The organism is Rheinheimera sp. (assembly GCF_965283995.1).
Taxonomy (GTDB): Bacteria; Pseudomonadota; Gammaproteobacteria; order Enterobacterales; family Alteromonadaceae; genus Pararheinheimera.
This window is the reverse complement of sequence record NZ_CBDIQG010000001.1, coordinates 3,171,932-3,229,602: the sequence shown is the minus strand read 5'-3', so window position 1 is coordinate 3,229,602 and position 57,671 is coordinate 3,171,932. Positions and strand designations below refer to the sequence as shown.

Annotated in this window: 48 protein-coding genes, 2 tRNA genes and 3 rRNA genes (2 of these 53 running past the window's edge); 14 read left to right on the top strand and 39 right to left on the bottom strand. The window is 52.7% G+C overall.

The genetic code is table 11. The annotated features are described in order from the left end of the window. Window positions 1-311 carry the 3' portion of a TonB family protein gene (locus tag ACQ66Q_RS14400; protein ID WP_430457437.1) on the top strand. Its footprint begins 1,021 nt before the window's first position, so 311 of the gene's 1,332 nt are visible here — the last part of the coding sequence; the start codon falls outside the window, past its left edge; the stop codon is at window positions 309-311. A gap of 7 nt (window positions 312-318) precedes the next feature. On the opposite strand, the gene ACQ66Q_RS14395 is transcribed toward ACQ66Q_RS14400, so the two are convergent. The 9 genes from ACQ66Q_RS14395 to cyaY all read right to left on the bottom strand — a co-directional run bounded on the left by ACQ66Q_RS14395 (window position 319) and on the right by cyaY (window position 7,094). Next, window positions 319-657, bottom strand: coding sequence for a tRNA-binding protein (locus ACQ66Q_RS14395; RefSeq protein ID WP_430457436.1), 339 nt, complete (start codon window positions 655-657; stop codon window positions 319-321). Further along, on the bottom strand, window positions 654-1,205 hold the full coding sequence (locus ACQ66Q_RS14390; RefSeq protein WP_430457435.1) for a DNA-deoxyinosine glycosylase: 552 nt from the start codon (window positions 1,203-1,205) through the stop codon (window positions 654-656). The genes ACQ66Q_RS14395 and ACQ66Q_RS14390 overlap by 4 nt, the downstream gene beginning before the upstream one ends. A gap of 3 nt (window positions 1,206-1,208) precedes the next feature. Next, window positions 1,209-2,306, bottom strand: a complete 1,098-nt coding sequence (locus ACQ66Q_RS14385; protein WP_430457434.1) for a heme biosynthesis HemY N-terminal domain-containing protein — start codon at window positions 2,304-2,306, stop codon at window positions 1,209-1,211. Then, window positions 2,303-3,397 (bottom strand): uroporphyrinogen-III C-methyltransferase, encoded by a 1,095-nt coding sequence (locus ACQ66Q_RS14380; protein WP_430457433.1) that lies wholly within the window; start codon window positions 3,395-3,397, stop codon window positions 2,303-2,305. Before ACQ66Q_RS14380 ends, ACQ66Q_RS14385 begins: the two co-directional genes overlap by 4 nt. Next, window positions 3,366-4,157 (bottom strand): uroporphyrinogen-III synthase, encoded by a 792-nt coding sequence (locus tag ACQ66Q_RS14375; protein WP_430457432.1) that lies wholly within the window; start codon window positions 4,155-4,157, stop codon window positions 3,366-3,368. Before ACQ66Q_RS14375 ends, ACQ66Q_RS14380 begins: the two co-directional genes overlap by 32 nt. A 2-nt stretch (window positions 4,158-4,159) precedes the next feature. Further along, window positions 4,160-5,092, bottom strand: a complete 933-nt coding sequence (gene hemC / locus ACQ66Q_RS14370; protein ID WP_430457431.1) for a hydroxymethylbilane synthase — start codon at window positions 5,090-5,092, stop codon at window positions 4,160-4,162. Window positions 5,093-5,173: 81 nt separating this feature from the next. After that, window positions 5,174-6,061 (bottom strand): DUF2914 domain-containing protein, encoded by an 888-nt coding sequence (locus ACQ66Q_RS14365; protein WP_430457430.1) that lies wholly within the window; start codon window positions 6,059-6,061, stop codon window positions 5,174-5,176. A 27-nt stretch (window positions 6,062-6,088) separates the two neighbouring features. After that, complete coding sequence (locus ACQ66Q_RS14360; RefSeq protein WP_430457429.1) at window positions 6,089-6,772, bottom strand: alpha/beta hydrolase; 684 nt, start codon at window positions 6,770-6,772, stop codon at window positions 6,089-6,091. A gap of 7 nt (window positions 6,773-6,779) precedes the next feature. Next, a complete protein-coding gene (cyaY, locus tag ACQ66Q_RS14355) occupies window positions 6,780-7,094 on the bottom strand; it encodes an iron donor protein CyaY (RefSeq protein ID WP_430457428.1) in 315 nt (104 codons plus the stop codon). Between the two features lie 72 nt (window positions 7,095-7,166). Between cyaY and lptM the strand changes: the two genes are divergently transcribed. From lptM to ACQ66Q_RS14330, 5 genes are read left to right on the top strand one after another with little or no spacing between them, the layout of a single operon-like run. After that, window positions 7,167-7,337, top strand: a complete 171-nt coding sequence (gene lptM, locus ACQ66Q_RS14350; protein ID WP_430457427.1) for an LPS translocon maturation chaperone LptM — start codon at window positions 7,167-7,169, stop codon at window positions 7,335-7,337. A 6-nt stretch (window positions 7,338-7,343) separates the two neighbouring features. After that, entirely contained in the window at window positions 7,344-8,597 is a 1,254-nt protein-coding gene (gene lysA / locus ACQ66Q_RS14345) for a diaminopimelate decarboxylase (protein WP_430457426.1), read from the top strand. A 21-nt stretch (window positions 8,598-8,618) separates the two neighbouring features. Beyond that, a complete protein-coding gene (gene dapF, locus ACQ66Q_RS14340; RefSeq protein WP_430457425.1) occupies window positions 8,619-9,461 on the top strand; it encodes a diaminopimelate epimerase in 843 nt (280 codons plus the stop codon). Beyond that, window positions 9,458-10,138 carry a DUF484 family protein gene (locus ACQ66Q_RS14335; RefSeq protein WP_430457424.1) on the top strand — a complete coding sequence of 227 codons (681 nt, stop codon included), beginning with the start codon at window positions 9,458-9,460 and terminating at the stop codon, window positions 10,136-10,138. The genes dapF and ACQ66Q_RS14335 overlap by 4 nt, the downstream gene beginning before the upstream one ends. Then, window positions 10,119-11,048, top strand: a complete 930-nt coding sequence (locus ACQ66Q_RS14330; protein WP_430457423.1) for a tyrosine recombinase XerC — start codon at window positions 10,119-10,121, stop codon at window positions 11,046-11,048. Before ACQ66Q_RS14335 ends, ACQ66Q_RS14330 begins: the two co-directional genes overlap by 20 nt. Here ACQ66Q_RS14330 and ACQ66Q_RS14325 read toward each other — a convergent pair. Continuing rightward, entirely contained in the window at window positions 11,045-11,866 is an 822-nt protein-coding gene (locus ACQ66Q_RS14325) for a substrate-binding periplasmic protein (RefSeq protein ID WP_430457422.1), read from the bottom strand. The genes ACQ66Q_RS14330 and ACQ66Q_RS14325 overlap by 4 nt on opposite strands. 192 nt (window positions 11,867-12,058) lie before the next feature. Between ACQ66Q_RS14325 and ACQ66Q_RS14320 the strand changes: the two genes are divergently transcribed. The 4 genes from ACQ66Q_RS14320 to ACQ66Q_RS14305 all read left to right on the top strand — a co-directional run bounded on the left by ACQ66Q_RS14320 (window position 12,059) and on the right by ACQ66Q_RS14305 (window position 18,281). Beyond that, on the top strand, window positions 12,059-12,784 hold the full coding sequence (locus ACQ66Q_RS14320; RefSeq protein ID WP_430457421.1) for an HAD-IA family hydrolase: 726 nt from the start codon (window positions 12,059-12,061) through the stop codon (window positions 12,782-12,784). A 74-nt stretch (window positions 12,785-12,858) separates the two neighbouring features. Beyond that, complete coding sequence (gene uvrD, locus ACQ66Q_RS14315) at window positions 12,859-15,027, top strand: DNA helicase II (protein WP_430457420.1); 2,169 nt, start codon at window positions 12,859-12,861, stop codon at window positions 15,025-15,027. Next, the gene (locus tag ACQ66Q_RS14310; protein WP_430457419.1) at window positions 15,005-17,119 is read left to right on the top strand and encodes a GNAT family N-acetyltransferase; all 2,115 of its coding nucleotides are present in this window, start codon (window positions 15,005-15,007) and stop codon (window positions 17,117-17,119) included. Before uvrD ends, ACQ66Q_RS14310 begins: the two co-directional genes overlap by 23 nt. A 49-nt stretch (window positions 17,120-17,168) precedes the next feature. Beyond that, window positions 17,169-18,281: an ABC transporter substrate-binding protein gene (locus ACQ66Q_RS14305; protein WP_430457418.1), complete on the top strand. Its 1,113-nt coding sequence runs from the start codon at window positions 17,169-17,171 to the stop codon at window positions 18,279-18,281. An 897-nt stretch (window positions 18,282-19,178) separates the two neighbouring features. Here ACQ66Q_RS14305 and rrf read toward each other — a convergent pair. The 8 genes from rrf to ACQ66Q_RS14265 all read right to left on the bottom strand — a co-directional run bounded on the left by rrf (window position 19,179) and on the right by ACQ66Q_RS14265 (window position 29,468). Next, a 5S ribosomal RNA gene (gene rrf / locus ACQ66Q_RS14300) occupies window positions 19,179-19,293 on the bottom strand. An 82-nt stretch (window positions 19,294-19,375) separates the two neighbouring features. Continuing rightward, a 23S ribosomal RNA gene (locus ACQ66Q_RS14295) occupies window positions 19,376-22,258 on the bottom strand. 202 nt (window positions 22,259-22,460) lie between these two features. Next, window positions 22,461-22,536, bottom strand: a tRNA-Ala gene (locus ACQ66Q_RS14290). A 13-nt stretch (window positions 22,537-22,549) separates the two neighbouring features. Then, window positions 22,550-22,626 (bottom strand) — tRNA-Ile (locus tag ACQ66Q_RS14285). 86 nt (window positions 22,627-22,712) lie between these two features. Next, window positions 22,713-24,237: ribosomal RNA gene (locus ACQ66Q_RS14280) — 16S ribosomal RNA — on the bottom strand. The 16S, 23S and 5S rRNA genes sit together here with 2 tRNA genes alongside, the layout of an rRNA operon. A gap of 607 nt (window positions 24,238-24,844) precedes the next feature. Continuing rightward, complete coding sequence (gene metH / locus ACQ66Q_RS14275; RefSeq protein WP_430457417.1) at window positions 24,845-27,472, bottom strand: methionine synthase; 2,628 nt, start codon at window positions 27,470-27,472, stop codon at window positions 24,845-24,847. Further along, window positions 27,472-28,539 carry a homocysteine S-methyltransferase family protein gene (locus tag ACQ66Q_RS14270; RefSeq protein ID WP_430457416.1) on the bottom strand — a complete coding sequence of 356 codons (1,068 nt, stop codon included), beginning with the start codon at window positions 28,537-28,539 and terminating at the stop codon, window positions 27,472-27,474. Before ACQ66Q_RS14270 ends, metH begins: the two co-directional genes overlap by 1 nt. Further along, entirely contained in the window at window positions 28,536-29,468 is a 933-nt protein-coding gene (locus ACQ66Q_RS14265; RefSeq protein WP_430457415.1) for a homoserine O-succinyltransferase, read from the bottom strand. The genes ACQ66Q_RS14270 and ACQ66Q_RS14265 overlap by 4 nt, the downstream gene beginning before the upstream one ends. A gap of 149 nt (window positions 29,469-29,617) precedes the next feature. Between ACQ66Q_RS14265 and ACQ66Q_RS14260 the strand changes: the two genes are divergently transcribed. Beyond that, window positions 29,618-30,547 carry a hypothetical protein gene (locus tag ACQ66Q_RS14260; RefSeq protein ID WP_430457414.1) on the top strand — a complete coding sequence of 310 codons (930 nt, stop codon included), beginning with the start codon at window positions 29,618-29,620 and terminating at the stop codon, window positions 30,545-30,547. Between the two features lie 104 nt (window positions 30,548-30,651). Here ACQ66Q_RS14260 and recA read toward each other — a convergent pair whose 3' ends face one another. Together recA and ACQ66Q_RS14250 are read right to left on the bottom strand one after the other, a co-directional pair. Next, window positions 30,652-31,710, bottom strand: coding sequence for a recombinase RecA (gene recA / locus ACQ66Q_RS14255; protein WP_377243511.1), 1,059 nt, complete (start codon window positions 31,708-31,710; stop codon window positions 30,652-30,654). Between the two features lie 43 nt (window positions 31,711-31,753). Beyond that, the gene (locus tag ACQ66Q_RS14250; protein ID WP_377243514.1) at window positions 31,754-32,266 is read right to left on the bottom strand and encodes a CinA family protein; all 513 of its coding nucleotides are present in this window, start codon (window positions 32,264-32,266) and stop codon (window positions 31,754-31,756) included. Between the two features lie 34 nt (window positions 32,267-32,300). On the opposite strand from ACQ66Q_RS14250, the gene mutS reads away from it, so the two are divergent. Then, window positions 32,301-34,877: a DNA mismatch repair protein MutS gene (gene mutS, locus ACQ66Q_RS14245; RefSeq protein ID WP_430457413.1), complete on the top strand. Its 2,577-nt coding sequence runs from the start codon at window positions 32,301-32,303 to the stop codon at window positions 34,875-34,877. 64 nt (window positions 34,878-34,941) lie between these two features. On the opposite strand, the gene ACQ66Q_RS14240 is transcribed toward mutS, so the two are convergent. From ACQ66Q_RS14240 to ACQ66Q_RS14165, 16 genes are all read right to left on the bottom strand, one after another. Next, the gene (locus ACQ66Q_RS14240; protein WP_430457412.1) at window positions 34,942-35,808 is read right to left on the bottom strand and encodes a transglutaminase family protein; all 867 of its coding nucleotides are present in this window, start codon (window positions 35,806-35,808) and stop codon (window positions 34,942-34,944) included. Window positions 35,809-35,836: 28 nt separating this feature from the next. Further along, a complete protein-coding gene (locus ACQ66Q_RS14235) occupies window positions 35,837-38,263 on the bottom strand; it encodes a circularly permuted type 2 ATP-grasp protein (RefSeq protein ID WP_430457411.1) in 2,427 nt (808 codons plus the stop codon). A 23-nt stretch (window positions 38,264-38,286) separates the two neighbouring features. After that, window positions 38,287-39,255: an alpha-E domain-containing protein gene (locus ACQ66Q_RS14230; protein WP_377243526.1), complete on the bottom strand. Its 969-nt coding sequence runs from the start codon at window positions 39,253-39,255 to the stop codon at window positions 38,287-38,289. Between the two features lie 3 nt (window positions 39,256-39,258). Beyond that, a complete protein-coding gene (locus tag ACQ66Q_RS14225; RefSeq protein WP_430457410.1) occupies window positions 39,259-40,707 on the bottom strand; it encodes a circularly permuted type 2 ATP-grasp protein in 1,449 nt (482 codons plus the stop codon). A gap of 281 nt (window positions 40,708-40,988) precedes the next feature. Further along, entirely contained in the window at window positions 40,989-41,987 is a 999-nt protein-coding gene (rpoS, locus tag ACQ66Q_RS14220; RefSeq protein ID WP_430457409.1) for an RNA polymerase sigma factor RpoS, read from the bottom strand. Window positions 41,988-42,065: 78 nt separating this feature from the next. Continuing rightward, window positions 42,066-42,950 (bottom strand): peptidoglycan DD-metalloendopeptidase family protein, encoded by an 885-nt coding sequence (locus tag ACQ66Q_RS14215; RefSeq protein WP_430457408.1) that lies wholly within the window; start codon window positions 42,948-42,950, stop codon window positions 42,066-42,068. Beyond that, the gene (locus ACQ66Q_RS14210) at window positions 42,938-43,102 is read right to left on the bottom strand and encodes a hypothetical protein (protein ID WP_430457407.1); all 165 of its coding nucleotides are present in this window, start codon (window positions 43,100-43,102) and stop codon (window positions 42,938-42,940) included. The genes ACQ66Q_RS14215 and ACQ66Q_RS14210 overlap by 13 nt, the downstream gene beginning before the upstream one ends. A gap of 21 nt (window positions 43,103-43,123) precedes the next feature. Beyond that, on the bottom strand, window positions 43,124-43,780 hold the full coding sequence (locus ACQ66Q_RS14205; RefSeq protein ID WP_430457406.1) for a protein-L-isoaspartate(D-aspartate) O-methyltransferase: 657 nt from the start codon (window positions 43,778-43,780) through the stop codon (window positions 43,124-43,126). Beyond that, window positions 43,780-44,532 carry a 5'/3'-nucleotidase SurE gene (gene surE, locus ACQ66Q_RS14200; protein WP_430457405.1) on the bottom strand — a complete coding sequence of 251 codons (753 nt, stop codon included), beginning with the start codon at window positions 44,530-44,532 and terminating at the stop codon, window positions 43,780-43,782. The genes ACQ66Q_RS14205 and surE overlap by 1 nt, the downstream gene beginning before the upstream one ends. Next, the gene (gene truD, locus ACQ66Q_RS14195) at window positions 44,533-45,597 is read right to left on the bottom strand and encodes a tRNA pseudouridine(13) synthase TruD (protein WP_430457404.1); all 1,065 of its coding nucleotides are present in this window, start codon (window positions 45,595-45,597) and stop codon (window positions 44,533-44,535) included. Continuing rightward, window positions 45,594-46,079, bottom strand: a complete 486-nt coding sequence (gene ispF / locus ACQ66Q_RS14190; protein WP_430457403.1) for a 2-C-methyl-D-erythritol 2,4-cyclodiphosphate synthase — start codon at window positions 46,077-46,079, stop codon at window positions 45,594-45,596. Before ispF ends, truD begins: the two co-directional genes overlap by 4 nt. Beyond that, the gene (gene ispD / locus ACQ66Q_RS14185; protein WP_430457402.1) at window positions 46,076-46,768 is read right to left on the bottom strand and encodes a 2-C-methyl-D-erythritol 4-phosphate cytidylyltransferase; all 693 of its coding nucleotides are present in this window, start codon (window positions 46,766-46,768) and stop codon (window positions 46,076-46,078) included. Before ispD ends, ispF begins: the two co-directional genes overlap by 4 nt. Further along, complete coding sequence (ftsB, locus tag ACQ66Q_RS14180) at window positions 46,765-47,049, bottom strand: cell division protein FtsB (protein ID WP_430457401.1); 285 nt, start codon at window positions 47,047-47,049, stop codon at window positions 46,765-46,767. The genes ispD and ftsB overlap by 4 nt, the downstream gene beginning before the upstream one ends. Before the next feature lie 69 nt (window positions 47,050-47,118). Then, on the bottom strand, window positions 47,119-47,796 hold the full coding sequence (locus ACQ66Q_RS14175; protein WP_430457400.1) for a hypothetical protein: 678 nt from the start codon (window positions 47,794-47,796) through the stop codon (window positions 47,119-47,121). 151 nt (window positions 47,797-47,947) lie between these two features. Beyond that, window positions 47,948-49,240, bottom strand: coding sequence for a phosphopyruvate hydratase (gene eno / locus ACQ66Q_RS14170; protein WP_430457399.1), 1,293 nt, complete (start codon window positions 49,238-49,240; stop codon window positions 47,948-47,950). A 181-nt stretch (window positions 49,241-49,421) separates the two neighbouring features. Further along, window positions 49,422-51,062 carry a CTP synthase gene (locus ACQ66Q_RS14165; protein ID WP_430457398.1) on the bottom strand — a complete coding sequence of 547 codons (1,641 nt, stop codon included), beginning with the start codon at window positions 51,060-51,062 and terminating at the stop codon, window positions 49,422-49,424. A gap of 240 nt (window positions 51,063-51,302) precedes the next feature. Between ACQ66Q_RS14165 and ACQ66Q_RS14160 the strand changes: the two genes are divergently transcribed. Together ACQ66Q_RS14160 and ACQ66Q_RS14155 are read left to right on the top strand one after the other, a co-directional pair. Continuing rightward, entirely contained in the window at window positions 51,303-52,376 is a 1,074-nt protein-coding gene (locus ACQ66Q_RS14160; RefSeq protein ID WP_430457397.1) for a helix-turn-helix domain-containing protein, read from the top strand. A 69-nt stretch (window positions 52,377-52,445) separates the two neighbouring features. Next, on the top strand, window positions 52,446-53,648 hold the full coding sequence (locus ACQ66Q_RS14155) for a nuclear transport factor 2 family protein (RefSeq protein ID WP_430457396.1): 1,203 nt from the start codon (window positions 52,446-52,448) through the stop codon (window positions 53,646-53,648). A gap of 22 nt (window positions 53,649-53,670) precedes the next feature. On the opposite strand, the gene mazG is transcribed toward ACQ66Q_RS14155, so the two are convergent. From mazG to rlmD, 3 genes are all read right to left on the bottom strand, one after another. After that, on the bottom strand, window positions 53,671-54,492 hold the full coding sequence (gene mazG, locus ACQ66Q_RS14150) for a nucleoside triphosphate pyrophosphohydrolase (protein ID WP_430457395.1): 822 nt from the start codon (window positions 54,490-54,492) through the stop codon (window positions 53,671-53,673). An 80-nt stretch (window positions 54,493-54,572) separates the two neighbouring features. After that, window positions 54,573-56,762, bottom strand: a complete 2,190-nt coding sequence (gene relA, locus ACQ66Q_RS14145; RefSeq protein WP_430457394.1) for a GTP diphosphokinase — start codon at window positions 56,760-56,762, stop codon at window positions 54,573-54,575. A 25-nt stretch (window positions 56,763-56,787) separates the two neighbouring features. Then, window positions 56,788-57,671: the 3' portion of a 23S rRNA (uracil(1939)-C(5))-methyltransferase RlmD gene (rlmD, locus tag ACQ66Q_RS14140; protein WP_430457393.1), read on the bottom strand. The gene runs 439 nt beyond the window's last position; 884 of the gene's 1,323 nt are visible here — the last part of the coding sequence; the start codon falls outside the window, past its right edge; the stop codon is at window positions 56,788-56,790.

The following is a 57,671-nucleotide window of genomic DNA, read 5'->3' as shown; positions in this document are numbered from 1 at the left end:
ATCGCTTACAAAGCGCCTTTGCGAAGAAAAGCGCGCGCTTACGGCAGGCACAACGTATTCCGCAAACGTACAGCAACGATTACTGGTTGGAACAAGCTGCTCGCGGCGGCAATCTGGACGCACAACGCGCACTGGCTGCATTGCAGCCAGAATGGGAAATGTATCTGCTGAAACAACAAGACCCTGTCGTGCAATCATGGGCCGGCACCCGGTTGATCCTCGACGGCAAAAAAGCCGAAGGTGAAAAACTGCTGGATGCGGCGATTGCCAAAGGTCATGCCACTGCAAAAGAACTCAAAGCAGTTTTATAGCAAGTTCTCAGGCCAGCCGGGCGCCATTGGGCACCGGCTGGTCTGGCACCGCCAACACCACTGCGCCATCTTCGCGATACAGCCCGGTCACCAGACACTCTGAGACAAAAGGCCCAATCTGTTTGGGCGGGAAGTTCAGCACCGCCAGCACTTGCTTGCCAATTAACTGTTCCGGCTGATACAAAGCCGTCAGCTGGGCGCTGGAACGGCGCGTGCCAATTTCTGCACCAAAATCTACGGTCAGTTTCCAGGCTGGTTTGCGCGCTTGTGGGAAAGGCTCAGCCGCCACAATAGTGCCGGCGCGTAATTCCACCTGCATAAAATCATCCCAACTGATCTGTGTCATGCTGACTCCATCGATTGTTGATAAGCCTGCTGCCAGGCCTGCAATTTGTGCTGAAAACAAAGCGCTGCGTGCGCCGGGCTGGTCGATGGCAGCGCAAAAACCTGCACCCGTGGCGACAGCTGCAAACCGTTTTTCACCAGCTTGTGCCAGGATTTTGCCGCCGTGCCGCCGTTTAACCAAACTGCCCGCAGCTGCGGCAATTGGCGCAACAATTGGGCAAAGTCATTGCATTGGATACTGGCTGGCTTAATCGCACTGTCGAGACTGCCACGCCGCTCGGCTGCCGCGATCAAATCCCATAATGCGACCTGAGCCTGCTGCAACGCCTGTAATCGGGTTGGGTAAGGTTGTGTCGCTTCGATGCCAAACAACTGCTGCATCAGTGGCCAAAACTGGTTGCGGGGATGGGCGTAATACTGCGCGGCCCGGATCGACGCGACGCCGGGCAAACTACCGAGGATCAGAATGTTGGCATCAGAGCGCCATAATGCCGGCAAGCCATGAGACAGTGGCGCAGCGCTCGCATCTGGACGGTCTGCGCCATTCATAGGTTAACCGGAGATGGTCTCTGCTTTTAACGCCGGCAGGAATTGCTGGGCCTTTTGCCAGGCGCTGTTGGCCTGCTCGCTTTCGCCTTCCTGCACCGCGCAATAAGCCAGCAGCGCATACAGATGACCATGATTGGCATGATCGCGCAGCCAATGCTGGGTCTGTTTACGCAGCGCCAGCACCGAACGCCCCAGTGGAATGCGGCGAATGGCTGGCCAGGCTAACGGCAGGTCCTGCAGTGATAAATTATCCAGCAGCAGTTTTTCCGCTTGTTCGGCCTGTCCCTGCACTGCCAGCGCAGCGGCTTTGCCTAACAACACCGCCAGCGACTTGCGTTCACGCGCCGGCAAGGCTTGCCAAAACGCTGCCTGTTCATCAAACAGGCCTTTTTCAGTTAAACCCTGCACCGCAGCCGGATACAGAGTGAACCGGTAATTCTGCCAGTCGGCTTTACTAAACCACTGCAGTTTGATCGCGACCGGCACTTGTTCCAGCAACAGTTGCCACTGTTGGGCCTGTTGCAAAGCCTGCAACCAGAGCCGGCCTAGCTTGCCATCTTTGCCAATATTGGCGGCTTTTGGCGTCAGATACGCCACGGCAGCGCTGGCATTGTTTTGCAGCAGTAATAAATCAGCGACGACATACCAGCTGGCCGGGTCTTCCGAATCCAACCCAGCCGCAGCCTGATTCGCCAGCATCGGCTGGCCGGCATGCTGCGCACTGTATGCTGCCATCACTTGTTTTAACTGTTCCCATTCCGGTTCAGCATGGGCAATCTGAAACGCCTGATGCGCACCTTGCCAATCGTGACGCGCATACGCCATCAGGCCTTGCTGCAGGGCCTGACGCGCGCGGCGTTCTTTGCGCGAACGCAAAAAGCTGAATGAAATTTTCGGCAGATGGAACAAGCGTTGAAACAGCCACCAGACCAGCCACAGCGCAAATCCCAGCACAGCCAGGCTCAGGATCATCCCCACCACGGTCGCTTCTACCGTGATACCACCCAGCACCAGCATGACATAACCGGGATGGTTGGCCAGCACAGGCCCGAACAACATCGCCAGCGCCAGCAACACCATGGCGAATAGCAGGCGGATCATAATGCAGACTCCGCGTCCAGCGTACCCTGCCGGTAAGCGTCAAATACGGTGGGGCTTTTCAGCGGCGCCAGCAATGGCAGACTGACCTGTAGCGCAGACAACACCACAAGTTCATCGGCCATTTGTTGTACGGCCGGTTCAGTCGCAGCGAAATAACGCTGCAGACTATCAGCACTTTGCTGAATGGCGGCGGCGTAAACCGCCTGGTTATGCTGCATCGCCGCCAGTTCCGCCAGCAGCAGCTGTTGCGTCAGCGTGTTGCGCACTGAAATTTGTTGCTCGGCAGTCAGGCTGACACCGTCTTCCGGCAAGCTGGCGCGCACCTGCACCAGACCGCGCCAGAAATTCCGCCAGTACAGCGCCAGATTGGCTTGCCAGTCGGCGCTGTCTTCACTGATTTCTTCTTCAGTACCATTATCCATCGGCCGTTCGGACTGACGCAGTGGCAACACCAGACTTTGCTGACGCAGGCTCGACAAGGTCAGGTGCAGCTGATTCAGATCTGGCGCATTCAGCTCGCCGAGCATCCGCTTGTCCTGATCGATCGCTTCACGCACAGGGGTCAGGCTAGGGTCATTCGCTTGTTTTAAGCGTTGCTCCGCCAGCTCCAGCACTTGTTGTACCCCTGAGATATTCTGTTCGAGGAATAATTTTTGTTCGGCCAGGCGCAGGAAATAATCGATTTCCAGTAACTGCCAGCCTTTGATATTGCCGGACTGCCGGTCCAGTTGCGTTTGCAGTTTTTGCAGTTCAGTTTGTGCCGTCAGCGTCTGTTGTTCGAGCTTGCCGTTGACATCAGCAGCCACCACCGTCAGCTGTTGCTGCAGATTTTGCTGCATTTCGTCCAGCTTACTCTGGAAAAAGCTGATTTGGCTTTGCTGCTGATTCGTCAGGCTCTGTTGCTGTTCCGACATCGAATTCAGCTGAGGTTGCAGGCTATAAATCGCCCAACCCGCCGCACCGGCAGCACCCAGCGCGATCAACAACGCCAGGCTCCCCAGCGTCAGGGCCAGTTTACCACCAGTTGCCACCGCTGGTTTCGGTGCAGCAGGCGTGCTGTCAGTCGGCAGCACCGGACTCTGTTCGCTCATGGAATTTCCTTCTTAACTGACAAATAGCATCAAGCAACGCCTGATCATGCGCGCTGTCGGCCTGCATAATCTGCTGTTGCGGGATACCAAAACTGATAGCGGTTTCCTGCATCCGCGGGCTGATCAATACCCAGAAACGCTGACGCAGCCAGTCGTGGGCAGCGTCCGGCAGAGATTGAAACAGCAGGGATAAAATTTCGTTACTGGTCACTACGATACATTGTATTTGCTGCTGACGCCACTGGTCAGACAAGCGTTGACCATCCAGCGGCAACGGCACTCTTTTGTAACTCTGGATATAACTGACTTTGGCGCCGCGGGCTAATAAACCTTGTTTGATCAGTTCACGACCACCATTGCCACGCACAATCACAATATGTTTGCCGGCCACGTCCTGCAATTGCGGCAGCGCCAGTAAACCTTCGCTGCGCTGGTCATCTGGTGCTGTCACCGCCTGCGTCGTCGCGCGCTGTAATGCAGCGGCTGTGGTGCGGCCAACGGCAAACAGCGGCGCCTGCAGTTGGGTCAGGTCGCATTGGGTTTCGAGGCAAGTGACCGCCGCAATGCTGACAAACACCAGCAGATCTGCATCCACTAATAAATGCTGTTCGCGCGGCTTCACTGTGACCTGTTGGGTGGTGATCAGCGGCTGATAGGCATGTGGGATACTGAGCTGTTCCAGACCGTCCAGCAGGCTGTCCGCCCGCCCGGCCGGCCGGGTGATCAGTACGCTGAATGGATCTGGCGGCAGCTGCAGCATAATCAGCGCGATTCGCCGTACACAGCCGCCAGAATGGCGCCGGCACCTTGTGCCAGTAACATTCCCGCCAGCTGCTGACCTAATGCTTCACCATCGGCGGCAGCGCCACGCACTTCCGCCTGCAAAATCTGCTGACCGTCTAACTGACCGACCAGACCGCGCAGATACAGCTTGTCGCCGTCGATTTCGGCAAAAGCGCCGATCGGTACCTGGCAACCGCCCTGCAGCGCACGGTTCATTGCGCGTTCCGCCAACACAGCCTGACGGGTCGCGGTATGTTCCAGCGGCGCTAACAAAGCCTGTACAGCGGCGTCATCACTACGACATTCAATACCCACCGCGCCCTGACCATTGGCTGGCAGGCTTTGACTGACCGGCAGATAGGCGGCAATACGCGCGTGGAAACCTAAACGAATCAACCCTGCCGCAGCCAGGATAATGGCATCAAATTCACCGGCATCGAGTTTCGCCAGTCGGGTATTCACGTTGCCACGTAAATCACGGATCTGCAGATCTGGCCGAAGTGCCTTGATTTGGCATTGGCGGCGTAAGCTGGAAGTCCCGACCACTGCGCCCTGTGGCAACTGGTCCAGACTGGAAAAATGATTAGAAACAAAGGCATCACGCGGGTCTTCGCGTTCGCAGATGGTGGATAACATCAGGCCTTGCGGGAACTCCACCGGCACGTCTTTCATGCTGTGCACGGCGATATCGGCGCGGTCTTCCAGCATGGCGGTTTCCAGTTCTTTGACAAACAACCCTTTGCCACCAATTTTGGCCAGCGGGGTATCGAGAATTTTGTCGCCCTGAGTCGACATCGGCACCAGTTCCACCACTAAACCTGGATGGAAAAATTCAAGCCTGGCTTTGACATATTCAGCCTGCCACAGCGCCAGAGCACTTTTGCGCGTGGCAATACGTACGCGTTGAGTCATCAGAAAACCTGTGTATCGGAGCAGTGATCCGCCCATTCGGACTTCCGGAAAGGCGGCAAAAAAGTGGCGCTATTATAGCCGTTATTGATAAGTGAAACTGTACTGAAAGATCACTTTTTGCGTCTGATCAACAATCTCGACCCGCCAAGGGCCACGCTGGTCATCCAGCAGCCAGTTTTCGCTATAGGTGCGCCACGGCGAATCTTCAATGGTCAGCACCGCATCCGTATGCAAGGTGTCGCCAAAATACCAACGATGGCGCAGGATTTGGCCGGCATAGCCAGTTAACTCGGTAAACAGATAAAGCCGGTTAATACGTGGATACGGGATTTGCTGACCGACCGCTTGGCCTGGCTGCAAATTATTCATCTGATCGGTCAGCACAATGCGGCTGAATCCTGCAGGTAAAGCCGGTCTGGATTCCGGCGTGTCGGTCGCAGCGCTGGCTTTGTCAGGGGTAGCACTGAGCGTCGCGACTTGTACCGGTTGCGAAGCGCTGTTTTGCGTCGCTGCCGCGGTACCTGGCGTAGCAATCACAGCCGGCTTGGACTGCGCCACAACTTCTGGTTGGGGCAAGGATGCCGCTGGTGTTGCTGCGGTCTCGACTGCAGGTTGTGTTGTTGCAGTAACCGATGGCGCTGCTGCAGTGACAGCTTGTTCAGCCGTCGGTTGCACACTTAGCTGTGTAGTTGGTTGCACGGATGGCTGAACTGATGCCGGCACTGATGGCTGTAAAGCGGGCGCCACCGCCCTCTCAGGCTCAGCGGCAACAGCGGACTTCAACGGTGCGACCGGACGCAGCAGGAATTGATAGCCGGCAACCCCGGCACCCACTAACACCAGCGACGCCAGTGCTATCCGGGTTTTTGACCAGGGTGCAGGCTGCACAACAGGTGTATCAGTCTCCGCTGGCAAAGCCGGCGGATGTAATTTCACTTTGACTGTCAGTTTGGATGCAGCTTCGGACACTATCTATTCCTGTTGGCTCACTTTTACTTACAAAGACTCAGGGGTTTGCAGCAAACGTTGCTGAATGAAACGGCTTAAGTCAGCCACTTCCTGCGCACAGACACTATGTGCCATGCGGTAGTCCAGCCAGCTAACCTGGAATCCGGCATATTTTAAGCTGTCAAACGCCGCCTTACCAGCACTGAGCGGTACGACGTCGTCCATAGTGCCATGCGCCACCAGCACCGGCGTGCTTTTATTGTGACCATTCATTTCGGCTTTGAGCTTATCCGGCATGCCCATGTAAGTGGACAGAGCCATCACACCGGCGATTTTGTAAGGCAGACGCGGTAATAAATGCAGTGCTATCACACCCCCTTGCGAAAACCCCGCCAGCAGAATTTTTTCCGCCGGAACACCGGATGCAATCACTTTGTCGATCAGCGCCTGCACCTGCGCAGCGGACTGGCGCACGCCTTCTTCGTCGGCCCGGTTTTGTAAATCCATGGTTTTTAAATCGTACCAGGCGCGCATCACAAAACCGTTGTTGATTGTCACCGGGCGTTCCGGCGCATGCGGAAACAAAAACCGGATACCATGACCGGCCGGTAAACGCAGTTCCGGCACTATCGGCGCAAAACCATGGCCGGAATCGCCAAGGCCATGTAACCAAATCACTGCCGCTTTGACCGGGCCCTGTGCCGCAACATCTACATAAGAGAGATTATTCATCCGCTGATTATCCGAAACTGATTGCCACACCAGCCTGTTTGCTGGCTGCTTCTGCTAACAATTGCCAGAACTCAATACCGGTTCTGTTATCAATCCACTGACCGTCACGCCATTCAAAATGATGACCGTTAAACTTGGTTGCCACCCACAACTGGTGCAAAGGTGCTTGTTTGTTAATCACTATTTTGCTGCGATCCGGGAAAATCACGTTGATTAATCCGCCATGATTTTCCGCATCGATATCCAGGTCCAGCTGCTCAAAGGCTTCTTCCACCGCCAGCAGGACAGCGTCGGTTAACTCATCATATTCTACGTCATTCATCCGCTTCACCTGTTTGCTTTTGCTGTTAAGGATGCGATTATAGAGCGCTCAAGCTTCAAAGAAATAAAAATCATGCACGCTGCGTCTTTATCAGTTGGAATTCTGGGTTTATCGCTGTTGCTGCTGACCGGTTGTGGTCAGAAAGGCCCGTTAACGTTACCCAAAGATCCGCCGCCAGCGGCAGAACCTGCGCCGGCCAAGCCTGCTACGTCTCAACCCGTTCAATCCGATCAGCGAGGGTAATTTCAGGTGGATTATTTTCAGTATCAAAACCAGCAGCTGCTGGCCGAACAAGCCCCTTTAGCAGATATCGCTGCCCAGTTCGGCACGCCCACTTATGTGTATTCACGCGCGACCATTGAACGGCACTATCGTGCTTTTGCAGACGCTGCCGGCAACCGCGCCCACCTGGTGTGTTACGCCGTCAAAGCCAACAGCAATATTGCCTTATTAAATATCCTGGCGCGGCTCGGCAGTGGTTTTGATATCGTGTCTGAAGGCGAACTGCGCCGTGTATTGCAAGCCGGTGGAGATCCGGCCAAAGTCGTGTTTTCCGGCGTCGGTAAAACCGAAGCAGAAATTGAGTTTGCGCTCAATACCGGTATCAAGTGTTTTAACGTCGAATCCGAACCTGAGCTGGATCGCATTCAAGGCGTGGCGGCACGTCTGGGTAAAGTGGCGCCAATCTCGATTCGGGTCAATCCGGACATTGACGCCAAAACCCATCCGTATATTTCAACCGGCCTCAAAGCCAATAAATTCGGCATCGATATTTTGCGCGCGCCGCAAATGTATCAATATGCCGCCAGCCTGAGTCACCTGAAAGTCTGTGGCGTGGATTGCCATATCGGTTCACAACTGACTGAAACCCAGCCGTTTCTCGATGCGCTGGACAAACTGCTGGTACTGGTCGACACACTAAAAAATAACGGCATCGTATTGTCGCACCTGGATATCGGTGGCGGTCTGGGCGTGACTTATCTCGACGAAACGCCGCCGCACCCAAGCGAATACGCCGCAGAAGTGTTAAAACGGCTGGAAGCTTATCCGGATTTAACCCTGGTGTTTGAACCGGGCCGCGCCATCATGGCCAATGCCGGCGTGCTGTTGACCAAAGTTGAATTTTTAAAACCGGGTCAGGAAAAGAACTTCGCTATTGTCGACGCGGCGATGAATGACCTGATCCGGCCGGCGCTTTACAGTGCCTGGATGAACATTATTCCGGTGCAGTTGAAACCAGCCATCAAGGCCCAGACTTATGATGTAGTGGGCCCGGTGTGCGAAACCGGTGATTTCCTCGGCAAAGACCGCGATCTGGCAATAGAGCCAGGTGATTATCTGGTGGTGCGTTCTGCCGGTGCTTATGGTTTTACCATGAGCTCAAACTATAACAGCCGGCCGCGCGCCGCTGAAATCCTGGTCGACGGCGATCAGGTCCATTTGGTGCGGCAACGCGAACAATGGGCAGATTTGTGGCGCGGCGAGCAGCTGCTGCCAACCTGATACAAGGCGGTACCAAACGGCATGTTATTACAGTTCTCAAAAATGCATGGTCTGGGCAACGATTTTATGGTGGTGGATGCCGTCAGCCAGAATGTGTTCCTGACCAAAGAGCAAATCAAACAACTGGCCGACCGCAATTTCGGTATTGGTTTTGACCAGTTGCTGATGGTTGAGCCGCCGTATGATCCGGATCTCGATTTTCATTACCGCATTTTTAACGCCGACGGCTCTGAAGTGGAGCAATGCGGTAACGGTGCCCGTTGTTTTGCCAAGTTTGTCCGCAATAAAGGCCTGACCAATAAATACAAAATTGCCGTCAGCACCAAATCCGGCAAGATTGTGCTGTACGTCGAGCAAGATGGTCAGGTCACTGTCAATATGGGGATCCCGCAATTTGAACCGGCCAAAGTGCCGTTTAAAGCGCAAAAACAGGAACTCAATTACATTCTGCATGGTGACGACGGCAACGACAGCGCGACCGCTTTATGTGGCGTGGTGTCTATGGGCAATCCGCACGCCGTGATCACGGTCGAAGACGTGGACACCGCACCGGTGAAGTTATGGGGGCCGATTTTCGAACACCACGAACGCTTCCCGGAGCGCGCCAATATTGGCTTTATGCAGGTGCTAAATCCCGGTCACATAAAACTGCGCGTCTGGGAACGTGGCGCTGGCGAAACACTGGCCTGCGGTACCGGCGCCTGTGCTGCCGCTGTCGTTGGACAGATGCAAAAAACGCTGCAGTCGCAGGTTCGGGTTGACTTACCGGGCGGAAGTCTGCAAATTCGTTGGAACGGCCCAGGCCAGCCGGTCAAAATGACCGGACCGGCGGAACATGTGTTTGACGGACAATTGGTGTTATGACGGACGTCACAGACGTAAAAGATATCAGCAACGCTTACCTGCACGACCAGCTGGTGTATCAGTACCTGCTGGAACACCCGGCTTTTTTCCAGCATCACCCGGAATTGCTGTCACGTCTGCGCCTGCCTCATGCGCAGCGCGGTGCGGTGTCATTGGTTGAACGTCAGATGGAATTACAGCGCGAACGGGTGCGCGGTCTGGAAGAAGACATCACCCGGCTGATGAGTATCGCCAGACAGAACGAACATATCTTCTTTGCATTGAACCAGTTACACCTTGATTTGTTAGCGGCGCGGCAAAAAACTGATATCCGGCTTGCGCTTAGCGCCTTTGCCAATAAAATGCCGCACGTCCACGCTTGCAACTTGCTGGAGTTTAACCACGAGGCAATGGGCGACCACTTTACTGCGATCCAAATGGTACTGGAGCACCGCTTACAGGGCCGGCATTATTATTTCGGCCGGCTGAACCGCGATGAAATGGCGACCTTGTTCCAGCCTGGTATTCATTCAGTGGCGTTACTGCTGATTAGTCATGCCGATCAGCCGCTGGCCTTGCTGGCATTTGGCTCGCAACTGGATGATCACTTTCAGCCCAGCATGGATACGTTGTTTATCGATCACATCGCCAAGGTACTGGCATTAGTGCTGCCGCGTTATGGCCTGCAAGGCCGCTGATCCCGCAGCGCCGGGTGCTGCGTCACCTGATCCGTTGTTGCAACAATTCCTGCATTATCTGCAATTTGAACGCGCTTACAGCAAACAAACCTTAAGCACTTATCAGCAACAGCTGCAGGCGGTCTGGCTCAGCATTCCTGCTGCGGACTGGCTGCAACTCAGTGAACGCCAGTTGCAGCAGCATATTCTGGGCTGCCGCGACAGCCTGAAGCCAAAAAGTCTGGCTCTGCGTCTGGCCGCGTTGCGTAGTTTTTACCGTTATCTGCAGCAAATCGGCTTACGGCCAGATCAGCCGGCGCAATATCTGAAAGTACCGAAAACCAGCAAACCGCTGCCGAAAAATCTCGATGTCGATGAAATGGCGCGCCTGCTCGATATTGACGAACCGGACGATGATTTGGCGGTGCGCGACGCGGCGATGCTGGAACTGTTTTATTCCTCTGGCCTGCGGCTGGACGAACTGGTCAGTGCAAACCTGCGCGATATAGACTGGAGCGAACGGCAAATCCGGGTTCAGGGCAAAGGCAACAAAACCCGTATTCTGCCCATCGGTTCGCTGGCGCAAAAAGCACTGCAACAATGGCTGCAGCGCCGGCCGGCATTTCTTGGAGAAGAGCAAGACGCCCTGTTTCTGAGCAAACAAAAACGCCGGATCTCAGCGCGGCATGTCCGTCAGCGCGTCGATTTATGGGCAAGGCGTCAGGGGCTGTCGCAACATGTGCATCCGCATATGCTACGTCATTCATTTGCCAGCCATATGCTGGAGTCCAGCGGTGACTTACGCGCAGTACAGGAATTATTGGGCCACGCCAACCTCAGCACCACCCAGGTTTATACCCATCTGGATTTTCAGCATTTGGCGAAAGTCTACGATGCAGCCCATCCACGGGCGAAGAAAGCGAAAGATTAACCCGGCGTGATACCGTATTTCTGTTGCAGCTTACGCACTGAGCCGTCCCGGAGCATCTCCGCCAAAACCAGATCTAACTGACGAACAAACGACGCACCAACACTTTGGCGGCTTAACATAAAATGCACCTGGCCAATCGTGATTGGCGTCATCGGGTATCGGACGATCTGCTGGTCAAGTTCCTCGTCACGCAACGCAAGCAGCCCATTGGGAAAATAATCCAGATACATCTGTACTCTGCCGCGTAAGACAAACTGATAAAGTGATGGCTTATCAATAGCCTCAATCACATGCTTCTTAAATTTTGGCTGTTCCAGTAGCGCAGCGAATTGCGGACCATAATAATTACCGCGAATAATTCCGACGCTGTAGCCTTTCGCCCCGATGTCTTCCAGCTGCTTTAACTGTAAATGGTCTCGTTGTGTCACAGCGACAAAGACGGCCACTTTTTCATCTTCATATGCTGTGGAAAACCAGGCATAGCGCTCACGTTCGGTCGACTTGGATGCATTCATCAACACATCGATTTCACCGCTTTCAAGCAGCATTAATGAGCGCTTCCATGGCGAATCAGTCAGGATCTCAAGTTTGCAGCCGAGGCGGCCAAAGAGTTGTTGCATGAATTCAACGCGATAGCCGGTCAGTTGATTTTGTTGGTTCATGTAGGAATAAGGTGGCATATTCAACGCCGACCGGCTCACCACAGTGCGCTGACAAGGCCACTCGAGCTGCGGCGAAATCGCCTGGGCCGGCAAACAAACCAGCAACAATATCAAATGAATGCCGAGAATAAAGACCGTTGCGAACAGATTCACCATCACTCCAAAGCATCATTGCTCAGATGCCGGTATCAACCGGTATTTTCCTGAACATAGCATAAACGTTGAAGCGGACTGTGCAAAGAACCTGCTGATTATTGGCCATATCTTTACGTCGAAACGATGACCCCGCCAGACAAGTTCAACGTAGACAGGCATAATACTGTTGTGCCCGATCTGCCGGATGTCTCTATGCGCCTCTATAAAAACCTTACTGCGATCCATGCTTTGTCGTTTGACCTTGACGATACGCTATACCCTAACAGCGGCGTGATCGTTGCTGCAGAACTGGCGATGCAGCAACGTCTGCAACAGCTGAAACCCGAACTACCGCATAACGATCCACAGTACTGGTGGCAACAACGCAAGTTACTGGCGGCGCAGGATGCCGAAGTTCGCCATGATGTCAGCCGCTGGCGCCTGCTCGCGGTAGAACAGGGTCTGATGGCGCAAGGATTATCGTCCTGTGAAGCTGGTGAAGTAGCAGAACTGGCGCTGGGTGCTTTTCTGCAGGAACGCACCAATATCAATGTCAGCGCAGAGGTCAAACAGCTGCTGGCGCAGCTCGCCAGTCGATTCCCGCTGGTGGCCATTACCAACGGCAATGCCGATATTCAGCGGATGGGTATAGCACCCTATTTTCAGTTTGCCTTGCGTGCCGGCCCGGATGGTCGGATGAAGCCATTCCCGGATTTATTTCAGCGTGCAGCAGAACGTCTCAGCGTTCGCACCACGCAAATACTACATATCGGTGATCATGTTCGTTCCGATGTGCTGGGTGCGCTGAATGCCGGTTGTCAGGCCGCCTGGCTGAATCCGGCATCAAGTCCGCAACCGGAGCTGGCCAAACCGCCGCTGGTGCTGCCGCACCTGGAACTGGGTGACCTGCGCGAATTATTAGCCTTACAACCCGGCTAAAGCAGTCGCCATCACCGCAAATTTATAGCTTGCTCTGGTATACTGCCTGTAAATTTATCCATAGGTTTGAGTTGATGGACGTTTCGCTGCTGCTTGATGGTTTAAACGATAAACAACGTGATGCGGTCGCCGCACCGCCACAACATATGCTGGTATTGGCTGGTGCCGGCTCCGGCAAAACCCGTGTGCTGGTGCATCGGCTGGCCTGGCTGATGCAAGTTGAACGGGTGGCGCCTTATTCCTTACTGGCAGTAACCTTCACCAATAAAGCAGCGCAGGAAATGCGTTCGCGCATCGAACAAACTGTTGGTGTCAGCCTGAACAATCTGTGGATGGGTACTTTCCACGGTTTATCCCACCGCTTGCTACGAGCGCATTATCAGGAAGCCAATCTGCCGCAAGGTTTTCAGATCATCGATTCCGACGATCAATATCGTTTGGTTCGGCGAGTGCTCAAAGCATTGAATCTGGACGAAAAACACTGGGCACCAAAACAAGTGCAATGGTTTATCAATGCGCGCAAAGACGACGCTGAACGACCAGGCACTCTGACGCACGGCGGTGATTTTAATTTGCAGACCCTGATTAAAATCTACGCCGCCTATCAGGAAATGTGCGATCGCGCCGGTCTGGTCGATTTTGCCGAGATCTTGCTGCGCAGCTTCGAACTACTGAAAAACAATGCTCAGGTCCGCGGCCACTATCAGCAGCGGTTTCGCCACATTCTGGTCGACGAGTTTCAGGATACCAACACGATCCAGTATCAGTGGTTGCGCCTTTTGGCCGGTGATCACGCCCGCGTGATGATTGTTGGCGACGACGACCAGTCCATTTATGGCTGGCGTGGCGCGAAAGTGGAAAATATTCAGCAATTCCTCAAAGATTTCCCGTCACCGGAAACCATCCGGCTGGAACAGAACTACCGCTCGACCGGCATCATCCTCAAAGCCGCGAACGCGGTGATCAGCAACAATCAGGGCCGGCTGGGCAAAGACTTATGGACCGACGGTGATGATGGCGAACCGATTTCGTTGTACAGCGCTTTTAACGAACTGGACGAAGCGCGGTTTATTGTCAGCCGTATTCGCGAATGGCGCCGTCAGGGCGGCAAACTGACCGAAGCGGCAGTGTTGTATCGCAACAATGCCCAGTCGCGTGTGCTGGAAGAAGCGCTAATCCAGGATGGCATCCATTACCGGATTTACGGCGGTCTGCGTTTCTATGAACGTCAGGAAATTAAAGATGCCTTGTCTTATCTGCGACTGATTAATAACCGTCAGGATGATGCCGCGCTGGAGCGGATCATCAATACGCCCACCCGTGGCATCGGTGATTCCAGCATGGATAAAGTGCGTGAGTTTGCGCGCGCCAGCTCACAGACGCTGTGGCAAAGCCTGCAGCAGATGTTGCACCAGAAAGAGCTGAGTGGCCGTGCCGCCAATGCGGTATCGGCTTTTATGGATCTGATTAATAAGCTTGATGATGATATCCGTGACCTGTCGCTGGATGAACAGGCTGACCATGTGATCCATCAATCGGGTCTGTACGCCATGTATCAGGCCGAAAAAGGTGAAAAAGCCCAGACCCGCACCGAGAACTTAAATGAACTGGTCAACGCCTGCGCCAATTTGAACTTCAGCAATAATGAAGAGATGACACCCCTGTCGGCATTTTTGTCACAAGCGGCACTGGAAGCCGGTGAATATCAGGCCGAGGAGCATTCTGATGCCGTGCAGCTGATGACATTGCACACCGCTAAAGGACTGGAATTTCCATTGGTGTTTGTCTGTGGCCTGGAAGAAGGCATGTTTCCGAGTCAGCAAAGCGGCGACGACCCAACGCGGCTGGAAGAAGAACGTCGGCTTTGTTACGTCGGTATGACACGCGCCATGCAAAAACTGTATTTATGCCATGCCGAGAGCCGGCGCTTGTATGGCCAGGAGCAATACAACAAACCATCTCGGTTCCTGCGGGAGATCCCGGCAGAATATGTCGAGGAGATCCGCCTGACCACTACCGTCAGCCGGCCGACCCAATTCAACCGGTTTGGCAGTGCTGCCAGTCATAGTGCATTTGAAAATACCGGCTTTAAACTGGGTCAACGTGTCCATCACGAAAAATTCGGCGAAGGTACGGTGTTGAACTACGAGGGCACCGGCAATCAGTCGCGGATCCAGATCAACTTCGATGCGCTCGGCAGCAAGTGGCTGGTTACATCCTATGCCCGACTCACTGCCCTCTGAGATCCAATCGGTATGGGACCAGTGCCGGGCACGGCGCTGGCGACTGCCATTGTGGTTACAGGGTGAACCGGCGTTTCTTCAGTCTGGCTGGCAGCAGTTGCAGACACAGCTGCAGGCTGGCGAGACAATATTCTGGCTTGGTGAATGCTGGCCAGAACTGTCCACAGCTGCCAACATCCGCCAAATCAGCGGTCAGGCTCGGCAACAGTTACTGGGCCAGGAATGCGACTGGCTGGTCATTAATGCCACGCAAGGGGTGGACTGGGATTTAATCGCCGCGAGTATGGGCTGTGTGAAAGCTGGTGGTTTATGGTTAGTGTTAACCCCGGAACCAGCCAAATTTGCCGGTTTGCCCAATCCTGCTGCCAGCCGGGTGCTGTCTTTTCCAACCGATGCCAAGACGCATGTCGGTCATTTTCAGGCCTATCTGACTGCGCTGTGGCCACAACAGCCGCTATTGTCCTGGTCAGTGCATGGCCTCAGTGCTGTGCCGCCACAATTTTCCCGCCAGATCACCAACGCAGCGACTTTCGAATCCCCTTATGCCAGTGCTTGCCAACAACAAGCCGTGGCGGCGATCTTGCATCTGGTGAAAGGACATCGCCATCGTCCACTGGTACTGAGTGCCCATCGGGGCCGGGGTAAATCTGCTGCGCTGGGCATCGCCGCCGCGCAGCTGCAACAAGCGGGCAAGACCCGCCTGATTATCACCGCGCCTCAACCTGCGGCAGCACAAGTGGCATTACAAACCTGTAGCGCCGTGCTGGGACCGGACATCGCTGTACAACTGCAATTTTGGCCACTGGACCGTTTGCTGGCAGAACAACCAGCTGCGGACTTGCTGTTGATAGACGAGGCCGCTGCGATCCCGGCGCCGCTATTACAGGCTTTGGTCGAACAGTACAGCCGCATCGTCATGGCGACGACAGAGCATGGTTATGAGGGGACCGGTCGTAGTTTTCAGCTGCGTTTTCAACAGTACCTGCAACTACACCGACCAGGCTGGCGCAAACTGGTACTGCAACAACCAATTCGCTATGGCCAGGACGATCCGCTGGAGCAAATGATTTTTAATAGCTTCTTGCTGGCTGACAGTGATTGCCTCCCAGAAGGGGCTGCAATTGCGGTCATGTCAGCGCCCCCGCAATTTTATTATTATCAGGCGGCTGATTTATTGGGTCAGCCACAGTTGTTGCGCCAGATCTTCCGGCTGGCTTGTCTGGCGCACTATCAGACGTCCGTCAGGGATTTATGGGCTTTGCTCGATGATCCCACGCTGCAGGTCATGACGTTACAACAACAAGATCTGGTTCTGGCTGTCGCCGTTGTTAGCCGGGAAGGCCAGCTGCCTGAAGACCTGATACCGCAGATTTATCAGGGACAGCGCAGGGTACAAGGTCATCTGGCCGCACAAAGTCTGATTTATCATTGCCTGACGCCGCAGGTCGGGGCTATTGCTATATGGCGGGTTCAGCGTCTGATGGTCCAGCCGGCGCTGCAACAACAGGGTCTAGGCTCGCAATTGCTGGACCAGATCAGCCGCACCGCAACAGCACAGCAGATCCCACTGTTAGCGACCAGCTTTGGCGCGACGCAAGATCTGGTCAGGTTCTGGCACCAGGCCGGATATCGCGCGGTAAAACTGAGCCAACAGCCAGAACAGAGCAGCAATGAGTTCTCTGTGTTGATGCTGAAACCTCTGGAAACCATCCCATTGTTGGATATAACAGGATTGCAGCAATGGTTTGGCCAGACGTTGTATGCACAGGCTCAGTCTATCTGGCGTGAGCTGGACCCAGAATTACTCAGGTTATGGGTAAGACCACCGCAACACAGCTGGTCCGCCTTTGATCAGCAAAGTCTGCAATTGTTTCTGGCCGGGCAACGCGATTGTCAGCAAGTACTTCTGACATTGCGGCATTGGTTAGATCAGCACTATCTAAATTTGTCGGCAGCGGAAGCCAGTCTCTGGATCCGTTATTGCTGGCAAGATACCGCTCGCTTACTGGCCACTACAGGCCTGAAGAATTTGTCCCTACAGTTGCGCCAAAGCACCTGTTTAGCTGATTTGTATCAAGATCCGCCGCACTGAATCCAGCTAAGCTATAGTTGACTTAATTTTCTGGCGGAGTCTTCCACGCATGCGTTTCAGACTTGTTGGCTTTTATGTAGTTGCCTTGTGGTCTGCGTTGTCATCATGGTTGGCCGACGCGCAACAGCCGATTCGATTAGGCATGTCGGCACCTTTCAGTGGTCCAGCAGCGCAGCTAGGATTGCAGTTCAGGGATGGCGCCAATCTGGTGTTTAACCGCCTCAATGCACAAGGCGGAATTAACGGTGCACCAATCCAGTTGATCACTGCGGATGACGGTTATGAACCGCTCAGAACTGTAGAAAACACCCGGAAATTCTTACTGGAACAAAAGGTCTTTGCGCTATTCGGTTATATCGGCACACCAACATCAAGCGCTATTCTGCCACTGCTTCGCAAACATCAGCGGCCTTATCTGGCCGCTTTTACTGGTGCTGATATTCTGCGCCAGCCAGACGACACATTTATCTTTAACTTCCGGGCCAGTTACCGGGAAGAAGCCGCTGCGCAAGCGCGTTATTTGGTTGACCAACGTCAGTTTCGCCGCGTCGCTTTATTAATTCAGGCCGACGAATTTGGCGCCAGTGTCGAGCGCTGGTATCTGGCAGAACTGGCGCGGCGACAGTTACAACCGGTCGCTATTGTCCGATTTCAGCGCAATACCAACGATATGCACAATGCCGTTAGTCAGCTCAAAGCAGCGACGCCTGATGTAGTGTTAACGGTCGGCACTTATCAACCACTGGTCAAAGCGATCCAACTCGGGCAGCAAAATCAGTTTAATCCGGTGTTCTCAGTCGTCTCATTTACCGGGATCCAGCAACTTCAGCAGCAACTAAAGCAGCCTTATCAGGTATTTGCATCAATGGTCGTACCGGACCCGCAGGATGCCACATCAGAATTTGTACGCGCTTATCGTCATGCTGCTAAAGCTGAAAATATGCAAGCAAGCGATGTAGGATTGGAAGGTTTTGCAGCGGCATCAATACTGGTCTCGGCATTCAAAAGCTGCTCGGGAAATTTGACTCAGACTTGTTTGATGCAACAGTTACCACAACAGCGTTTGTATGATTTTAGTCTCCGTTATCAGCCCGAATCGCATCAAGCTTCCCAGCAAGTATTCCTGTATCAGCTGACACCGCTAAAACTACTGAAGATCTGACCGTTCTCAGCGAGGCGCTGATCTAGTGATGAGTCCTGCCGATCGTCAACACCATACGCACAGACGTATTGCAGTATTGCAGTATTGCAGTATTGCAGTATTGCAGTATTGCAGTATTGCAGTATTGCAGTATTGAACATGGGCGTAACCCTTTATCTTGAGACTTCTGCCTTGCGTGCCATCACGCAAAAATCCGCAGTGTGACAACCAGCCCAGGTCATTTTACCGGACGTAAAACGCAAAAAGGCCCACTCTGTTGAGTGGGCCCTTTGGCTTTATTGGGAGCCTTGATATCCATCGCGGAGCTCTAGGGTGTTCAGCCGTTGTGTGACAGCCGGAGAGAATCCAAATTGTTGGCGTCCTTTAAGTCAACATCGCGGCTTCGTGGAAGTCTGCACCCTCGCAGAGCTCTAGTGTGTTCAGCCCGAGCAAAGCCAAACTATTGGCTTTGCTAATTCCGGTCTTCACTGTACTACTCTACGCTCAGTAAACCGCCGGATTCTAAATACAAAAAACCCCGCTCTCTGAGCGGGGTTCTTTTGTATTGGGAGCCTTCATGCCCTTCGCAGAGCTCAGGGCGTTCAGACCGGCCAACGCCAAACTGTTGGCGTTGTCTGTTTCGGTCTTCACTGTACTACCTCGCATGGGATTGCCCTGCTCGGGCAATATTCCGTCAGGATGCCATAAAGCAAAAAGGCCCACTCGACTGAGTGGGCCCTTTGGCTTTATTGGGAGCCTTCATATCCCTCGCGGAGCTCGGGATTGTTCCGTCGGAAGAACGCCAAACTGTTGGCGTTCTTAAATCCCGCCGTCACTGTACTACTCTGCGCTCAGTAAACCGCCGGATTCTAAATACAAAAAACCCCGCTCTCTGAGCGGGGTTCTTTTGTATTGGGAGCCTGGCGGTGTACTACTCTCGCATGGCAACTGCCACACTACCATCGTCGCAGCTGCGTTTCACTTCTGAGTTCGGAATGGATTCAGGTGGTTCCACAGCGCTATTGCCACCAGGCAAAAACTGTTTGTCTGTCTTTAACTAAGTAAGCTGATCATTCGTTTCACAACAACACGCGCTAAAACAACTTGGGCGTTGTATGGTTAAGCCTCTCGGGCAATTAGTATGAGTTAGCTTAACGTGTCACCACGCTTCCACACCTCACCTATCAACGTTGTGGTCTCCAACGACCCTTATGTGTGCTCAAGGCACAAGGGATGACTCATCTCTTGGCCGGCTTCCCGCTTAGATGCTTTCAGCGGTTATCCGTTCCGAACGTAGCTACCGGGCAGTGCCATTGGCATGACAACCCGAACACCAGCGGTTCGTTCACTCCGGTCCTCTCGTACTAGGAGCAACTCCAATCAATCATCCAACGCCCACGGCAGATAGGGACCGAACTGTCTCACGACGTTCTAAACCCAGCTCGCGTACCACTTTAAATGGCGAACAGCCATACCCTTGGGACCGACTTCAGCCCCAGGATGTGATGAGCCGACATCGAGGTGCCAAACACCGCCGTCGATATGAACTCTTGGGCGGTATCAGCCTGTTATCCCCGGAGTACCTTTTATCCGTTGAGCGATGGCCCTTCCATACAGAACCACCGGATCACTAAGACCTACTTTCGTACCTGCTCGACGTGTCTGTCTCGCAGTTAAGCTGGCTTCTGCCTTTGCACTAACCGTACGATGTCCGACCGTACTTAGCCAACCTTCGTGCTCCTCCGTTACTCTTTAGGAGGAGACCGCCCCAGTCAAACTACCCACCAGACACTGTCCGCAGTCCCGATTAGGGACCTACGTTAGAACATCAAACATACAAGGGTGGTATTTCAAGGACGACTCCATCAGAACTGGCGTTCCAACTTCATAGTCTCCCACCTATCCTACACATGTAGGGTCAATGTTCAGTGCCAAGCTATAGTAAAGGTTCACGGGGTCTTTCCGTCTAGCCGCGGGTATACGGCATCTTCACCGCAATTTCAATTTCACTGAGTCTCTGGTGGAGACAGCCTGGCCATCATTACACCATTCGTGCAGGTCGGAACTTACCCGACAAGGAATTTCGCTACCTTAGGACCGTTATAGTTACGGCCGCCGTTTACCGGGGCTTCGATCAAGAGCTTCGCTTGCGCTAACCCCATCAATTAACCTTCCGGCACCGGGCAGGTGTCACACCCTATACGTCCTCTCTCGAGTTTGCAGAGTGCTGTGTTTTTAATAAACAGTTGCAGCCAGCTGGTCACTGCGACTCTCCGATGCTTACAGAGCAAGTCTTTCACATTAGAGAGCGTACCTTCTCCCGAAGTTACGGTACTATTTTGCCTAGTTCCTTCACCAGAGTTCTCTCAAGCGCCTTGGTATTCTCTACCTGACCACCTGTGTCGGTTTCGAGTACGGTCAACAGTACCTGAAGCTTAGAGGCTTTTCCTGGAAGCGTAGCATCAGCAACTTCACCACCGTGGTGGCTCGTCTCGTATCTCAGCATTAAGGAACCGGATTTACCTAATCCCTCTGCCTACGTACTTTCACATGGACTACCAACGCCATGCTTGCCTAGCTTTCTCCGTCCCCCCATCGCAGTACTGTCGGTACGGGAATATTAACCCGTTTCCCATCGACTACGGCTTTCGCCCTCGCCTTAGGGGCCGACTTACCCTACCCTGATTAGCATGGGATAGGAACCCTTGGTCTTCCGGCGGGGGAGTTTTTCACTCCCCTTATCGTTACTTATGTCAGCATTCGCACTTCTGATACCTCCAGCAGACTTCACAATCTACCTTCGCAGGCTTACAGAACGCTCCTCTACCACTTGCACATAATGCAAGTCCACAGCTTCGGTGCATGGTTTGAGCCCCGTTACATCTTCCGCGCAGGCCGACTCGACTAGTGAGCTATTACGCTTTCTTTAAAGGGTGGCTGCTTCTAAGCCAACCTCCTAGCTGTCTATGCCTTCCCACATCGTTTTCCACTTAACCATGACTTTGGGACCTTAGCTGGTGGTCTGGGTTGTTTCCCTTTTCACGGCGGACGTTAGCACCCGTCGTGTGTCTCCCGAGTAGTACTCATTGGTATTCGGAGTTTGCAAAGGGTTGGTAAGTCGGGATGACCCCCTAGCCTTAACAGTGCTCTACCCCCAATGGTATTCGCTCGAGGCGCTACCTAAATAGCTTTCGAGGAGAACCAGATATCTCCCGGCTTGATTAGCCTTTCACCCCTATCCACACGTCATCCCCTAATTTTTCAACATTAGTGGGTTCGGTCCTCCAGTTAGTGTTACCCAACCTTCAACCTGCACATGGATAGATCGCCGGGTTTCGGGTCTACGCCTTGCAACTATTCGCCCAGTTAAGACTCGGTTTCCCTACGGCTCCCCTATTCGGTTAACCTCGCTACAAAACGTAAGTCGCTGACCCATTATACAAAAGGTACGCAGTCACCCCACAAGGAGGCTCCCACTGCTTGTACGTACACGGTTTCAGGTTCTATTTCACTCCCCTAACAGGGGTTCTTTTCGCCTTTCCCTCACGGTACTGGTTCACTATCGGTCAGTCAGGAGTATTTAGCCTTGGAGGATGGTCCCCCCATGTTCAAACAGGATGTCTCGTGTCCCGTCCTACTCGTTTTCATTCATAACAACGCTTCGTGTACGGGGCTATCACCCTGTATCGCTCATATTTCCAGATGATTCCACTGCATTGCTATCAACTTAAGGGCTAGCCCCCTTTCGCTCGCCGCTACTAAGGGGATCTCGGTTGATTTCTTTTCCTCGGGGTACTTAGATGTTTCAGTTCTCCCGGTTCGCCTCGTATGACTATGTATTCATCATACGATAGTGTGTAAACACACTGGGTTTCCCCATTCGGACATCTGTGAGTCTAACGTCTCTTACCGACTTCTCACAGCTTTTCGCAGGTTAGCACGTCCTTCATCGCCTCTGACTGCCAAGGCATCCACCGTGTACGCTTAGTCACTTAACCATACAACCCCAAATTGTCTTCGGTTCGTATGTTGTTGTGAGTAAGGTTCACAATAAAATTGTTGACCTTATTTATTACTTTCTATCAGCTTACCTAATTGTTAAAGAGCAGTATGAGCGTAAAGCTCAAATCACAACACACCGTGGTGCATTCTGATTTGAACTCAAACAGTTGTTTTCTTCGCTTATGATTTCACAAGGAATGGTGGAGTTAAGCGGGATCGAACCGCTGACCTCCTGCGTGCAAGGCAGGCGCTCTCCCAGCTGAGCTATAACCCCATACAGGCGATATTGGTTGGTCTGAGTAGACTCGAACTACCGACCTCACCCTTATCAGGGGTGCGCTCTAACCACCTGAGCTACAGACCAGCCGTAACCGCAATGGGTCTTACTGTTTGCTCTACATGACAATCAATCATCTGTGTGGACACTTCGTTAAATCTGTTCGCTTTTGGTAAGGAGGTGATCCAACCCCAGGTTCCCCTAGGGTTACCTTGTTACGACTTCACCCCAGTCATGAATCACAAAGTGGTAAGCGCCCTCCCGAAGGTTAAGCTACCTACTTCTTTTGCAACCCACTCCCATGGTGTGACGGGCGGTGTGTACAAGGCCCGGGAACGTATTCACCGCAACATTCTGATTTGCGATTACTAGCGATTCCGACTTCACGCAGTCGAGTTGCAGACTGCGATCCGGACTACGATATGCTTTAAGAGATCCGCTCACTGTCGCCAGCTTGCCTCCCTCTGTACATACCATTGTAGCACGTGTGTAGCCCTACTCGTAAGGGCCATGATGACTTGACGTCGTCCCCACCTTCCTCCGGTTTATCACCGGCAGTCTCCCTAGAGTTCCCGACATAACTCGCTGGCAACTAAGGATAAGGGTTGCGCTCGTTGCGGGACTTAACCCAACATTTCACAACACGAGCTGACGACAGCCATGCAGCACCTGTCTTACAGTTCCCGAAGGCACCAAAGCATCTCTGCTAAGTTCTGTAGATGTCAAGAGTAGGTAAGGTTCTTCGCGTTGCGTCGAATTAAACCACATGCTCCACCGCTTGTGCGGGCCCCCGTCAATTCATTTGAGTTTTAATCTTGCGACCGTACTCCCCAGGCGGTCTACTTAATGCGTTAGCTGCGCTACTCACGGTACAAGACCACGAACAGCTAGTAGACATCGTTTACGGCGTGGACTACCAGGGTATCTAATCCTGTTTGCTCCCCACGCTTTCGCACCTGAGCGTCAGTGTTGTGCCAGGGGGCCGCCTTCGCCACTGGTATTCCTCCAAATCTCTACGCATTTCACCGCTACACTTGGAATTCTACCCCCCTCTCACACACTCTAGTTTTCCAGTTTCAAATGCAATTCCCAGGTTGAGCCCGGGGCTTTCACATCTGACTTAAAAAACCGCCTACGTGCGCTTTACGCCCAGTAATTCCGATTAACGCTTGCACCCTCTGTATTACCGCGGCTGCTGGCACAGAGTTAGCCGGTGCTTCTTCTGCGAGTAACGTCAAAATTAGCAGCTATTAACTACTAACCCTTCCTCCTCGCTGAAAGTGCTTTACAACCCGAAGGCCTTCTTCACACACGCGGCATGGCTGGATCAGGCTTGCGCCCATTGTCCAATATTCCCCACTGCTGCCTCCCGTAGGAGTCTGGACCGTGTCTCAGTTCCAGTGTGGCTGATCATCCTCTCAAACCAGCTAGGGATCGTCGCCTTGGTGAGCCATTACCCCACCAACTAGCTAATCCCACGTAGGCGCATCCGATAGCATGTGGCCCGAAGGTCCCACACTTTGGTCCGTAGACATTATGCGGTATTAACAGTCGTTTCCAACTGGTATCCCCCTCTATCGGGTAGCTTCCTACGCATTACTCACCCGTCCGCCGCTAGGTCCGAAAACCCCGCTCGACTTGCATGTGTTAGGCCTGCCGCCAGCGTTCAATCTGAGCCATGATCAAACTCTTCAATTAAAAGTTTTTTGCTGCCGAAACAGCTGCTCAGTTTACTGACTAAATAAATTGACTATATAGTCACTCAACTGAAGATTTATTCGTATCATGCGATACATCTTCAACGAGTGCCCACACAGATGATTGATTGCTAATTGTTAAAGAGCGTGCTTCGACTTCGAAGCGGGAGGCGTATCTTACACTTCCCAGATTTTAAGTCAAGCAGAGAAATTTACTATTTAAATAAACTACTCTGCTCAACCTACTTACTTGCCTCACTTGCGATTTCGAGGCTTTCACCCCAACCTCGCTGCGAGGCGGCCATTTTAGTCAGTTTTTAATTCGTGTCAAGCGTCTTTTTATCGACTATTTTTCACTTTTCAAACTTACCCGGCGTTTCGCGTTTCGCTTCACCCCGTCGGCATGGCGCGCATTATAGGTCGTTTTAAAACTCGCGCAAGCCTAAATTTGAGAAAAGTTACGCTTTTGCGATCGTTCGCACGCTTTTTGTGCGAACTGCTGTTTTTATGATAAACAACTGTCGATAATTCTAGCTTTCTCAGACGAAGAAGCCAATCGCGGCAACGATTGGCTTCCTGTGTCTACTATATATAGCAGCAAATTAACGTTAGCGTAGATTGGGGGCTAACCAACTTTCTGCTTCTTGCCGGTTCCAACCTTTCTTGGCCGCATATTGTTCCAGCTGATCTTCACCAATCTTACTGACCGCGAAGTATTTGCTGTCCGGATGAGACAGGTACCATCCAGATACTGCGGCGCCTGGCCACATTGCATAGCTTTCGGTCAGTAACATGCCAATTTGCGCTTCTGCATCTAATAACGAAAACAGCGTGCCCTTCTCTGTGTGTTCCGGACAAGCCGGATATCCTGGCGCGGGCCGGATCCCCTGATAAGCTTCGCGAATAAGCTGCTCATTATCCAGTTGCTCAGTTGCCGCATAACCCCAGTATTCTTTCCGAACCTTCAAATGCAGATACTCAGCTAACGCTTCGGCCAGGCGATCGGCAAGCGCTTTCACCATAATACTGTTGTAATCATCATGCGCTTTGGCGAATTCTGCTGCGTACTCATCTGCACCAAAGCCGGTACTGACAGCAAAAGCACCGACATAGTCAGCAATCGCCGAATCTACCGGAGCAACAAAATCGGCCATACAGCAATTCGGCGCATTGTTACGCAGAGCGACTTGCTGACGCAGATTATATAAGCGGCACCGCTCAGTGCTGCGACTTTCATCGGTCCAGATAATAATATCGTCACCGTCGCTATTCGCCGGAAATAAACCAAACACCGCTTTGCCGGAGATCCGTTTTTCTGCAATCATCCGATCCAGCAGCGCATTGGCATCCTGATACACCCGGCGTGCTTCCAGCCCCACTTCTGCATGATTCAGAATGGCCGGGAATTTGCCAGATAATTGCCAGGTCAGGAAAAATGGCGTCCAGTCGATGTAATCGCGCAGTACTTGCAGATCAACGTCGTGCCAGACATGGACACCCGGTTGCTGTGGCGCCGCGGCCACTTTATTCAAGTCCAGCGGAAAGCGATTGGCACGAGCCTGTTCCAATGAGAGCATTTCTTCGTGCTTACGACTGCGTTGATGCTGTTCGATCACCCGCACATATTCATCCTGCACGCGGGCCAGATAATCCGGTTTATGTTCGGCACTAATCAATGACTGCACGACGGAGACACTGCGCGAGGCGTTCGGTACATACACCACACCATGGGCGTAGTGCGGGGCGATTTTGATTGCAGTATGGGCCTTGGATGTAGTCGCGCCGCCGATTAATAGCGGCACGGTAAAACCGAGCCTAGTCATTTCTTTGGCCACGTGCACCATTTCGTCCAACGAAGGCGTGATAAGACCCGACAGACCTATCACATCGACATTCAGCTCTTTAGCCTTTTGCAATAAAGTCGCACAGGGCACCATCACGCCAAGATCGATCACTTCGTAGTTGTTGCATTGTAGGACTACGCCGACGATGTTCTTACCGATGTCATGCACGTCGCCTTTAACCGTTGCCATCAAGACTTTGCCTTGCGTGGTCGCGCCGGTGCCGGCTTTTTCTGCTTCTATAAAAGGTTGTAGGTACGCGACTGCTTTTTTCATCACGCGGGCAGACTTCACCACCTGCGGCAAAAACATTTTGCCTTCACCGAACAAATCGCCGACGACATTCATGCCATCCATCAGCGGACCTTCAATCACATGCAGTGGACGCTCGACGCTCTGCCGGGCTTCTTCAGTATCTTCGTCAATAAAATCGGTGATACCTTTGACCAGTGCATGCTCAAGCCGCTTGGTGACAGGCCAGCTGCGCCAGGCATTATCTTCTTTGACAGCGACCGTACCTTTACCGTGAAACTGAGCCGCGACTTCCAATAAACGCTCGGTGGCATCATCACGCCGGTTCAGCACTACGTCTTCCACACGTTCTTTCAGCAATTCGGGAATATCGTCGTACACCGCCAACTGCCCGGCATTAACAATCCCCATATCCATACCCGCTTTAATAGCGTGATACAAAAACACAGAATGGATTGCTTCACGGACCGGATCATTCCCGCGGAATGAAAATGACACGTTGGAGACACCACCAGAGATTTTGGCATGTGGGCACAATCGCTTAATCTCGCGGGTTGCTTCGATAAAATCGACCGCATAGTTGTTGTGTTCTTCAATACCGGTGGCAACCGCAAAGATATTCGGGTCAAAAATAATGTCCTGCGGCGGAAATCCAATTTGCTCGACCAGAATTTTATAGGCGCGCTGACAAATCTCTACCTTGCGAGCTTTAGTATCAGCCTGACCGACTTCATCAAACGCCATCACTACAACAGCTGCACCATAACGACGTAATAACTTCGCTTGCTGGAGAAACGGTGCTTCGCCTTCTTTTAATGAAATCGAGTTCACCACGGCCTTGCCCTGAATACACTTGAGCGCCGCTTCGATCACTTCCCACTTGGAGGAATCGACCATAATTGGCACCCGGGCAATATCCGGCTCGCTGGCTAACAGATTCAGATAACGCACCATGGCGGCTTTGCTGTCGAGCATCGCTTCATCCATGTTGATATCAATGATCTGTGCACCGCTGACGACCTGCTGACGCGCTACATCTAATGCCGCCTCGTACTTGCCGTCCATAATCAGTTTCTTGAAGCGGGCAGATCCCGTGACGTTGGTACGCTCACCAATGTTGATAAATCGGGCTTGTTGTTGCATCACCACTCCAGAGAAAAGGCTTCAAGGCCAGCTAGGTTAAAACTGTGACTGACCGGCTTCGGCTGGCGTGGTGGTAAACCAGCAACCACATCAGCAATGACACGGATATGTTCCGGTGTGGTGCCACAGCAACCGCCGACGATATTGATAAAGTCGTGTGTCGCCCAGTCTTTAATCTCTGCAGCCATCTCAGCAGCACCAAGATCATATTCACCAAATTCGTTGGGTAAGCCAGCATTTGGGTGCACTGAAGTTGCACACTCTGCAATCCCCGCCATGATCTCAACATATGGTCGCAATAAGTCCGGACCGAGAGCACAATTCAAACCAAAACTCACCGGCTCGACATGTGCCAGCGAATGATAAAAAGCTTCAGTGGTCTGGCCCGACAACGTACGTCCGGAAGCATCTGTGATGGTGCCAGAGATCATCACGGGCAGTTTAAACCCAAGCTCATCAAATACTTTAAGCACAGCAAAGGCCGCCGCTTTGGCATTTAACGTATCAAAGATGGTTTCGAGCATAATCAGGTCAGCACCACCTTCAACCAGCGCATGCGTCGCTTCGCTATAAGCGTCGACTAGCTGGTCAAAGCTGACATTGCGATAGCCTGGGTCGTTTACATCTGGTGAAATTGATGCAGTCCGGTTAGTTGGACCGAGCACACCGGCAACAAATCGCGGCTTTGCCGGATTCTGCGCAGTAAACTCGTCACAGGCTTGTCGTGCTAACCGGGCGGCTTCGCGGTTAATTCGCGCTGCCAGATGTGACATGTCATAGTCGGCCATAGCAATGGTGGTGGCATTAAAACTGTTGGTTTCAATGATGTCAGCGCCAGCCGCCAAATACTGCCGGTGGATGGACAGAATAATCTCGGGTTTAGTGATGACCAATAAGTCATTATTACCTTTGAGATCTGATGGCCAATCGGCGAACTCCGTACCGCGATAATCAGCTTCTTGCAGCTGAAAGTTCTGGATCATGGTGCCCATCGCACCGTCCAGTACCAAAATACGATCCGCCAGCAGTTGCTTAAACTGCGTCGCTGTCAGACGGTCAGTTGTCATGCGTCTCTCCCTTCACCTACCCGGCTTAAATCGAATGGGGTGGCCTGGTAAACATAATAATTCAGCCAATTACTGAACAATAGAAAAGCGTGACTTTGCCAAAGCTTCATCGGACCTTTGGCCGGATCATTATCACGGAAATAATTCTCCGGCACTTTGGGATTCAGCCCAGCAGCGACATCACGTGTATATTCGTCATTGAGCGTGGTTAAGTCATACTCCGGATGACCCGTCACAAAAATGCGACTGCCGCTGGAGTTCTGCAATAAATAGGCGCCGGTAACGTCAGCTTCGGCCAGCACATGAATATCAGCATGCTGTTGGTATTTTTGTTTAGGGACCTGCGCGTAACGCGAGTGCGGGACCAAAAAACTATCATCAAAGCCACGGACTAATGGACATAGTGGTTGCACCACTTTTTGCCAGTACACACCCGACAGTTTGTCGCCACGGATCTCACGCTGCAAGCCATAGTAATAGTAAAGCGCGGCGTGTGCAGCCCAACACAAAAACAACGTTGAAGTCACATGACGGTCGGCCCAGGCGAGGATCTCAGACAATTGTGGCCAATAGCTGACATCTTCATAGTCGACCAACCCAAGCGGTGCACCTGTGATGATCAATCCATCATAGTTTTGTTGTTGGACATCAGAAAAATAACGATAAAAACAGTTCAGATGACTTTCCGGCGTATGTTTGCTGACGTGATTGTCGAGTCTGATTAGCTCCACATCGACTTGCAACGGGCTGTTGGCCAGTAAACGCAGTAACTGAATTTCGGTGGCGACTTTATTTGGCATCAGGTTCAGAATCGCGATACGCAGCGGGCGGATATCCTGCATGCGGGCACGACTTTCTGTGATGACAAACACGTTCTCAGCCGACAGGGCTTCAACGGCCGGCAACTGATCAACCACTTTAATCGGCATACTTACTCCAGATCACCATAAAAGATGCGTCACTGTGCCGAAACCAGCTTAAATTGTCAACTTCTATACGTTTAGACGTCTATATGCGGCTTTGAATTTCGTAACTTTCCGCTCTATGCTGGAAATGCTGTTTTCGTACCGGAGCTATTATGAAAATTTTTGCTTGCTTATGTGGGTTGCTCATCAGTCTGAGCTGCATTGCACAAAGCGTCCAAGTTAAATCCTCTGAGATTCCGGTTTATATCCGCGACGATGTCTATGAAGATTACCTGAAGTTTCTGAACGGTCGCTCAGTCTTGAGTATTGTCGACTTTCGCGGCAGCACCATGCGACGCGATGTGGCGGATGTGGTGTTATTGCAGCAGGCATTAGCATTGGGCGGATTCAACAAAAGCTTTTACTATCAGCCGGGAAAATTTAATTTCCGCAATACTAAAATGTTGGAAAGTGGTGACTCACTGCTTAGCTTTGACACTTACTGGCTCAGTGACGCGCAAGCCATGTCGGGCAAAGTTTTTATCAGCGAGCCAGTCGTGCTCAAAGGCGAATATCTGGCCGGCATCTACAGCAGCCCAGACAACAGCGCAGTATTTCAAATTAAATCTCTGGCTGATCTGCGGAACTTCACCGCTGTTTCCACCCCAAAATGGCGCACCGACTGGCAAACTATGAGCGCGTTGCCATTAAAAGAACTAATCCAAGAAGATGAGTGGTTAAGTCAGGCGCGAATGGTTCATATGCGTTGGGTTGATTTTATGTTAATGCCATTTTTTCACGACAGTAAGGGTGTATACCAGTTGGAACAAATCCGACTGAAAGTGGTGCCTGGCGTCGCCATTTTATTAAATGACAGCCGACATTTTGTTATCAGTAAAGCCCATCCTGACGGGCATTTTGCCAATGAGGCATTGAATAAAGGGTTAAAAATTCTTCGTGAGAACGGCAGAATAAGACAGTTATATCAAGAAGCAGGTTTCATGCTACCAACAGGTTCTGTCAAAATTCTCAATCAGGCCGAATCAACGATTGATCGTGCAACTCCGGCAACAACATCGTCACCAGCACACCAGGCTTTCTGAGCTTGTCATTTTTCACGGGATACAGAAATGCAAAAAGCCCTTACGGGCTTTTGTCTTCATCGGGCAACAGCTGCGTAAACAGGTATCGCCCACAGTGTGTTAAATCAGAACTCTTCGTCCAGCTCTGCTGGTTCCGCCAGAACTACATCTTCCACTGCCGCGGCACCTTTGGTTGGTTGCAGCAATAAACGTTTACGTAGTTCGGTTTCGATCTCCAGTGCGATCGCTGGATTTTCCACCAGATATTTCATCGCGTTGGACTTGCCCTGACCAATTTTATTGCCTTTATAGGCATACCAGGCACCAGCTTTATCCACCAGTTTCTCGGCCACACCTAAATCAATCAATTCACCGGTTTTGCTGATACCAGCGCCATACTGGATAATAAATTCAGCCTGACGGAACGGTGGCGCAACTTTGTTTTTCACCACTTTGACACGCGTTTCGTTACCGACAACTTCTTCGCCTTCTTTCACTGAACCAATACGGCGGATGTCCAAACGGACTGATGCGTAGAATTTCAGCGCGTTACCGCCAGTGGTAGTTTCCGGGTTGCCGAACATCACGCCAATCTTCATCCGGATTTGGTTGATGAAGATACATAAAGTGTTTGAACGCTTGATATTACCGGTCAGTTTACGCAAGGCCTGTGACATCAGACGAGCTTGCAAGCCAACGTGGCTGTCACCCATGTCACCTTCGATCTCTGCTTTTGGCGTCAGTGCTGCCACAGAGTCGACAATGATCACATCGACTGCCGCAGACCGAACCAACATGTCACAAATTTCCAGCGCTTGTTCACCGGTATCCGGTTGCGAAACCAGTAACTCGTCGACTTTTACACCGAGTTTGCCAGCATAAATCGGGTCCAGCGCGTGTTCAGCATCGATGAAGGCACAGGTCTTACCCAGCTTCTGCGCTTCGGCAATGACTTGTAATGTTAACGTGGTTTTACCTGAAGATTCCGGACCATAGATCTCGACGATACGACCACAAGGTAAACCGCCGATGCCTAAGGCGATATCCAGTCCCAGTGAGCCGGTGGAGATTGCGTCAATTTCCAGCGAGGTGTTGTCACCGAGCTTCATGATCGAGCCTTTACCAAACTGACGTTCGATTTGGCTTAAGGCTGCGCTGAGGGCTTTTTGTTTATTGTCGTCCATTGTGAACTCCGGGAAAGAGGGTTTCGCCTGAAATGCTGTATGCTCATACAGTAGTTGAATCAATTTGCGCTGTCAACAACTGAATCATTTGCTGTAAGGCAAAATCGATACTTTGTTGCCGAACAGCTGAACGATCGCCATGCAGCAGGATCCGCACTGTGGCAACTTTCCCCTGCAGATAAAAACCCAAACAGACGGTGCCAACCGGTTTTGTTGCGCTGCCGCCATCAGGACCTGCGATCCCTGAGACCGCAATGGCGCAGTCGGCAGCTGCGGCAGCTGCGGCACCGCTCGCCATTTCAGCCACTGTTTCTTCGCTGACAGCACCAAACTGTAATAAAGTGGCGCTTTTCACACTGAGCAGTTGTTGTTTGGCTTTATTGCTGTAAGTGATAAAACTGCGGTCCAGATAAGCTGAACTGCCCGGGATCGCGGTCAACGCGTAAGCAATACCACCACCGGTACAGGATTCGGCGGTGGTGATAGTCAGCTTTTTCCGCAATAATAGTTGCCCCAATGCCGAGGCCAGCGTCTCGGTGTGCGCCGGAACTGTCATTTTCATACCATTTTGGGAAATCAGAACTTTAATTATGCCGTCAGACAACCAGACCGGGCAAGCGCAGAGTGCCCACACCCCGATGATGCAACAATATCTGGCTTTAAAAGCCGAAAATCCGGACATTTTATTGTTTTACCGGATGGGCGATTTTTATGAGCTGTTTTATGACGACGCAAAAAAGGCGGCGGCTTTGCTGGATATTTCACTGACCAAACGCGGACAGTCTGCCGGCGCACCAATTCCAATGGCCGGCGTTCCCCACCACGCGGTAGAAAACTATCTGGCGCGACTAGTACAACTGGGCGAATCAGTAGCGATTTGCGAACAGGTCGGCGACCCGGCGACCAGCAAAGGCCCAGTTGATCGCAAAGTCGTACGGGTTGTCACTCCCGGCACTGTCACCGATGAGGCGTTATTACAAGAGCGGCAAGACACTTTGCTCGCCGCCGTTTATCAGCATAAACAGCAATTTGGTGTGGCATATCTCGATTTGAGCGCCGGTCGCTTTGTCCTGACCGAACTGCCGGGCGAAGAAGATCTGGCCGCGTTGTTACAACGACTGCATCCGGCAGAGCTGCTGTACTGTGAAGACCAGCTGCTGCCGTCACTGATCCTGGACCGCAAAGGTGCGCGCCGGCGCCCGGTATGGGATTTTGAACAAAGCAGCGCTGAACGCGCCTTGTGTCAGCAATTTGGCACGCGCGATCTGAATAGTTTTGGTGTGCAGGACGCCCGGTTCGGACTGATGGCTGCAGGCTGCCTGTTGCAATACGTTAAAGATACGCAACGCGCCAATCTGCCGCATTTACGCAGCATTTCACTGGAAAAACATAGTGATCATATCGTTCTGGACGCCGCGACCCGGCGCAATCTTGAACTGACACAGACGTTAAACGGCCAGTACGCGCATTCTTTAGCGGCGGTACTGGACCAGTGCCAGACAGCGATGGGCAGCCGGTTGCTGAAACGTTGGATCCACGCGCCACTGCGCGATCAGGTTGCGGTCGGTCAACGCCATCAGGCCGTGGCTGAACTGCAACAATTTGATGTGGAACTGCAGCCGCTGCTGAAACAGATAGGCGACATTGAACGGATTGTCGCCCGACTGGCACTTCGAAGTGCACGGCCACGCGACTTTGCCCGGTTGCGTCAGGCCTTGCAGCAATTGCCTGAACTGACACCAATCCTGAGTCAATTGCAAAGCCCGCGACTGCAACAACTTGGCGCAGATTGCGAACCAATTCCAGCGCTGACCGCGTTGCTCGAACGTGCCATTATCGACAATCCACCGGTGTTGATCCGTGACGGCGGTGTTATTGCCGAAGGCTATCATGCAGAGTTAGATCAATGGCGCGCACTTGCCAAAGGCGCGACCGATTATCTGGAACAGCTGGAGCAACGCGAAAAGGCCCGCACCGGCATTGCCTCGCTGAAAGTCGGTTTTAATAAAGTCGCCGGTTATTACATCGAAACCGGCCGCGCCGCTGCAGATGCAGTGCCCGCCGATTATATCCGTCGCCAGACGCTGAAAAATAACGAACGCTATATCATCCCTGAACTAAAAGAATACGAAGACAAAGTACTCGGCAGCGAAAGCAAAGCGTTAGCACTGGAGAAACAGCTGTACGAACAGCTATTTGATTTGGTCGCGCCGGATCTGGCAGCGCTGCAACAGCTGGCAGCCAGTTTGGCCGAATTAGACGTCCTGACCAACTTTGCTGAACGTGCGGTACGGCTACATTATTGTCAGCCGGTGCTGTGCAACGAGATTGGCATCAATATTCAGCAGGGGCGCCATCCGGTTGTCGAGCAAATGACTGTTGAGCCTTTTATCGCCAATCCGCTGATGTTAACCCCCGCGCGGCATTTACTGGTGGTCACCGGGCCGAATATGGGCGGTAAATCGACCTATATGCGTCAGGCGGCACTGATTGTGCTGATGGCATATATCGGTAGTTTTGTGCCGGCTACTGCGGCCACGCTCGGACCGGTTGATCGGATCTTCACCCGCGTCGGTGCGTCCGATGATTTGGCCTCTGGCCGTTCGACTTTTATGGTGGAAATGACCGAAACCGCGACCATCCTGCATCATGCCACGGCGCAAAGCCTGGTGCTGATGGACGAAATTGGCCGTGGCACCAGTACTTATGACGGGTTGTCATTAGCCTGGGCCTGTGCGGAGTATCTGGCCAACAAACTCAAAGCGTTGACACTATTTGCTACCCACTATTTTGAACTGACCGATCTGCCGTCGTTATTGCCGGGGGTTGCCAACATCCATCTGGATGCTGTCGAACATGATGAACATATCGTGTTTATGCATCAGGTGCAGGATGGTGCAGCCAGCAAGAGTTATGGTCTGCAGGTCGCTCAGCTGGCCGGCGTACCAAAAGTAGTGATACAGCAGGCACGACGTAAGTTGCAGGCGCTGGAACAACAACATCCGGTGGCTGACAAACCCCGCCCGGCCACTCTGCCCACACAGGCCGAGCTATTTGCTGAACCGGCGCCGCATCCGGTGCTGGAACAGCTGACACAGCTGGATCCGGATGACCTGTCGCCACGTCAGGCTCTGGAGTTGTTATTTGCATTGAAACGCCAGCTGTAAACGCAGAGTACACGGTGGACCCGGTCGCAGACGCATGCGCTGTGCCGGGTCGCACGGTCCGGCCTTAATCGAGCGCCAACACGTCGACAGCCACTTCAAGCAGATGTTCGCCGCTGCCCTGCAATACGCCTTTCAGTGGGACCACATCGGCATAATCGCGGCCAAATGCCAGCGTCAGGTGTTGCACATCGGCCAGCACATTGTTAGTGGGGTCAAAGTCGACCCAGCCAAGCACAGGGTCATACACGGCAAACCAGGCGTGCGATGCATCAGCGCCTTGTAATCGTGGCTGTCCCGGTGGCGGCCGGGTTTCCAGATAACCACTGACATAACGCGCCGCCAGCCCCTGACTGCGCAGGCAGCTGATCGCCAGTTGGGCAAAATCCTGACAGACGCCGCGTTGATGCGCCAAGACATCAGCGATTGGTGTCACTACAGTACTGAACTCCGGATCGTATTGAAATTCTTCATAAATCAATTGATTAAGCCGTGCGACATTTTGCAGCATGCTCAGATCTGGCCGATATATCTGCTGCCATAACATTCCTGTGGCTGGCAAATGCGGAATATTCCGGCTGGCTTGACGGCATAAGGCAACTTTGACGTCACTGACAGCGCGGCTGTCGCAGGCTTGCAACAGACTGGCGCCGTCCGCCAGCTGTGATGCCAGCAGCCGCGGACTCACCGACAATTCAGCCTCCACCCGCACTTCCAGCTGTTGATGCGGTGCCAACACATGTAACAACTGACGGCTATTGCCAAAATAATCCAGGTGCGAATACTCAGTGCAAGGTCCGGGTTCGACCGTCAGCCGGTAATTCAACAATTGCTGCCAGGGTAAATCAAGCGGACGCAAACAGGTCAGATTATAACTGTTGGCAATAGATCGTTGATAACCATAACGGGTCAAATGGCTCAGCTGATACCGCATCGGGCCTCCGCGCAGGCAACATAGATGTTCATCCTAACCAACTCCTGGGCGCGTGATTAAAATACGCTAAGGTGATGCTGTCGGATAACAGCTTCAAGCGATGCTGAATTTGACTGAGTAACAAACCAAGCGCTGGCGTAGCGCCTTGTTCGCTATCAAACAGCGACTGCGGTTCAGTCAACTGCAACAAAGTCACCAGTTCCAGCGCCAGCCGCTGGACGGCTGACAGACCCGGTGTTAGCGTCAGTAGCGGCAACCCGGCGCACTGGCGCTGGATCCGCAAGCACTGATAACCAACAGATCGCGGCGTGCTGTCATCAAAAACCAGTAAATCAATCACCGCCAGCGGGTGCAATTGACTACGATAACGGCGCCGGTAAGTGTTCACCGTATCGGCCAGCCGCAACACCGCTTCCATTAATGCTGCCGATGGCTTTGCTTCACCATGCACCGGTACAAAGACGATTTGTAACAAAGCCGCAGTCTGCATGCCGCGTTCAATATGTTGCCCCAGATCCATCAGACGCAGAGCCTGAGTTCGGCTCATAGTTTCATTATTCAGCCCATACAACGCAGTTTGCAGCAGGATAATTTCATCGAGCTGCCGCAGGTACTGGCCGGCCGCGACCTGCACAGTCGATTGTTGTGGCCACTGCCGCAGGGCTTGCTGCAATTTGTCCAACACCAACCAGGTATCCGCCGCGAAAAATTCCCGGGCAGACTGCGCGTTTAATAACAACGACTGTAAAATGGCAAACAAGCCGCCCGGATGGGCCGGGTCAAACAACTGCTGCAGCACCTGGGGTAAATCGAGCACGCCGGCATGGCCGTTGGCCTGTAAACAAAAGCGCAACAGCGGCGTCATGTCGGCTTGTGCCGCCAGTGGATCTGCATGATGCTGACTGGCAAGGCCCAATGCAGCACGTAGTGCCCGGCAGATTTGATTCAATCGTTCATTGTAACGACCCAGCCAGAATAAATGATCAGCGACCCGACTGGTAACCAGGCCGCTGTGGCGCGACAGTTCGAGTGCGCCGCTACTGCTTTGTAACAGACTGGCGGTGACTCCCCGATCTGCCAACACCCAGACATCTTTGACTAACTGCGCGCCGCTCTGCGCTATTTCAGACCCGTGCTGAGGGATCTGCAGCGACAGCACATCTGTGCTCAATCTGGCATATCCCCCCGGCAACACGCTGCCAGGCAGCCCCTCTGCCAAGAGGCTGAACAAACGCAGCGTACAGGCAGCGGCAAATGAGCCGGTATCGGGTTGCCAACAAGGTTCTTGCGGCAATTCCGCCAAGACCATAGCAATGTGGTCGGCCGGATCTGCGGCAATTTGCGCTGACAATTGCTGCAACGCTGCAGCGTCCAGCCGGGCCGGTAAATAGCGCTGTTTACTGCTGATACGCTGTACCCGATAAGCGGTGAGATCTGCCATGACCTTTGCGCAGTGCTCAGCTTCACCAAGCCACAACGCAACGGCCTGCGGCAATATCAAAGGTTCACCCAGTAATGCCTGGCACAACCGCGGTAAAAATGGCGCCAATACACCGCTGTCGATCAGACTGCTGCCCGGCGGATTGACGCAACAAAGCTGCTGCTGCCGGATACTTTGCAATAAGCCGGCGCAACCACCGGTGCCGGAGTCCAGCTCCAGCGGATCAGACTGAGGATCTGGCAAAAACCGTAACAAAGCACCGACACTTTGCAAGCCGGTCAGGGTTTTTAACCACAGTGCCCCATCACGAAACGTCAGATCGGCGCCGTGCACCAGGGCGATATCCAGATAATTGGCTAAATACGCCTGCTCAAAATAATTCGTGTTGCGCACCGAGGTGACCCAAAGCCCTGCCAATGCAGCATGGTCAGCCTCCCCCAACACAGGCTGTTGCAGCAGCTGCAACAGCTGACGGTAAAACCCAGCGATTTGCGCCTTGGGCAGCGCCAAGCCCTGCAAAGGCGCAGCATGATTAAACGCCAGCCGGTGCTCGACCAGATGCCCAAGTCCGGCCGGAACCACGGCATGATCCGCCAATACGCACCACTGACCGGCAGCATCTTTTGCCAGATCCAGACTAAGCAGTGGCACCCAATCCAGCGGCTGCGCCAATAGACCCGCTGCTTGCAGTAAATAGTCAGCCGCACGAAACAGCGCCTCTGCCGGCAATAGATTGTCACGTACCGTTTGCTGCGCACCATACACATCATTCAGCACGGCCTGCAGCAAGCGCTGGCGCTGCAGCATGCCCGCCTCCAGCACCTGCCATTCTTCTGCAGCGATCAACAGAGGCAGCGGGTCCAGCTGACGCTGAGGCGCGGTATGCGTGCCAAAACCCGCAGCATTTTCGCGTAACTGCTGCTGTAGCTCGCGAAACAATGCCGGTAGCCGGGCCTGAGATGCATGCAGCCAGTGACTGAGGTTTGTACTTGCAGGGAAATTGTGGTCTGTCACCAAAAGCCTCAGGGTTATCGCGCTCAGGCAGAGCGCTGAGTGGCGGTTAATGGTTGCTGACACGGCGCCAGGATCACCTGGTGCAGCGCAATAATACCGGCCTGTAATTGGTCAATCAGTGCATGCAGTTGCACCGTCGACAACTCAGACAACGCTTGTGGTCGCAGCAAAGCCTGCACCTGATGCAGCTCCTGTAGAATCTCGGCAGCATGCGGCAACGCTTTTGCCGATGCTGCGACCCGGTTCAGACAATAACTGATTGAACGCGGGAAATCCGCATAGGTCAGCAGATAATCAATCGCATCCACATCGCCTTTTTGTCGTGCCAGATAATATTGGTACGACTCCATCCCGCCAAGCGCGTTTAACACAGACAACCAGCGAAACTTGGGTCTTTTGATTTGCGTGGGCTGTAACTGCTGCAATACCATGACATCCATAATCCGGGTCGTCATATCGGCGCGTTCCAGATGCCGGCCAATGTTAAATAAATCAAAAGCATCACCGCGCAGCATGGTGCCATCCAATACACCGACTACCATCTGACAACGCCGGCTGACTTCGGCCATCAGCTGATAGCGTTGCTGCCGGCTGACTGCAGTACTGCAATGTTGCTGTAAAAACAGATCCAACGCATTTAGCTCTTCCCACATATCCCGCGGGATCAAAGGTCGGATCGTGCGGGCATTGTATTTCAGCGCAGTACTGGTCGCCCGGATCGATACCGGACTATCGCTGGCGTTAATCAGACAAGCCATCACCGCGCGTTCGGTTTCTGCCAGCGATAAGGCCGCTTCGCCTTGCTGAAACTTCTGCAACAACTCCGCGCTGTCCTGCCCTAGTACGTCCAGCAAAATTGGCCAGCCGAATTGCGTATCCTGGTGGCTGTCGATCAACACGTGGCTGGTAGCGTTAATCAGACGAGCCGTGTCATCCAACCGTTCCAGATAACGCCCCAGCCAAAACAGATGATTTACCGATTTTAATAACATATGTCACACCTCATCATTGATGATCCAGGTATCTTTGCTACCGCCGCCCTGCGACGAATTTACCACCAGCGATCCACGTCGTAACGCAACCCGGCTTAACCCGCCGGTACTGCAATACAGATCGCGGCCCTGCAACACAAAGGGCCGTAAATCAAGATGACGCGGTTCCAGCACACCGTCGCACAAAGTCGGCGCGGTAGAGAGTTGCAAAGTCGGCTGCGCAACAAAATTACGTGGATCTGCCACGATGGCCTGAGCCATGCCCGCGCGTTCGGCCGCCGTCGCTCGCGGGCCAATCAGAATGCCGTAGCCACCGGATTCATTCGCCGGTTTCACCACCAGCTGGTCCAGATTAGCCAGTACATAAGCGCGTTGTTGTTCGTCGGAGCACAGATAGGTCGGAACGTTGTCGATCAGCGGTTTTTCACCGAGGTAATATTCAATAATCTGCGGCACATAGGCGTAGATGACTTTATCATCTGCCACGCCGGAGCCCGGCGCATTGGCTATTGCCACTTGACCTTTAGCCCAGGCGTGAAAAAGGCCCGGCACGCCTAACACTGAATCTGGCCTAAAGACAGTTGGATCCAGAAAGATATCGTCAACCCGCCGGTAAATCACGTCGACACGGCGCAGACCATTCAGGGTGCGCAAATAAACACCATCAGACTCGACCTGCAGATCGGTGTTTTCCGCCAGCTCAATGCCCATTTGCTGTGCCAGAAAACTGTGCTCAAAATAAGCGGAGTTATAGATACCGGGCGTCAGCAGCACAATACAAGGCACATCACCTGGTCTGGGCGATAACGATGCCAGCATTTTCCACAGCTGATGCGGGTAGTCGTCGACCGGCACTATAGTCGAGTCGGCAAACAACTCCGGGAATACCCGCTTCATCACAGTGCGGTTCTCCAGCATGTATGACACACCGCTGGGGACGCGCAGGTTATCTTCCAGCACCAAAAAACGACCTTGTTCGTCCCGAACCAAATCGGTGCCACAGATATGGGACCAGACGCCAAAAGGGGGCGACACGCCCCGACATGGTGCAAGAAAATTCTTCGACTGCAACACCAGATCCGCCGGCACGATGCCGGCTCGTAAAATACGCTGATCGTGGTACAAGTCGTCGATAAACAGGTTTAACGCTTGTAAGCGCTGCATCAGACCAGCGCTGGTGCGGCGCCATTCGCTCAATGGAATAGTGCGCGGCATCACGTCTAATGGCCAGGCGCGATCGATATTCTGGCCTTCGTTATATAAGGTAAAACAAACACCCATGCTACGGATGGTCTGGTCTAACTGCTGTTGACGGCGCAACAGTTCGGCCGTGCCATGCTGCCTGATAAAACGGGCAATTGCGCTAGCAGGCGCCCGTGCAGTGCCTTGTGGCGTCACCAGCTCGTCAAAACAATTTGCTAAATGCGGATATCCGCTGAAACTTTGCCCCATCACGTGTCCCCGCTCTGTGTTCACTGCCTGTCAACTGCCTGTCCACTGCCGCTCAGCGACGTCCATATTTAATCCGGTGTGCCATGAGCTGTTCTGGTGCAATCAGGCACACTGTATATAGAGAGGAGCAAGGCTTGTGCCAGTCAGCAGGGATGGCTTCAATCAGGCATTTATCAGCCAATAAGCGGGTGAAGTTAGTGTACTTGCAGCGATGTGAGCGGAAATAACAGGCAGAAAAAAAGCGGGAAAATTCCCGCTTTTTTGTCTGGAAAGCACGCTGGTTATTCCTGAAACAAAGTCTCGATGTTCAACCCCTGATGCGTAACGATCTCACGCAGCCGGCGTAGTGCCTCGACCTGAATTTGCCGAACCCGCTCGCGAGTCAGACCGATTTCACGGCCGACATCTTCCAGCGTTGACGGCTCATACCCAAGCAAGCCAAAGCGTCGTGCTAACACTTCACGTTGTTTTGGATTCAGCTCTTCCAGCCAAAGCACCAGATGTTGCCGGATGTCAGCATCTTGCAGCTCAGTTTCCGGACCCAGCTCTTTCTCATCAGCCAGAATATCCAATAACTGTTTTTCAGAAGAACCGGCGACCGGAGTATCCACTGATGTAATTTTTTCATTCAGTTTCAACATTTTGCGAACTTCTTCGACCGGTCGGTCCAGCGCAGCAGCAATTTCTTCTGGCGTAGGCTCGTGATCCAGCCGCTGTGACAATTCACGGGCCGCACGCAGATAAATGTTCAACTCTTTCACCACATGGATCGGCAGCCGGATAGTCCGGGTCTGATTCATAATGGCGCGTTCAATGGTTTGGCGGATCCACCAGGTGGCATAGGTTGAGAAGCGGAAGCCACGTTCCGGATCGAACTTCTCCACAGCGCGGATCAGACCCAGATTGCCTTCTTCAATCAGATCAAGCAGTGCCAGCCCGCGATTGATATAACGCCGGGCGATCTTCACGACCAGCCGTAAGTTACTTTCAATCATGCGTTTGCGGGCAGCTGCATCACCTTTGAGGGCCAAACGGGAAAAATAAACTTCTTCTTCAGCACTCAGCAATGGGGAAAAACCAATCTCGCCGAGGTAAATTTGTGTCGCGTCCATCGCGCGTTGACTGTCGTCACGGGTGAACACATCGTCGGGCGTGTTTTCTTCTTCAGTGGCAAGATTTGCCATATCCGGCTCTGCTGCGTCGTCATCCAGCATTGCCACGTCTTCGGTTAATTCCGCTTCCTTGAAATCAACTACTTCATCTTCGTCTTTTTGTCCCATATCCGTCTCCCAGATCTACAAGGGTCACGCCTCAATGCCAGAAGTCCATTCTTGAATGATGCGATTGTGTGCTGTTATTTATTTCAGATAACGCAGCGGATCGACAGATTTTCCCCGATAGCGGATTTCAAAATGCAGTTGTATACGGTCTGCATCGGAATTACCCATTTCAGCGATGGTCTGGCCTGCTGCTACCGATTCGCGTTCTTTCACCAATAAACGATGATTGTGAGCATAAGCACTTAAAAAATCGTCATTGTGTTTGATGATAATTAAGTTGCCATAACCCCGCAGTGCATTGCCGGCGTATACCACCTGACCTGCTGCTGCCGCTTTAACCGGTGTACCAAGTGCACCACCAATATCAAGACCTTTGTTACCGTGTTCCTGACTGGAAAATTTCGCCAATATCGGGCCTTTCACTGGCCAATGCCATTGCCGAACGTTCCCATTAATGGTACTGTTCTCGGTTTTTTCGGGTTCTTCGACCCGTTCATTTTGACCATAACGCTTTTGATTTTGCGGTGCAACTACTTTAGCGCTTTTTGATGCAAGAGCCGAACTGTTTGAATTTGAATGATTCTTATTTGGTCGAAGGCTTGTTGGACCTGACTTCCGAACAACTGCTGCATCATTGTTATTGTTTGAAACTACCAACACCTGACCGACATAAATCATGTAAGGTTCAGCGATATGATTCAGCTTGGCCAGACTGCGATAATCCATGCCATTGCGAAATGCGATAGAAAATAAAGTGTCACCGCGTTTGACCTGATAAGTGTCCGCTTGCAGTGGAGTGGCGGCTTTTTTCCGGCTTTGCCAGCTATCAACCGGAGCCGGACTGCTATTCGTGCCACAGCCACTGACAGTCAGCAGCAGGCACAACAGCATGGCCTGGCGCCCCCACAGTGTTGTTGCCGTTTTTTGTTCCGACATCATCCGGCGCATCATCAAATCAACCATAAACCAGCCAGTGCCATCGGTGTCAGCATCACAACAAACGGGATCGGGAAAATCACTGACTCAGTGAAACTGAAGCCAAACAAATAACGCCCTTCGTGGCGATGTTTAGCCAAGACCAATGCTTTGTCATACATCCACTGAAAAATCCGCAAATACCAACTCCTGAAAAAAGCTCAGGCCAGCTCGCCTGGCACTAATGGAACAAAACGCACCGCTTCGACGTCGGTCGACGGATAACTGTCCTGCACCCGGGTATAAACTCTGAGCATCTGCTCCTGGGCTCCGACCGGGATCACCAGCCTGCCACCATCAACCAGTTGATGTAACAGCGCATCCGGCACTTGGGTCGGTGCCGCCGTTACAATGATGCAGTCAAATGGTGCTTTGCTGTGCCAGCCGAGCCAACCGTCACCATGTTTCATTGCCACATTGTGCAAATCCAGCTGATGTAGCCGGCGTTTCGCCTGAAACTGCAAAGATTTAATCCGTTCCACGGTACAGACTTGCGGAAACAGCCGCGCCAAAATGGCCGTCTGATAACCGGAGCCGGTACCAATCTCTAACACTTTTTTCGGCTGCCAGGGTGTGCCATCACTGTTGGCCTGCAATAACAACTCGGTCATCCGCGCAACAATATAAGGCTGGGAAATGGTCTGGCCCTGGCCAATTGGCAGCGCAGTATTCTCATATGCTTTATGCGCTAAAACCATTTCAACAAAATGATGGCGCGGTGTTTGGGCAATCGCCTGCAGTACTTCGGCCGCCTTAATGCCATCGGCCTGTAATTTTTGCGCTAAAACCTGCGCGCTTCTTGACGTAGCGACGGCCATCAGAACCGGATCCCTTCAAGCCATTGCTGCAAAGGTTGCAGGCTGCGGTAAGCAGTCATGTCGATTTGCAGCGGCGTGACTGATGCGTAGCCGTTGGCGATGGCATAAAAATCGGTGCCTTCGCCGGCATCGAGTTCCGGCCCCAAAGAGCCATACCAGAAAATACGCCGGCCCCAGGGGTCTGTGGTACTGGTCATGGTCTCGGCTTTATGGCGCCGACCCAGTCGCGTCACCTGAATGCCTTTGAGTTCACTCAGTGGTACACCTGGTACATTGATATTCAAAATTTGATCCGCCGGCAGCGGATGGGATTTTAACTGCTGAATAACTTTGACGGTGACATAAGCCGCGGTCGCAAAGTGATCTTCGTCACGGCTGGCCAGCGATACAGCAATGGCAGGCAGTCCCAGATGCCGGCCTTCGGTGGCTGCGGCGACAGTGCCGGAATACAACACATCATCACCTAAATTGGCACCGTGATTGATGCCGGCGACGACCAAATCCGGCGCTTTATCACAGAGCTGACTGATCGCCAGATGCACGCAGTCTGTGGGCGTGCCATTCACAGCAATAAAGCCATTATCCAGTTGCTGCGTGCGCAGCGGATTGAGCAAAGTCAGCGAATTACTGGCACCACTGCAATTTCGGTCGGGACCGACCGTGGTGACGGTGGCAATCTCGGCCAAGGCCTGTTGCAGCACCAAAATGCCTTTGGCATAGACGCCATCGTCATTACTGAGCAATATCCGCATTTAGGACTCCAGAACTGCGATATCCCGACGGATATCCTGATAATTCACCAGTTCCCGCAGCACCGACGTGGCAAAACAGCCGGCTGGCAGGGCAAAACTGAGCTCGAGTGTATCATGCAGCCACTGATAACTCAGCGCTTTTGGCACTAAGCGCACAGCGCGCCGTTCGGTATTCACGTTCAGCGCCACCAAGCCATCAACCCAGTGCTGCCATGGCATTAGTTGCTGTAGTTGCCAGTTCAGCGCTTCACCTTGCTCCAGTACTTTACCCACGCCTGGCAAGATAGCGGTCGGATGAATGTCGTGCTCACTGAGACGGCGCTGAATGTCGCTATCTGCCGGGTCGACCTGGAACACCGAGCCGGAACCGTCCAGTTGGACGACGCTGCCGGGCAATAACGTCAGGAAACCCAACTGTTGTAAACGCTGTGACACTTGTTGATTAAACAACATCGAACGGCTGGCAGACAGCGCCAGACCACGGATTTGCCGATCGCTGATACTGCCGCCGCTGAACAGATGTTCCGCCAGCTGCAGATTGCCACCATCGCGGCCAAAGCGTTGTTCGCCGTAATAATTCGGCACCCCGGCACTGATGAGTTGCAGGCGTTGTTCCAGCTCGGCGACATCAGAGACGTTGCACAGGCGCAGCCGGAAATGATTTTGCTTAATTGAGCCAATTTTGAGCCGGCGCTGATGGCGTACCGACTGTAAAATGCGCACACCTTCAATCTGCCATTGGCTGTAGTCCAGTTCCTGCTTGATTGGCACCGGCAAACAAAACCACTGGCGGGTAATGGCGTGGCGGTCTTTTAACCCGGCATAACTGACTAAACGGGATTTGATGCCGGCGGCTTCAGCAATTTGTTTCGCGACATATTGCGTGTTCTGGCCGATTTTTTCGACCTGCAGCAACAAATGCTCGCCGGCGCCGGTCGGCGTGAAACTGAGTTCCTCGTCGACGATAAAATCTTCCGGGCTACTGCGCAGTAACGCGCGACAGGACGGTTCGCCGTACAGATACGCCAAAGACGGAAATTGAATTTTTTCGCTGAGGCCGATCATGCCGATTTCACCAGCAACACCACGGCTTCCACCGCAATACCTTCTTTGCGGCCGACAAACCCCAGTTTTTCAGTGGTGGTGGCTTTGACGTTGACTTGCGACAGTTCAGTGTCGAGATCTGCCGCCAGCACTGTACGCATCGCATTGATATGTGGTGCCATTTTTGGCGCTTGCGCCATGATAGTCACGTCCAGATTGCCAATGGCATAACCTTGCGCTTTGACATCGGCAAACACTTTACGCAGCAAAATCCGGCTGTCGATGCCTTTAAAAGCTGCATCAGTGTCGGGAAAGTGGTGGCCGATATCGCCCAGAGCCACCGCACCTAACAAAGCATCAGACACTGCATGCAACACCACATCACCGTCTGAATGCGCCAGTAAACCCTGCGGGTAATCAATCTTGACGCCACCCAGCGTCACCGGGCCTTCACCGCCAAAAGCGTGCACATCAAAACCGTGGCCAATACGAAAAGGGATCATGCCTGCTCCAGATAAAAACGCGCCAGAGCTAAATCCTCTGGCTGAGTGATTTTGAGATTGTCTGCGCGCCCCGGGATCAACTGCACCGGATGGCCGGCCCATTCCATCGCAGAGGCTTCGTCTGTGATGGCGGCTCCGGCAGCTAAAGCGCGGCTCAGCGCGTCGCGTAATAATAATGTCGGAAATAACTGTGGCGTTAATGCATGCCAGAGCTGGCGCCGCTCAACAGTGTGTTCCACCAGACTCGGGCCCTCACCGGGTACATGTCCGCGTTTCATCGTGTCACGCACCGGACTGGCCAGAATGCCGCCGACGCCACTGGTCAGGCAGGCCTGCAGCAATTTATCGATATCTGCGGTCTGCACCAACGGGCGCGCGGCATCGTGTACCAAAGTCCAGGGAAATTCGTCAGCATTGATAGCCGATAGCCCGGCTAGTACCGAATCGGCGCGCTCGGCACCGCCATCGACCCGGCGAACTCGCGGCTCTGCGGCAAGCGGTAGTTGGTCAAAGTAGGGATCTGTCGGTGATAACGCCAAAAACAGCTTAGTTGTTTGTGGCAGTGCCAGCAGTTTAGCGGCGGTATGTTCAAGCACGGTTTTGTCGGCAAGCTGCAGGTACTGCTTCGGCCGGTCAGCCTGCATCCGGCTACCCACGCCGGCGGCCGGGATCAGCATGGCAATGGTCATTTTTTGTCCTGCTGTGCCACCAGACGGAAAAACACTTCGTCTTGTTTAATCAGGCCCAGTTCATTGCGCGAACGCTCTTCGATGGAATCCAGCCCGCTTTGTAAATCGGCCACATCGGCCATCAGCATTTTATTGCGCTTTTCCAGCTCTAAGTTGCTGGTCAGATGCACTTTCAGTTCTTCCTGATGTTTAAAATACGCTTTCACGCTGTGTGGACCAAACCACAGACGGTATTGCAGCGCACACACCAGCGCAAACAGCATTATGATTAACAGTCGCATAACAAATCCGGAAACGACAATCTGCCGGTATTATGCAGGCTTGAGATCCGGCTGAAAAGCCCTGATGGCTTATTTTACGCGGGCTGGACGCAGTTCGTCCGGTCGGGAAGCATGGGGTTTGGCGAAATTCTGCCAGTTCAGCCGGCTGGCCAGCAACATTTCACGCAAGCTTAACAGCCGTGGCGTTTTCCGTTCACCGTTGCGCCACTGGTGGCCACAGCAAACCGCGGTCAGCACTGACTTACTGGGTTTTAACAATAATTTATGTTGATTATCAGGCTGTTGTGGCCACCCGGCCAAGGCAAACCAGCCATGTTCGTTACAGTGGATGCGTTGGCCGTCGCGGTCTATTTCATCGACGGAATCCAACACGATCTGTTGCACGCCCTGCTGCTGTGCACCGGGTGGCTGCACATAAACCGGCACTAATAAACCTAACTTCGCCGATTTACTGTAGTAACTGAAAATACTGGCGGATTCGTCGACATGCGGCACCGGACATTGCTTGCTCTGGCTATGTAACCAGCAGGCATTCTGGCTGTCGAGCGTCAGCGGCGATGGGTATTGCAGAATTAAAGTGGCGGCTTCGCGCACATAAAACGGCAGGCTTTTCAGCCGGCGTGGCAAAAATGGCAGTTGTTCCGGCGGCGAAAGTGCCAGACGTGCCAGTTCGCGCTCGTACAAGGTATTGCACAGCTCAGCATAGGTCAGGGATTGCTCCGGATTAAACCAAAGCTGATTTTGCATCGTCATGACTGAATGTTAACCAACCCTCTGCACTTTGACTAGGGCTTTGACCCGCGCTTACCCAATCGTTAAACGCAAAAGCAGTTGCCCGGATCACAAAGGCACCAAGCAAAGAGCCGGCAATTGCCGGCTCTTTGACTCAGTCAGTCGATCACTGGCCTTTGATTTCAGAACGGCCGCGATACGGTGCTTTTGCACCCAGCTCCTGCTCAATCCGCAGTAACTGATTGTATTTCGACACGCGGTCAGAACGGCATAATGAACCGGTTTTGATTTGACCCGCTGCAGTGCCAACGGCTAAATCGGCAATAAACGAATCTTCAGTTTCGCCTGAACGGTGCGAAATCACGGCAGTGAAACCAGCATCTTTCGCCATTTTGATGGCGGCTAAAGTTTCAGTCAGTGAACCGATTTGGTTGAACTTGATCAGGATTGAGTTACCAATGCCCTGCTCAATACCACGGGTCAGGATTTTGGTGTTGGTTACAAACAGGTCGTCACCAACCAGCTGGACTTTGTTGCCAATTTTATTGGTCAGATCTTTCCAGCCATCCCAATCCGATTCATCCAGACCATCTTCAATTGAGATGATCGGGAACTTGGCGGCCAGACCTGCCAGGAAGTCATTGAATTCATAGGACGTGAACTCTTTGCCTTCGCCCGACAGTTTGTATTTGCCGTCATGGTAAAACTCAGACGCGGCGCAATCGAGCGCCAGAGTGATGTCTTTATTCAGCTCATAACCGGCGGCGGTCACGGCTTTAGAGATCACCGTTAACGCTTCTTCGTTTGATTTTAAATCTGGTGCGAAACCACCTTCATCACCAACTGCAGTGTTTAAGCCCTGCGCGTGCAGTTCTTTTTTCAGCTGGTGGAAGATTTCGGCGCCCATACGCAGCGCTTCGGCAAAAGACTTCGCGCCCACTGGTTGCACCATAAATTCCTGAATGTCGACGTTATTGTCGGCATGCTCACCACCGTTGATGATGTTCATCATCGGAACCGGCATAGAGTAAACGCCTGGCGTGCCGTTCAGGTCAGCAATGTGCTGATACAATGGGATTTTTTTATCAGCTGCGGCTGCGCGGGCCACGGCTAAGGACACTGCCAGAATGGCATTGGCACCTAATTTTGATTTAGATTCAGTACCGTCCAGGTCGATCATGATCTGGTCGACTTTCGCCTGGTCATAAGCAGACTGGCCGATTAATGCTGTTTTGATCGGGCCATCGATATTGGCCACAGCAGTTTTGACGCCTTTGCCTAAATAACGGCTTTTGTCACCATCACGCAGTTCTAACGCTTCACGGGTACCAGTTGAAGCACCTGAAGGCGCACAACCACGGCCCATCACGCCACTGGCCAGAAAAACATCGGCTTCAACGGTTGGATTGCCACGCGAGTCCAGAATTTCACGGGCGACGATATTGATAATTTCAGACATGTTATTCCCCTGTATACCAAAGCAAAAAAGCCGCGCCTATACCCTTCATCCTTGAAGATGCGGGGTTGTTGGCCGACTTCACGAACCCCAGTCACTTAGAACAACTAAGCTCCTGGGGCTTCGTTCAGTTGCCGCCTACCCGAATCTTCAATGATTTTGGGTATATAGCACGGCTTTTCCATTATTTGGTCGTTTGTTGCTTCTGATATTTATATGCTGCGGCGACAAACCCCTGGAACAACGGATGACCGTCGCGTGGCGTCGAGTTGAATTCCGGATGGAATTGCCCGGCGACAAACCAGGGATGGTTTGGCAGTTCAATCATTTCCACTAACTGATTATCCGCAGATAAACCAGAAATAATCAGGCCAGCCTCTTCAAGTTTCGGAATAAAGTGATTGTTCACTTCATACCGGTGGCGGTGACGTTCACTAATGACGTCCGCACCATAGGTTTCGCGGGCTTTGGTATTGGCCTTGAGGTTACAGTTTTGGCTGCCCAGACGCATAGTTCCGCCTAAGTCGGAATCGCCAGTACGAAGTTCGACCTGGCCTGCGCTGTCCAGCCACTCGGTGATCAAACCAACCACCGGGTAAGGCGTGTCCTTATTAAACTCAGTTGAATGCGCGCCTTTGAGGCCTGCTACGTTGCGGGCAAACTCAATCAGTGCGACTTGCATACCCAGGCAAATGCCAAGGTATGGAATTTTGCTTTCACGGGCATATTTGGCAGCAATAATTTTGCCTTCGACGCCGCGTTCGCCAAAACCACCTGGTACCAGAATACCATCCAGGCCCGCCAGAATAACCGGGCCTTTAGTTTCAACGTCTTGTGAATCGATGTATTTAATGGTGACCGTTAAACGGTTTTTCAGCCCGGCGTGATTTAACGCTTCGTTGACCGACTTGTAGGCGTCTTTTAATTCGACATACTTGCCAACCATACCGATGGTGACTTCGCCGGTCGGATTACTTTCCTGATACAGCACCTGTTCCCATTCGGTCAGGTCTGCTTCCGGGCAATTTAAGTAGAAACGACGCACCACTAAATCGTCCAGGCCCTGCGATTTTAATAAAGCCGGGATTTGGTAAATGCTGGAGACGTCTTTTAATGAAATGACCGCACGCTCTTCCACGTTGGTGAACAGGGCAATTTTGGCTTTTTCATTGGTTGGGATGGCACGGTCAGAACGACACACCAGAATATCCGGCTGGATACCGATAGAACGCAGTTCTTTCACTGAATGCTGCGTCGGCTTAGTTTTGATTTCACCGGCAGTGCCAAGGTATGGCACCAACGTTAAATGCATAAACAGCGCGCGTTCGCGGCCAATTTCTGTACCCAGTTGGCGGATTGCTTCTAAAAATGGCAGCGATTCGATATCACCGACAGTGCCACCAATCTCAACGATGGCGATGTCATAACCTTCAGCACCGGCAACGACACGGGCTTTGATTTCATTGGTGATATGCGGGATGACCTGAATGGTCGCGCCCAGGTAGTCGCCTCGGCGTTCACGACGCAGCACTTCAGAATAGATTTTACCTTGGGTAAAGTTGTTAAGGCGGGTCATTTTGGTGCGGATAAACCGCTCGTAGTGACCTAAGTCTAAATCGGTTTCGGCGCCGTCTTCGGTGACAAACACTTCACCGTGCTGGATAGGGCTCATGGTGCCCGGATCGACGTTAATGTACGGATCCAGTTTCAGGATCGTTACCTTCAGGCCACGTGCTTCTAAAATTGCCGCTAATGATGCAGCAGCAATGCCTTTACCTAAAGATGAGACAACCCCACCCGTCACGAAGATGTATCTTGTAGTCATGAGACCCCTGAGACAACGTTGAATTTAATGGACCAATAGCCAATACACACCGGCAGCAAAGCAGCTTATTCCGGACGGTAAGATTATTGGTATCAGGACGGGCGGAAAGTATAACAAAGACCTGCAGTCTGCTCAATCAAAATGCCAGATTGGTTGTTTGCCAGGTCCGGGCATTACAAAAACGCAACAACGCCATTAAACTGTGCTAAAAATGCGGCGGGTTAATTCAAAGCGGTTTGTATGACGATTTCCGACCAACTTTTACTGATGTGCAGCGCAATCGGCGGCCTGAATGGCTTGCTGTTGGCCGCTTATTTTTTCTGGCAACGCACTGACCCCCTAACTCATCGTCTGCTGGCGCTGTTATTGCTGATGCTCAGTGTCCGGGTGCTGAAATCGGTGCTGTTTTATTTTAATCCGGATATTGGTAAGCAGATCCTGCAGCTGGGGTTGTCTGCCTGTTGGATGATCGGTCCCATTCTATATTGTTACGGTCAGAGTATCTGCCGCCCTGACGCCTCATGGCGCCGGCTGCAATGGCAGCTCGCGCTGCCTTTGTTTGTGATCGTCATGACCGGTATGCTGTGGCCCTATCAGAACAACCCGCAGTTATGGGGCGGTCTGATCTATCGGGTGATTAACTACAGTTGGTTGTTCTATATCGGGCTGACGGTTCTGCTGCTGTGGCGGACACAGCAACGAAGTGCCAACGCGCTACTGCTGACATCAGTAAGATTCCGGCCACTGCTACTGATGATTTTAAGCAATGGGCTGATCTGGTCAGCATTTTTTTTCGCATCTTATACATCGTATATCAGTGGTGCTCTGACGTTCAGTCTGCTGTTGTGTTTTAGTATCCTGACCGTGTTTTATCGCGAGAAGCCAACACCGCAGACGCCGAAAGCTTATGCCAATAAAAAACTAACGGCGGCCGATGCTGAGCCATTGATCAGTCAGCTCGAACAATGGATGCAACAGCGCCAGCCATACCTGAATGCAGATCTGACGATGCCGAAACTGGCAAAACAACTGGGCTGGCCCAGTAGCCGTTTATCGCAGTTACTTAATGACAATCTGGCGCAATCCTTCCCGGACCATATTAATCAATGGCGGATCCAGCATGCCAAAACCCTGATGAGCACTGAGCCTGCGATGAAAATGCAACTACTTGCCGAACAATCCGGTTTTAATTCACTGTCGACTTTTTATGCGGCTTTTAAGAAGTTTACCGGCGTCACGCCGGCCCGCTACAAACAATCGCAGCCGGCATCGACTTCCGAAACTATCAATCCGGAATCCGGAACTATGTCCTGAGGCTGTCGCCGCATACTTTGACCGTTACGCTGAGCAGGCTGTTTATCACCCTGTTTTTACGGAGAAGTTATGCGAAATATCTGTTTTTATTTATTGCTGTTGTTACTGCCTGCTTTTGTCGTTGTTGCCGACACTAAAGAGCAGCACTTCAAGCGCCAGAATGACGTGGCGGTGGCACCCGCTGCATCGACGGGTCAGGATCACCAGGCGATCCGCCAAACCTTGTTACATTATCTGCAGGGCACCTCATACAACCAACAAGACCAAATCAGTCTGGCATTTCACCCAGAGGCCGACCTGCTGCTGGCAAAAGCCAATCAACCATTTTGGAAAGTGCCGCTAAGCGACTATGTATCCTGGTTCCCAGCGGCGAAAGCCGGCCAGTTTAATGGCCGGGTTGGCGAAATTCTCAGTATTGAAGTCGATGGCGATATCGCAACCGCCAAAGCGGAGATTTTGTTACCGCAGAAGCAACAGCGTTTTGTCGATGTTTTCCTGCTTAAGCGCATCAATCAGCAGTGGCAAATCATCAGCAAAGCCGCCACGCAGCAGGAATCCATCCAGTCTGGCCAGCGCATTTTGTTTATTTTATCCAGCGCACACTTTCATGGCAGCAGCAAGCTGCCGGCCGGCGCCAGTTTCTCCGAGATAGTCAATGCTTATGCCGAGTTTAAACAAGCCGGCTTTACCGTCGATTTTATCAGCCCGGCCGGTGGCGCTGTACCGCTCGCCTATATCGATACTTCAGATCCGGCGCAAAAAGCTCATTTGTACAATCAGGACTTTATGCAGGCACTGAAACACACCCGGACTGCACGAGAATTAAACGCCGCCGACTATCGTGCCGTGCATTATATTGGCGGCAGCAGCGCGATGTACGGTGTGGCCGAAGATCCGCATATCGCCCGGCTGGTGATGGATATTTATCAACAACATCTGGGAATTATCTCTGCGGTTTGTCACGGCACTGCGGGGATTGTTCACCTGAAAACTGCCGACGGACAATATCTGGTGAAAGGCAAACGCGTCTCCGGCTATCCGGACGCATTTGAAAAGCAGGATGCTGCTTATTACCAGCAATTTCCCTTTAAGATCCAGCAAACCATTGAATCGCGCGGCGGCCTGTTTCGTCATGGCAAAGCAGGTGCCGCTTATGTTGAAGTCGATGGCCGCTTAATCACCGGCACCAATTTTCAATCTTCGGCCGGCGTCGCCAAAGCGATCATTGCGTTGCTGCAACAGGACCAAAGCGCAACAACACCGGCCCGCTAAAGGCAGGCGGAAGTATCCCGCATCAGTCAGAGCGCGAGCGCTCTGACTGCTTCACCTGCTCCCAGGCGGCGTCCATCTGGGCCAAGGTCGCAATGCCAACCGGCTCCGCTTGTGTTGCCATGATGGTTTCGACTTGTCGAAACCGCCGTTCAAACTTTTGATTGGCACTTCTCAGTAAGGTTTCCGGCTGAAAGCCGGCTTTGCGCACCACGTTCACCAGCGCAAACATTAAGTCGCCCAGCTCTTCAGCGAGCGCCGCCTGATCTTGTTGTGGCGCGGCCATTTCTGCTTCGACTTCAAGGATCTCTTCGCGCACTTTGTCCCAGCAGCCGGTTAAATCAGGCCAGTCAAAACCGACACTGGCGCAGCGTTTTTGTAGCTTGTAAGCACGGGTCAGTGCTGGCAGCCCCGTCGGCACATTATCCAGCACACTGTGCTGGCCATTGTCGCCGCGCTCTGCTGCTTTGATTGCTTCCCAGCCTTGCAACGCACTGGTAGCATCGGTAGGTGCTACGCCGGTAGCTTCTGCCGCAGCATCCGGAAATACATGCGGATGACGGCGGATGAGCTTGTCGCAAATGGCACTGACACAATCATCAAAGACAAATCGGCCTTGTTCTTTGCCAATCTGGCTGTAAAACACTACCTGAAACAGCAAATCGCCCAATTCATCGGGTAACTCATCGATAGCGCCACGCTCGATAGTGTCCGCAACTTCATAAGCTTCTTCCAGCGTGTAAGGTACGATGCTCTGGTAGGTCTGCGCCTGATCCCAGGCACAGCCGTGCTGTGGGTCACGCAGAGTCGCCATAATAGCGAGTAAGTCGTTGATATTTTTTGACATCAGATTCGTTTCCGGGATCTTCGCGCGAGCAGCTCTTGCCCCTTCACCTATGATCAAGGGCAAAAGCTGCAGCTGTTGGGCTACTGCGAGCGTTTCGCTTCAATCACATCATCAATCTGACTGACTTTGGTCAGCAGTTTGTTCAGTGAGTCGAGGTTGTACAGCTCCAGCGTCATATAAATGGTTGCGGTCTGGCGTGCCACGTCAGAGTTACTGCTCATCCGGAGCACGTTGGCTTTTTCATTGGCCAGGATACTGGTGATGTCGCGCAATAAACCGTTCCGGTCATGCGCCACGATGCGAATACTGGCTTCATAACCCGACGCATATTGATCGCCCCAGGCCGCCTCGACCACCCGCTCTGGATGTTGTTCCTGCAGATTTTTGAACTGATCGCAGTCGTCGCGGTGCACGGCGATACCACGGCCCTGCGTGATGTAGCCGATGATGGCGTCACCAGGCAGCGGCTGGCAACAGCCGGCCATATGGGTTAGCAGGTTGCCGACGCCCTGCACCACCACATGACTTTTGCTTTGAGTCTGCATCGGCTTGGAAATCAGCCGCGGGTCAATTTCCGGCACGTCGTGTTTATTGTGCAGGCTTTGAATGTAATTAATCACTTGCGTGACTTTAATCTCACCGCCGCCAATGCCAACCAGCAACTCTTCCATCGAATTGACATTAAAGCGCTGCAGCAGTTTAACCGGTTGATCCAGAGGCACATTCAGCCGCGCCAGTTCGGTATCCAACAACTCTTTACCGGCCGCATAGTTTTTATCGCGGTCCTGTAACCGGAACCAATACTGCACTTTGGAGCGGGCCCGGCTCGATTTCAGATAACCCAGATTTGGATTCAGCCAGTCGCGGCTCGGATTCGGTTCGCGCCCGGTCAGGATCTCGACCTGATCTCCGGTCTTCAGCTGATAAGTAAAAGGCACAATCCGGCCGGAGATTTTCGCACCGATGCAACGATTGCCGACATTGGAATGCACGTAATAGGCGAAATCCAGTGGCGTCGAACCTACCGGTAAATCAACGATATCGCCTTTTGGCGTAAAGACATAGACCCGATCTTCGCTGACCTGATTGCGCAGTTCTTCAGCCAAAGACGAATCCACCACTTCTTCCTGCCAGGCCAGAATTTTACGCAGCCAGCCAATTTTTTCATCCAGCGCGCCTTCACGCCCGGCAGGGCCACCTTCTTTATAACGCCAGTGTGCCGCCACGCCCAATTCAGCATCATCGTGCATTTGTTGAGTGCGGATCTGAATTTCAATCGGCCGGCCTTGTGGTCCTAGCACAACAGTATGAATGGACTGATAACCGTTTTGTTTTGGCGTGGCGATGTAATCATCAAACTCTTTGGGCAGATGCTGCCAGCTGGTGTGCACGACCCCCAGCGCAGCATAACAATCCTGCACCCGTTCAGTGACAATCCGTACCGCGCGGATATCGTATAACTGGTCAAAAGCCAGATGCTTTTTCTGCATCTTTTTCCAGATACTGAAAATATGTTTCGGCCGGCCATAGACTTCGCAGTCCAGCTTTTCCACCAGCATCTGGTCGCGTACCGCCTGCACAAAATCACGCATGTACTGTTCACGGTCGAGGCGTTTTTCTTCCAGCTGGCTGGCAATTTTTTTGTAGATTTGCGGATGCAGATAACGAAAGGCTAAATCTTCCAGCTCCCACTTCAGCTGGCCGATCCCCAAACGGTTGGCCAGCGGCGCGAAAATCGCATTGGTTTGTTTGGCCGCCAACACGCGGGTTTCTTCATCGGCGTTTTTCACATCGCGCAGATAACAGATTTGTGCCGCCAGTTTAATCACCACCGCGCGCACATCTTCAACCATCGTCAGCAGCATTTTACGCAGATTGTCGGCTTGTTGTGCGTTTGGTGTCTGATTGGGTCCGACCGGGATGGTGCGGATCGCTTCCATCTGTTTGACGGCGGTCAGCATCGTGATCACCGGCGGATCAAAATGCGTGTCCAGCGCAGCACATTCCAGTAACTGCGCTTCAACCAACGGGAACAGCAGCGCGGCGGTCAGCGCATCTTTGTCCATGCGCAAATCGGCCAGGATCTCGACCATTTCCCAGCCGGTGCGCAGCTGGGGGCAACTGGCTTCGGTCAGGTCATGCTGATTCAGCCAATCGCCAGCAGCAAGCAAACAGGCAATTTTTTTCTCGGACAGCCCCAGTGAAATCAACCAGGCCGAGGTTTCCCCCGCATTGTATTCAGTGCTGTGCGAATGCCGGACCCTGACCATCTGTACCTCGAAACGTTAACAGCGGTTAATACTGTTCAAATAAAGCCATCAATTCCAGATGACTGGTATACGGAAACATATCCATCACGCCGATTTTACTGATGCGATAGCGGTTTGCCAGCAAGACGCGGGCATCTCTGGCAAATGTCACCGGGTTGCAGGAGACGTACAAAATCTGTGCCGGTTTAAGCTTAACCAGTTCGTCAACCGCACCGGCGGCGCCGGCTCGCGCCGGATCCAACAGAACTTTCTGGTAAACCGGTTTATTCCAGCTGTGTCCTTTCCAGGGCAGATGCAAATCTGCCTGCGCAAAGGTGCAATTGCCGTAGCCATTCAGTGTGGCATTTTCGCGGGCACGCTGCACCATTGTGGTGATCCCTTCGATCCCGGTCACTGCCGCCACCAACGGCGATAATGCCAGACTAAAGTTACCGATACCGCAATACAAATCAAGCACTTGATCAGACTTTTCTGGCATAAGCCATGCCAGTGCCTGAGTCACCATCGCCTGATTGATGCGGCTGTTCACCTGAATAAAGTCGGTTGGTTCAAATTGCAGAACCTGACCCGCGTCCAACTGATACTGCGGCACCGGCGTATCGGCTTGCCAGGCTTCAAACTGGTTAGATTCGGCTTCGCCGAGCCAGAATGCATCGGGCCAGGCGGCAATCAACAACGCTTTGTCGCTATCCGGTAACGGCCGCACATGGCGGATCACCACAAAGGCCTGACCATCGGCATCCAGTACTTCGGCGTGCGTCACGGCACTACCATGTTTCAGCGTTGGCAGCGTCTGGCGCAGCACCGGTAACACTCTGGCGATGGCCGGACTGAGCACCATACACCCGGGAACATCAAGGATCTCTTTACTGCCGGCCCGGCGAAAGCCAACCTGAAACTGCTGAGTCG

Bases quoted from the DNA above. Each gene is read 5' to 3' on its own strand.
- ACQ66Q_RS14320 (WP_430457421.1), top strand. From the start codon at position 12,059: ATGCGCCTCTATAAAAACCTTACTGCGATCCATGCTTTGTCGTTTGAC.
- ACQ66Q_RS14325 (WP_430457422.1), bottom strand. From the start codon at position 11,866: ATGGTGAATCTGTTCGCAACGGTCTTTATTCTCGGCATTCATTTGATA.
- uvrD (WP_430457420.1), top strand. From the start codon at position 12,859: ATGGACGTTTCGCTGCTGCTTGATGGTTTAAACGATAAACAACGTGAT.
- ispD (WP_430457402.1), bottom strand. From the start codon at position 46,768: ATGACCATTGCCATGCTGATCCCGGCCGCCGGCGTGGGTAGCCGGATG.
- ACQ66Q_RS14260 (WP_430457414.1), top strand. From the start codon at position 29,618: ATGAAAATTTTTGCTTGCTTATGTGGGTTGCTCATCAGTCTGAGCTGC.
- ACQ66Q_RS14160 (WP_430457397.1), top strand. From the start codon at position 51,303: ATGACGATTTCCGACCAACTTTTACTGATGTGCAGCGCAATCGGCGGC.
- ACQ66Q_RS14330 (WP_430457423.1), top strand. From the start codon at position 10,119: ATGGCCTGCAAGGCCGCTGATCCCGCAGCGCCGGGTGCTGCGTCACCT.
- ACQ66Q_RS14205 (WP_430457406.1), bottom strand. From the start codon at position 43,780: ATGGCCGTCGCTACGTCAAGAAGCGCGCAGGTTTTAGCGCAAAAATTA.
- ACQ66Q_RS14175 (WP_430457400.1), bottom strand. From the start codon at position 47,796: ATGCAAAATCAGCTTTGGTTTAATCCGGAGCAATCCCTGACCTATGCT.
- rpoS (WP_430457409.1), bottom strand. From the start codon at position 41,987: ATGGGACAAAAAGACGAAGATGAAGTAGTTGATTTCAAGGAAGCGGAA.
- relA (WP_430457394.1), bottom strand. From the start codon at position 56,762: ATGGTCAGGGTCCGGCATTCGCACAGCACTGAATACAATGCGGGGGAA.
- hemC (WP_430457431.1), bottom strand. From the start codon at position 5,092: ATGACTCAACGCGTACGTATTGCCACGCGCAAAAGTGCTCTGGCGCTG.
- ACQ66Q_RS14335 (WP_430457424.1), top strand. From the start codon at position 9,458: ATGACGGACGTCACAGACGTAAAAGATATCAGCAACGCTTACCTGCAC.
- dapF (WP_430457425.1), top strand. From the start codon at position 8,619: ATGTTATTACAGTTCTCAAAAATGCATGGTCTGGGCAACGATTTTATG.
- ACQ66Q_RS14385 (WP_430457434.1), bottom strand. From the start codon at position 2,306: ATGATCCGCCTGCTATTCGCCATGGTGTTGCTGGCGCTGGCGATGTTG.
- surE (WP_430457405.1), bottom strand. From the start codon at position 44,532: ATGCGGATATTGCTCAGTAATGACGATGGCGTCTATGCCAAAGGCATT.
- ACQ66Q_RS14155 (WP_430457396.1), top strand. From the start codon at position 52,446: ATGCGAAATATCTGTTTTTATTTATTGCTGTTGTTACTGCCTGCTTTT.
- ACQ66Q_RS14250 (WP_377243514.1), bottom strand. From the start codon at position 32,266: ATGACAGTTCCGGCGCACACCGAGACGCTGGCCTCGGCATTGGGGCAA.
- truD (WP_430457404.1), bottom strand. From the start codon at position 45,597: ATGATCGGCCTCAGCGAAAAAATTCAATTTCCGTCTTTGGCGTATCTG.
- mutS (WP_430457413.1), top strand. From the start codon at position 32,301: ATGCCGTCAGACAACCAGACCGGGCAAGCGCAGAGTGCCCACACCCCG.
- ACQ66Q_RS14380 (WP_430457433.1), bottom strand. From the start codon at position 3,397: ATGAGCGAACAGAGTCCGGTGCTGCCGACTGACAGCACGCCTGCTGCA.
- ACQ66Q_RS14395 (WP_430457436.1), bottom strand. From the start codon at position 657: ATGACACAGATCAGTTGGGATGATTTTATGCAGGTGGAATTACGCGCC.
- ACQ66Q_RS14215 (WP_430457408.1), bottom strand. From the start codon at position 42,950: ATGGTTGATTTGATGATGCGCCGGATGATGTCGGAACAAAAAACGGCA.
- eno (WP_430457399.1), bottom strand. From the start codon at position 49,240: ATGTCTGAAATTATCAATATCGTCGCCCGTGAAATTCTGGACTCGCGT.
- recA (WP_377243511.1), bottom strand. From the start codon at position 31,710: ATGGACGACAATAAACAAAAAGCCCTCAGCGCAGCCTTAAGCCAAATC.
- metH (WP_430457417.1), bottom strand. From the start codon at position 27,472: ATGCAACAACAAGCCCGATTTATCAACATTGGTGAGCGTACCAACGTC.
- ACQ66Q_RS14390 (WP_430457435.1), bottom strand. From the start codon at position 1,205: ATGAATGGCGCAGACCGTCCAGATGCGAGCGCTGCGCCACTGTCTCAT.
- ACQ66Q_RS14165 (WP_430457398.1), bottom strand. From the start codon at position 51,062: ATGACTACAAGATACATCTTCGTGACGGGTGGGGTTGTCTCATCTTTA.
- ACQ66Q_RS14225 (WP_430457410.1), bottom strand. From the start codon at position 40,707: ATGGGGCAAAGTTTCAGCGGATATCCGCATTTAGCAAATTGTTTTGAC.
- ACQ66Q_RS14375 (WP_430457432.1), bottom strand. From the start codon at position 4,157: ATGCTGCAGCTGCCGCCAGATCCATTCAGCGTACTGATCACCCGGCCG.
- lptM (WP_430457427.1), top strand. From the start codon at position 7,167: ATGCACGCTGCGTCTTTATCAGTTGGAATTCTGGGTTTATCGCTGTTG.
- ACQ66Q_RS14240 (WP_430457412.1), bottom strand. From the start codon at position 35,808: ATGCGGTATCAGCTGAGCCATTTGACCCGTTATGGTTATCAACGATCT.
- ACQ66Q_RS14310 (WP_430457419.1), top strand. From the start codon at position 15,005: ATGCCCGACTCACTGCCCTCTGAGATCCAATCGGTATGGGACCAGTGC.
- ACQ66Q_RS14360 (WP_430457429.1), bottom strand. From the start codon at position 6,772: ATGAATAATCTCTCTTATGTAGATGTTGCGGCACAGGGCCCGGTCAAA.
- cyaY (WP_430457428.1), bottom strand. From the start codon at position 7,094: ATGAATGACGTAGAATATGATGAGTTAACCGACGCTGTCCTGCTGGCG.
- ACQ66Q_RS14270 (WP_430457416.1), bottom strand. From the start codon at position 28,539: ATGACAACTGACCGTCTGACAGCGACGCAGTTTAAGCAACTGCTGGCG.
- ACQ66Q_RS14230 (WP_377243526.1), bottom strand. From the start codon at position 39,255: ATGTTATTAAAATCGGTAAATCATCTGTTTTGGCTGGGGCGTTATCTG.
- ftsB (WP_430457401.1), bottom strand. From the start codon at position 47,049: ATGCGACTGTTAATCATAATGCTGTTTGCGCTGGTGTGTGCGCTGCAA.
- ACQ66Q_RS14265 (WP_430457415.1), bottom strand. From the start codon at position 29,468: ATGCCGATTAAAGTGGTTGATCAGTTGCCGGCCGTTGAAGCCCTGTCG.
- ACQ66Q_RS14305 (WP_430457418.1), top strand. From the start codon at position 17,169: ATGCGTTTCAGACTTGTTGGCTTTTATGTAGTTGCCTTGTGGTCTGCG.
- mazG (WP_430457395.1), bottom strand. From the start codon at position 54,492: ATGTCAAAAAATATCAACGACTTACTCGCTATTATGGCGACTCTGCGT.
- ispF (WP_430457403.1), bottom strand. From the start codon at position 46,079: ATGATCCCTTTTCGTATTGGCCACGGTTTTGATGTGCACGCTTTTGGC.